Source organism: Streptococcus sp. IsoGale022, from assembly GCF_031142805.1.
Taxonomy (GTDB): domain Bacteria; phylum Bacillota; class Bacilli; order Lactobacillales; family Streptococcaceae; genus Streptococcus; species Streptococcus sanguinis_A.
Genome location: NZ_JAKZJI010000001.1, coordinates 57,672 through 115,342 on the forward strand (window position 1 = coordinate 57,672; position 57,671 = coordinate 115,342).

The following is a 57,671-nucleotide window of genomic DNA, read 5'->3' on the forward strand; positions in this document are numbered from 1 at the left end:
ATATCCTCGATGTTCTTAATCAAAATAGAATAGGTCCCGTTATCGTTCTGGATAAACTCTACCGACTCTGCGTCCTGATATATATTATTGGGAACGATGAGCTCAATTCCATTTGAAAGGGAGAGTTTCTGATTTTCGAACTTTTTCTTCTGGCGGCTGCTGTCAATCTCATCAAACTTGACTGGCTCAGGAATAGCTTCCTTGACTTGGTCAATAAAGGTAAGTCGAGCAGTCAGATTGCTGTCAAAAAGATCATCAGCCAACTTCTCAGGCGACAGTTCGTCATTTTCTTCCAGATTTTTGAAAATACTGGATTTGACCTTGGACTGGAACTGAAAATCGTCTTTGTTAAAACTTTCGGCAACTTTTTGAGCAGTCTTCTCAAGTGCTTTGATTGATTTCTTAGCTGAGATTGTCGGATTGACCTGCAAGAGATTGTCTGACATATAATTGAGAAAGGCACCGTTATACTTGATGCGCTTTTCAATCAGATGGTACTTGCGAGACTTGAGATTGATGACCAAAGCCTCGTCCGCACCTGTACCAAAGCCAGGCAGATTGTTCTGCGTCAGCTTGATAGGATTGTCCACCTCGCCACCTAAGTGGGTCAGAGTTTCCCGCAGAGCAATCCGCAGAAAAGCAAAGTGCTCCACACCCTCTTTGTCAAACTGGACAAAAATCAGATCGTTGGTTTTCTGGTTTTCACTGACAGAAAACTCCTCCTGCCAGAGCTTGGCCACTGTCACTGATGTTTCCAGTAGGTCGTCTGAAAGCTGGGCTAAAAAGACGTTTTCGGGATTGAAAACACCTGTTTTAGCATCATCAGAGTAGACCCGCTCAATCTTCTTGCGCAGGTACTCTTCAATCTTGGGAGTAATGTTGAGAAACTTATCTGCCAGCAGCAGTTCGGTATCAGCTGGGCTGAATTGATGAATAATCGCTTTTTTTACGTAAATATCCATCTTAGTTCAAGCCCTCATAGAGTGGAAAAGCGTCCGTCAATTCACGAACTTCTGCCCGCACCTGATTTAGCACCGCTTCGTTTTCAGCGTTTTCCAGAGCCTTGATAATAAGCTCGGCTACCTTGATACTTTCTGTTACACCAAAGCCTCGAGCTGCAATAGCTGTTGTACCGATACGAATTCCACTAGTCTTAAATGGTGACAAGGTCTCGTAAGGGATGGAGTTTTTATTAAGGGTAATATTAACCTCATCCAAGAGATTTTGCGCTACTTTCCCATTTTCTACAACCTTGGTAACATCCACCAAGAAAAGGTGATTTTCAGTACCGTCAGAAATCACACGGAACTTGTCATGCTGACGGAAGACTTGGGCCATGGCTTGGGCATTATCCAAAATTTGTTGAGCATAAACCTTGAAAGCTGGATCAAGCACTTCTTTAAAGGCAACAGCTTTAGCTGCAATGACATGCTCTAATGGTCCACCTTGAATGCCTGGGAAGATAGCTGAGTTGATTTTCTTAGCCAATTCTTCATCATTTGTCAAAATCAAACCACCGCGAGGACCACGTAAGGTCTTGTGGGTTGTAGTTGTTGTGATATCCGCATAAGGTACAGGGCTTGGGTGGAGGCCTGCAGCGACTAATCCAGCGATGTGAGCCATATCAACCATGAGCTTAGCGCCTACCGCATCAGCGATTTCACGGAATTTTGAAAAGTCAATAATATGAGAGTAAGCTGAAGCCCCCGCCACAATCAGCTTAGGCTGTACTTCCTTGGCTTGTTTGAGAATAGCATCAAAGTCCAGTAATTCTGTTTCGGGATCAACACTATAGGATACAAAATTATAGGTTTGACCAGAGAAGCTGACTGACGCACCGTGAGTCAAGTGGCCGCCAGCAGACAAATCCATACCCATAACAGTATCACCTGGCTCAATCAAAGCCATATAAGCCGCACAATTTGCCTGGCTGCCTGAGTGAGGCTGCACATTAGCAAACTTGGCACCAAAGATTTCCTTGGCACGCTCAATCGCTAGACTCTCAATCATATCCACTACATCTGTCCCACCATAGTAACGGCGACCTGGGTAGCCTTCAGCATACTTATTGGTCAAAATAGAACCTTGAGCAGCCATGACAGCTTTAGAAACGACATTTTCTGAAGCAATCAGCTCAATATTATGCTGCTGACGTTCTTCTTCTTTAGCAACTGCTTCCCAAATCTCTGGGTCAAATGCTTTGTAGTCTTCTTGGTCAAAAATCATAAGGTGTCTCCCTTCTTTTGCGAAAATAGGACCTTAGGTCCTAAAGTTAAAATTTTATATCATTTACTTGGGCGAGAATATCCGCGCGAGTAATCGCTCCCTGGCGTAGAATAAGTGCCTTTTCTCCAGACAAGTCTAGAATAGTTGAATCCTGACCTGTCAAGGATGCATCATCTTCTACCCCTGAGACCTCCTCTTGAAAATCCATCATAATCTGCTGGAAAGAAGTTCCACTAGCTTTTCCAGAAAGATTAGCGGATGGACCAATCAAGGGACCATACTTACGAATCAAGTTCAACGTAACTGGATGCTTAGGAATCCGAAAACCCACGGTTTCCATACCTGAGTTTATCCAAACAGGCACTCGGTCATTGGCTTGGAGGATAATAGTCAGCGGGCCAGGTAGAAAGGCTTGATAGAGCTGCTCTAGGTAGCTGGGCTGGTTCTTAGAAAAAACATAAATCTCTTCCAAGCTAGCCACATTGAGATTGAGAGCCTTGTCACGGGGTCTTCGTTTTAATTCATAGACTCGTTCAACCGCCTCTTGATTCAAAGCCTGGGCAAAGAGGCCATAAACTGTTTCTGTCGGCAGGACAACTGCTCCGCCTGCTGCCAGAGTCTTCTCTATCTTATCCATTGTCCATCGCCACCATTCTATCTTTGCCAAATTGATCTTTCAAGACTCGGATTCGTTTTTTGGGAAAAGATTTTTTCAATAACTCCCTGACACCGTCTCCTTGCTTGTAACCAATTTCCAGATAGATTTTTCCTTTTTTTGTCAGATAGTCTCCTGCCTGCTCGGCTATTTTCCGATAGACAGCATAGCCATCCTCCTCAGCAAAGAGGGCCATGTGAGGCTCTGAGGTCAGAACATTGAGTCCAACTTCGTCCTTATCTGCTTCTGAAATATAGGGCGGGTTGGAGACGATGATGTCAAATTTTCCTTGGATTGCATCCAAGCAATCAGATTGGACAAAAGTGAGGCTGAATCCGCAGGACTGAGTGTTTTCTGCTGCCAGGGAAAGAGCGTCTTCCGAAAGGTCAGAAGCAATAATCTGCCAGTCTGGACGGCTGTTTGCAAATGCCAAAGCAATGGCTCCGCTACCCGTTCCGATATCTAAGACAGACAGAGAACTTTCGGGATTTTCTGACAAAATCAGCTCCACTAGCTCCTCCGTCTCAGGCCTAGGAATTAGAACCCGCTCATCAACCTTGAGAGTCAGACCGTGAAAGTCACTGCTGCCAATGATATACTGAGCTGGCATGTGGGCAAGCAGCTGCTCTTGAATTGCTTTTAGCTGGTCACGATCTTCTTGGCTGACTTTTGTCCGAAGCTTAAGAACAAAGTCGGTAAAGGAGAGATCCTTGAGAGCCCGATAAACGAAAGTCAGGCTTTCTGCTTCTTCTCCAGCTGCTACCAGCTCTTGCTCTAGCTGCGCCAAATATTGAGCTAATGTCATTATTTATTCAGCTCTTCTAGTTTTTGCGTTTGGTCATAGAGAACCAAGGCGTCAACGACTTCATCCAGTTTGCCAGCTAAAATCGTGTCCAGCTTTTGCAAGGTCAAACCGATACGGTGATCTGTCACCCGGTTTTGCGGGAAATTATAGGTACGAATCCGCTCTGAGCGATCACCTGTGCCAATCGTAGACTTGCGCTCTGCATCCTGCTCATCTTGAGCAATTTGAGCAAAGTGGTCTGCTACGCGGGCTCGGATGATTTTCATAGCCTTATCTCTATTCTTCTGCTGGGTCCGCTCTTCTTGCATCTCAACCTTAATATTGGTTGGCAGATGGACAATACGAACCGCAGTTGCAACCTTATTGACGTTCTGACCGCCGGCACCTGAAGCGTGGTAGATGTCCACCCGCAGATCTTTAGGATCAATGTCGTATTCTACTTCTTCGATTTCTGGCATCACCAAGACAGTTGCTGTTGAGGTGTGAACGCGACCTTGGCTTTCGGTTACAGGAACCCGCTGTACGCGGTGAGCGCCAGATTCATACTTAAGCTTTGAGTAGACCGACTGGCCTGAGACCATAGCGACCACTTCCTTTATCCCACCTACACCATTATAAGAAGCTTCCATAACTTCAAAGCGCCAGCCTTGGCTTTCAGCATATTTTTGATACATCTGCAAGAGGTCTCCTGCGAACAACTGAGCCTCATCTCCTCCTGCAGCACCCCGGATTTCCAAAATGATATTCTTATCATCGTTTGGATCTTTAGGTAAAAGGAGGATTTTTAGTTTTTCCTCGTATTCTTCTTTTTCAGCCTTAGCATCTTTTAGTTCTTGCTTGGCCATTTCCTCCAAGTCCGCATCACCAGAGGCGTCTTTTATCATTTCTTCAGCGTCTGTGATGTTTTGCAGGACTTTTTTATACTCACGGTATGCCGTCACTGTATCTCGGGTGCTGGCTTCTTCCTTAGAAAGCTCCATAAAACGCTTGGTATCACTAACTACATCAGGGTCGCTTAGGAGTTCACCAAGTTCTTCGTAGCGATCTTCCACCGCTTGTAACTGTTCATAGATGTTCATAGATGTTCATCATCTCCTTTATTTCTATCGCTGGATTACTTAATATCGGGGTTAAAATAGTGCTTGCGGCAGACTGAGATATAGGTCTCGTGACCGCCAATTTTAATCTGCTCTCCATCATAAACTGGTTTCCCATTATCAGTCCGCAAAACCATGGTAGCCTTCCGAGAGCAATATTGGCAAATGGTTTTGATTTCCTCAATCTTGTCAGCCAAGAGTAAGAGATGTTTGGAGCCTTCAAAGAGTTCATTGCGAAAATCATTTTTCAGACCAAAAGCCATAACCGGAACATCCAGCTCATCCACCACTCTAGCTAAATCATAGACATGGTGGCGTTTCAAGAACTGAGCCTCATCAATCAAAACACAATAAGGTTTTTCAGGCAGCTGCTGGATATAGCCAAAAATATCCGTCTGGTCTTCAATAGCCATAGCATTCCGCTTCATACCGATACGACTGGAAACTACTCCAAAACCGTCGCGGGTATCAACAGCCGAAGTCATGATAACTACGCTCTTGCCTTGTTCTTCATAATTGTGGGCCACTTTTAAAATTTCAATGGTCTTGCCCGAATTCATTGTGCCATATTTGTAATATAACTGAGCCATAATTTAAATCTTTGCTAATTCACTATCTCCATTTTTACTTCACATTATTTTACCATAATTCACTACTCTTTAAAACCTCATTTGTGATAAAATAATGATAAAGAAATAAAGGAGGCAGAAAATATGCCATTTGTTAGAATTGATTTATTTGAAGGTCGTACTTTGGAGCAGAAAAAAGCTCTTGCCAAGGAAGTAACTGAAGCCGTTGTCAGAAATACAGGCGCACCTCAGTCTGCTGTCCATGTGATCATCAATGACATGCCAGAAGGAACCTACTTCCCACAAGGTCAAATGCGAGAAAAATAAAAAAAGAAAAGCCGGTAGTTTATGGAGATATAAACTACTGGCTTTTTTCTATGAATAGGTTCTACTGTTTTCTCTTTTGCTCTCAAATTCTTTAATTAATTTTTGATACCAGTAAAAACTATCTTTTCGAATCCGCTCTAGACTACCCCCTTCTTCCTCATCACGGTCTACATAAACAAATCCATAGCGCTTACCATAGCCGTTTAGCCATGAAAGTAGATCTGTGAAAGACCACGTACAATAGCCGATGACTTGGCAACCATCTTCGATGGCATTTTGTACAGCTGTAATATGATTATCAAGGTATTCAATCCGATATGGGTCGTGGATCTTTCTATCTTCTGTCAAGGTGTCATACTCTCCTAGCCCATTTTCAGTTATCATAATTGGGATGTCATATCTGCTGGTAATCCGTCGCAAAGCTATCCGCAAACCAATTGGATCTATTTCCCATCCCCAGCTGGTACGCTCTAAGTGTTCATTTGGCACATGCTTAAACTGGTCCGGCTCTCCAGCTTCAGCATTCGGAACATTAGCAGCAAAAGTATGAGATTGGTAATAGTTGACACCAACGAAATCTGGACGACCAGCTTTTAAAATCTCTAAATCTCCTTCTCGGATATCTAATTCTATTCCGAATTGATTTTTCAGATAAGCTAAGGCTGTCTTTGGATAACGGCCCAATAGATAAGCATCCATCCAGTACCAAACATTAACATCCAAGGATTTCTCCATAGCTAGAACATTCTCTGGATGATTATCCACAGCATAAAGGACAGGAAAAGCAAAGCTTGGACCGATTTGACCTTTTATTTTTAAATCATGGAATCGTTTGATAATCGTCGCATTAGCCAAGTTGACAATGTGATTGACTTGATGCATTCGCTTGATGTCTTTAATTCCTGGTGGGAAATAGCCATCTCTGTAGCCGAGTCCAACAAAGACATTTTGCTCATTGAGTCCAATCCAATATTTCACTCGATCTCCAAAGTTTTTGAAGAGAATCTCTGCATAATACAGGAAATCGTCGATTATCTTTCTAGATTCCCAACCGCCGTACTCATCTTGCAGTACTTGAGGCAAATCCCAGTGATAGATCGTAATAATGGGTTCAATATTATATTTGAGAAGCTCATCAATCAGATTTGAATAAAATTCAATCCCTTTCTGGTTGACCTTTCCTCGGCCCTCAGGCAAAATACGGGTCCAAGCAATAGAAAATCGATAAGCTTTCAGACCCATTTCGGCCATCAGTTTAACATCTTCTTTGTAGTGATGATAATGGTCCACTGCCACATCGCCTGTCGTGTTTTTAAAGGTCCTATTAGGCTGGCGGACAAAGGTGTCCCAGATAGACAGACTCTTACCATCTTCATCCCAAGCTCCTTCAACTTGATAGGCTGCTGAAGCCGATCCCCAGAGGAAGTCTCTGGAAAATTTTGTCACATCAATCAAGCTGCTGCACCTCCTTTGGCTTCTAGAGCTTCCATTTCAGCTTCTTGCTTAACCAGTTGCTCTTCATATTTCTTGAAGAATGGGTAGTAAATCAGCATAGCAGGTAGAATCAAAATATAATCCCAAACAAAGTTTTGCCAACGAAGGGTGGTTAGATAGTTACTAAAGCCCATTGGCAACTGAGCGCTGACAACAATCCAAGCCGGAATGATAAAGCCTGTTTTGTAAGCAAAATAAGTCAAAATCATCATAATAGGCACATTGAGTACATAAGGGATACAAAGAATTGGGTTGAACATAATTGGCATACCAAATGTTACTGGCTCGTTGATACCAAACCATCCAGGAATGAGAGAAATCTTAGACACGGCACTAATTTGTTTGGATTTTGAACGTAAGCCCATCAAGACCAGGGCCCATGTATTTCCTGTACCACCAACCAAGGCCATGGAAGTGTAGAGTAAGACTGGGAAGAATTGCATTGGCTGACCGTTCGCATGAAGAGCAGCATTGGTTGTTGCCGCTTGAATCCCAAGCGGAGAAATGATTGGAATAATGATGAGGGTACCATGAATACCGAAGCACCAAAGAATCAGCGCTAACATACAAAGCATCACAATACCTGGAACAGATGATACAGCGCCAAGCGGTGCACGCAAGAGAGCCATAAAACCAGACGGAACATTATAAGCTCCTGCTGTCAAGGCTCCAATTCCAACATTCAGCAAGAGGAAGAGAGTGATGGAGAAGAATACCGGCAGAATAGAGCCGAAACTATCTTGCAGGAACTGCGGCACAACATCTGGCATCTTTATTTTAATATCTTTTTCATAACAGAATTTTTCAATCTGTACGACGACAAAGACAATAAAGAAGCTGATAAACATACCTTGTGAGCCGAGATAGTCTAATTGCAGGCCGGAGAATTCTTCAGTATCAACAAAAGCTCCTGCCACAAGCATGAAAGTAACTGCTGTATCAACAGCTGCCATAATAGGGGATTTTAATTTCAAATTCTTAGCATAATGATAAGCAAAGAAGATAGCAACCCAGATAGAAATAAAATCCATTGAATAACGGAAAGGCAAGGTCAATGTATTATACACTGCATCCCCTGTTTTGAACCAACCTAGAGCAGTTTCATTTCCAATTGCAGCTAAGACTTGAAATAAGGAACCTACGGTAATCAATCCCAAGAGAGAGCCCAATCCAGCTTGTAAAGACTGTATAAACACATTGTTGGCCAGTTTATAACCAATTTCCTGAAGTTTGGTCATGAATTTACTGTTAAAGAATTTTTCCATCAGAAAAACCTCCTTAAGATATTGCTTTAATTAATTGAAAGATATTCTTACAATCTCCCATTGCATAATCCATAGCTGGGATGGTGGCAACAGGTTTTGAAACTGTCTCTTTGACAGAATCAAGTTTATAAGAAACCTGAGGACCTAATAAAATTACGTCATAGTCCTGAGCATAATCTTGATAGTCCATCAATCCGACCGCTTTGATATCGAGGTCAATACCTTGGTCATTTGCATATTGCTCCATTTTTTTCATCAGGATGCTCGTGGACATACCAGCTGCACATATTAATAAGATTTTCATTGTCTTTCTCCTTCTCTATTGGAATACAGCTCAATCATCTCAGTGATAAGGTCAATGGCCAAGAGACTCGTCATAAAATGATCTTGTGCATGAACAAGCAGTATACTCAACTGATGACCGTTTCCTTGTGCTTCTTCCTGCAATAAATCTGTTTGGGAATGATGGGCCTTTAAAATTACACTATTTGCCTCATCCATTAATTCCTTAGCTGCATCAAATTCTGCTAGTTTTGCTTTTTTTAGTGCTTCAAAAGCTAAGGATCGGGCTGCACCAGAATTGGCAATTAAGGACATGGCAATAATCTCCGCTGAACTATTCCATTCTTCCATACAAACTCCTCCTTTCAATTTGACTTCTTACCCAAAGTTTACTATAGCTCTATTCTACTGTCAAAAGCGTTTATATTGTCTTAATATACAGTTTTCTAGCTTAGTGTATCCATTTTCAAATGCCATTCATACTCAATTTGTTATAAAAAATTTAAAGCAACAGTTTCTTGCGTGCTTTACCTCTGGCACTCTGCTATTCTTAAATAGTTCCTTTAATATATTTTAGAACCTATCGTAAACTTAGTGTATAAAAATTAATCGTTTTTTATGATAATGTATAACACAAAGCTAAAGAGTATAAAAATTCATTAAAATCCGTCTCTTTTTCCTCAGGGGGTTACTTTCCACAAGGGCTTATTATATACTTAATTTATGAAGATTATTAGAGAACTCCAAGTCACTTCAGATGAATTTTATGACTTCTTGGAAAGCGAGTTTCTGAATCAAATCAATCAAACTGACAATCAAACAAAAAAGATAGATAGGTTAAAGAAAGGACTTCGTTACTCAAAATTGTCAGACAATGTCTATACCAAGACTGATTATGAGATTCTGGACTATCGTCGCCATGAAACCTACGTCATTCAAATCTCGTCCCACAGTGAAAAAACGATTACTTCCTATAAAACCAAGCCTTGCTCAAAAGGTCTAGAGGTTACGCTAGAACAAGAACAAAATAAATTGACAAAAAATTCAAAAAGCAAGCTTATCAAGTGGATGGGAGAGCTTCTCTACTTTGGTCGCCTTTCGGAAAATCTTTATAAGATTCAAGGGGAAATTGAGAAGGATAGAAAAGCGAAAACTCAGTAAAAAGCAAATCACATCCATACCTTCTTTTTGCACCCAGATTTTTTATGACTCGCAGATATTCAGATAGTTAAAGGAGTAGATTATGAAACAAGGCATCACACCTCAATATTGGAAACAAGAAAACAGCGGTCGCTATTTCACTAAAGTAACTAAAATATTCAGCCCTCTACCTATTTTGACTGACACCTTACGGGCTCATCCAATAGCAAGAAATGATGGACAGCTGGCTTTCCCGGCCATTCATTTCATAGAAGGGATTTCCCGAGAAGTTGGTCAAGAGGTCATGCAGTCCTTTTCACTTGCCTATCCATCCAATCCTGAAGCGCACATCGTAAAGGCTACTGAAGATGGTATTTTCGTTTATGCTTTGTCCCAACGTGGCTTATTTTATGGAGCAATTTCGATTATCCAAATGTTGCAGGATGGCTACTTACCTTATGGTTTGGCCTACGACGAACCCGTCTGTTCTGAGCGTGGACTCAAGGTCTTTTTACCGTCTCGTAAGAATATGGATTTCTTCAAGCAATTTGTGGATATGCTTGCTTTCTTCAAGTACAATACCCTCATGATTGAAATCGGCGGTGCTATGGAATATAAAAAACACCCTGAAATTAATCAGGAGTGGATTAAATATTGTGCTGATATGGCTGAATACTCTGGCAAGACCAAAGAAATCCAAGACTATACCTTCCCTTGGTACAAGAATGCCATTCACATGGAAAATGGTGATGGGGAATTTCTAAGTCAAAATGATGTGAAAGATCTGGTCCTCTACTGTAAGGAACGATTTTTTGAAGTGATTCCTGAGGTTCCCTCTCTTGGCCACTGTGACTACCTGATGCTTGGCCACCCCGAAATCGCAGAAATCCCTGAAGATCCTTATCCGGACACTTACTGTCCATCAAATCCTGCCTCTTATGAACTCCTCTTTGATGTTCTGGATGAAATCATTGAGGTCTTTGAACCTGAAGTCATTAATATCGGACATGATGAATACTATTCAATTGCCATGTGTGAGCGCTGCAAAGGAAAGGCTGGAGCAGACATCTTTGCAGAGGACGTTATCAAAATTTATGACTATCTCAAACAGAAAAATGTCCGAACCATGATTTGGGGAGACAAGTTACTGAAAAACGCTATCGTTCCTGATGCAGGGCCTTTTGGTGGAGCAGAAATCGTCATGTACACTCCCCAGTTCAAAAAAGATACAGGCAAAAAAGTTGGCATCATGCCAGCAACTTGGCAGGCTATTCACCAGATTCCCAAAGATGTCGAAATTCTCCATTGGCTCTGGAGTTTGGATGAAAAACTGGAAGATGAAGTTTTAGAAGAAGGATTTAGCATCCGTTATGGTAATTTTGAAGGCTATCTCTTTCCGCATTGGGCTGAGCATTTGAAGAAGGGGAGCAAAGGGGCTATCATCTCCAACTGGAGCACCTTAAATGAGGTAATCCTGCAGAGAAATGTCATTTTCTTCGGCTTGGCCTATGCTTACGAGATGTTTTGGAATCATGACTATCGTGATGAAGACTATGCGACTATCCGTGATAAAACCTTATCTTATCTCTTCCATTACCACTATCCCGACCTGCAAAACCACACGCGCAGTCTTGAAGCACTGGCGCATCCCAGCTGGATTGAAATCGGCTATGCTACTGACTATTTTGTGGAATACCAATGGTTTGTGGACGGTGTCTTCCCTGAAATGGAAACCTATCAAATCGGAAATATCCTACTAACCTATACTGATCAAACCGAGTTCACTGTTCCTATTATCTTTGGAGAAAACATTGGCAAAACAAGTGTTGACTGGGATCGGTCTACCAATACCAACCCTTTACCTGGTGAACCTATCTATAAAGTAGACGAGCAATTATTTGAAGTCTCGCTTAGAACCAAACCTTATCAAAAAGAGCAACAAACTTTCTTCGCATTTCCTATTCAAAACCCTTATCCTGAAAAGGAATTGAAGAATGTAGAAGTTCAAACAGAAGCTGACAAAGATTGTCAAATTTTTGTTGATCAAATTGCCTATTATCACTAAACTTGAGGCTTAGTTCAAGCTATCAGGTAGAAAGAGCGAAGTTTATGAGGAATCAGAATCATCCACTTCAAAAGGAACATCAAATTTCTAGACATCAGGTTACCGGACATACTGATTGCTTTTCCTATTTGAAACGAAGGGAGGTGAGACAGTGAGTGAAAAGAAAACATTTCTGAAACAATTCTTACGTCTCAGCCTACCGTTTTCTCTTCAATTTCTACTGGCCAGCGCTGTCAATCTAGCTGATGTTGTTATGATCGGCCAGCTAGGGGAAAAACAAATCGCAGCTGCTGGCGCTGCCAACCAGATTTTCTTTCTCTTGACTATTGTACAGTTTGGTATTGGTAGCGGAGCTTCTGTCTTCATGGCCCAATACTGGGGAGCGCAGCGAATTGCTGATATGAGAAAAACCTTGGGATTAGTCTATATGCTGAGCGGACTTATCTCCGTTTCCTTTACTTTAGTCGCTTTACTCTTTCCCAAGCAACTGATTGGCTTTTATATCCATGATACCGAAGCTATTCAGTTGGGCGCCCAGTACCTATCTATCGTCTCCTGGACCTACCTGATGACAGCTATCACAACCTCATTAGCCACTATGTGTCGGTGTAGTAACGAGGTTTTCTTACCAACTCTTGCTAGTCTCCTATCCATGGCGACCAATATCATTGGCAATGCCGTCCTTATTTTTGGACTGATTGGATTTCCTAAACTTGGACTGGTTGGTGCCGCTATTGCCACCTTTATTGCTAGATTGCTAGAGCTTTGCTTGTTAGTATTTGGTGTCTATCGAACAAGGATGGCTGGAGCCGCTAGCATAGCTGAACTCTTTACCTTCCACAAAGACTTCGTTTGTCAATTTTTGAAAAAAACCTTGCCAGTCGTCTTCAATGAAGGCGCTTGGTCGCTCGGAACATCGATTGGCTTGGCCATTATCGGACTATTAGGTACTGAAGTTGTGGCCTCTACCCAGATTGCTAGCGCCATTGCCCAAATTTGTTTTGTCTTTGTACGCGGTGCGGGAAATGCCGTAGCTGTTATGCTAGGCAATACCATCGGGGAGAACCAAATAGAAAAAGCCTTACAAGATGCCAAGCGCTTCTTACTTCTATTACCTCTCATCGGACTCATCGTCAGCGTCCTACTCATCTGGGCCATGCCTTTAGCGCTGAAACTCTACAACTTAAGCAATCAGACAGAGCAGCTAACCATCTTGATGATTCAGTTAAATGCCCTGTTGTTTATCCCAAAAGCTTTTAGTGTTGTTTTAATCGTTGGGATTTTACGTAGCGGAGGCGATACAAACTATGCCTGCCTGCTAGATATTTTACCTGTTTGGCTCTTCAGCATTCCACTTGGCTATGTCCTAGTTAGCCTGCAGGCTCCCATTTGGCTAATCTTTCTTGTGATAAATGGCGAAGATATTCTCAAACCAATCTGGGGCATCCCTCGTGTCTTCTCAGGGAAATGGCTGCATAATCTTGTGCAAGAGCACATGTAAAAAGGCATCTAAATCACAACATTACCACAGAAATCGGAAATGTATATCCCGACTAAAAAGGTAATGAGAGCTAGGTGCTTTTTTATTGGTTTGCGACTCCAACTTACGATTTTATAATTTGCGCAGCATCTGAATTAAAACACTGACCTCTGCGTCATCTATAAGAATCTTAAAGTTTCGCTCCACTGTTCGGATGATTTTCCTAACATGCTTATAGTCGTCAGGGAATTTTTCGATAACACCAGCAATTTCTTTACTACTCTTCTTCAAGCATTCTCCTGAAAGGGTTCGCTCCACTAGACACGCAATATGAACAAACAAACCTATTGTTTGCTCCTCTGTCAGCTGATAATAAAAATCAAATTCATCTAAAATAGCAGGAAGAATCTTTTTAATCTTAGCTAAGGAAGTATAGACAAATTGCTCTTCTAAAAATTGGTAAACTTTCTCATAATCGTAGCTATTGACAGAGGTCGGTGCAAACATCAATAATTTATCTAGGTGCTCCTTGGGCTGCTCAAAAACATCTTTAATGGAAATGAAAGGGATACCCATAATTTGAGGGTCGAAAGTTCCAACAAAAGCATGAACTTGATAGGTCTTTCTTAAGGCCATCACTTCCTCAATCAACATCTCCTTATTAGCAACTGACAAAGCAATGACACGGTAACCCAGCTTTGAATACTGATCAAGATAGTGCTTGAGCTGAAGAGAACCGCCTTCGCTGGTATAACAGAGTGTAATGATGATTTTTTCTTGGTCCCGATTTTTATAAAGCTGATTCATTTCCATATGAAAAGCGTGAAAGACACTGTCAATATCATTTTCTATCAAACAGCGCCGTGCAATCCCCATGCCAATCATAGTAATGGGAATTTCAAATTCTCTGATTTTAATCAGAGTTTCTTCTCGAATTTTATCCAGCATTTCCTTAATCGATCCCATATCATAGAGGACAATGACCCCTAAACCTTGGTCTAGTTCCTCAATTTGCTCTTTTAATTTACGATAGCTTTCCTCTAGAGATTCTTCTAATAGAATATCAAAGCCATACACTTGGCTATTTTTAGTCAGCATCTTGGTTGATTCAGCCAAGGACTTGGCAACCCCTTTACCATGCAGAACGTAGAGCAAGATAGGTCGTAGACTATCTTGTTTCTTTTCGGATTCAATAATAAACATAGTTAGGATGACGGTTTCATCTATCGGAACAGCTAGTTGAAATCTTGTTTCTAGTTGCCTGGCAAATTTAGAACATTGTGCATACTCTATTGGATAATCCCGAATCACTTTCACAATAGCATCATTATCCAACTGCCGATTTAACGAGCCTTTCTGCTTAATCATTGAATTGACATGAAGGCTGATGCCGTAATATGCCGTCGAATTAAGCTCTATATTGAGTTCTTTTTGAACAGATAGAACAAAGGCTTGTACCAACTGGATTACTTCAGCAGAAACAATCGTCTCAAGCTGATTAAGATTTTCCAACTCATCTTCTTTCTTAACAAAAGGTTTGTATTCAATATAGCTTTGAATATAGTTTCTCACTGCCTCAAAAACATCATCCTGCTCAATGCCTCTTTCTGATAACTGAGAATATTCTGATTTAATTTTGTTATATAAATCATCAGACTCTTGCTCTGGAAAATCCAGCAATCCCAACTCCTTATCATAAATCAGTACCTTACGATTGCCGATCAATTCATCGATTTTAACTACATTATGACTACCTAAATGCCGAATTCCTTGATAAGGAATGGGCAAATCGTCATTACTAAGTGTTAAATCTTTTAGCTCCGACCTCAGACTTCTTACAAAAGCATTGGCACAAGCAGTTCGAACTGCATATTCTAATTCTTTTATATTACTAATATTCGCTGATAGGATGAAGGAATGAATGACATCACGCGGCACTTGAATATCATGGGCAGAATTCTTTGATTCGATAGCTAAAAAGTAATTTAGTAACTCTAGCTTTTCACTAATCGGTCGATTCGGATAAGAAGGCAGCTGGATTACAACAGGAAGTTTATTGGATAAATGTTCAGATAGCTTAGCGCTACTTCCGATAATTACCAAACCTTTCTTCTGACGTCTCTTTTGTTCTCCTTCTCTGTGATTCAGCCAGGAAATCAATCTATTTTGATCCGCCGAAGATAGAACTTGTATGTTATCTATAAATAAAATTCCTTCTGCCACTTTCTCAAATACAGACTTCGTTGCCTCTGATCCAAATAACAACTTCAGCAAATCATCGAGAACATCAATATAGTCTAAGCAGTTAATTTTTTCAAACAACTGAGGTTTACTAATCGCTTGATTTTGAATGGCAAACTCCATCATTTTATTAACGAAGTGAGTTCTACCAGCACCGACCTCGGATAAAATGAGTACAGGAAGAGCATAATTTGGGTATAAAATAGCTGCCTGTGCTAACTGGATGGCTGTTCGCAAACTGCCATTTTCACCTATAATGCTTGGAAAATCCAAAGGATTTTCTACAAATACCTCTTTTAACTGGTATTGAACTGGCCGTGTATTTCCTTTAACGAGTATCCCTTCTTTTACCAATTGATTCAAAATAGTGCTCACATTTGAGCGTTGCATTCCTAAAGCAGCAGCAATTACTTTCGTTTCAAGACCTTGCTTATTATTCTTTAGTAATTCTTGCTCTAGATATTCTAAGACTAGTGTTTTGGCAACCTTCATATTCTACCTCACTGATATTTTTCTCCCATTATCGTCATTCAATTTATCTTATACTGCAGCTTTATTCACCTACTTAGAGCCTTAGAACTTACTCCCTATCATCCTGTCATTTCCTTATCTAAACATTATAAATTTGAAGCAAGAGGATGATAGAATACATAAAGGCCAACTGTTAATGAGTGATATAAACAGCTGGCCTTTTCATTTTCACTTAGGAATGATTGTCCCTATTCATTTATCAGAAAACCAAGTCATAAGGAGACTCCAACTTGTCCGCTAGACTGGCTAAGAATTCCGCTGCAGGCTGACCATCTACGACTTGATGGTCGAAAGTTAAGCTGAGCGGCAGGAATTTCTGCTCACAGACCTGTCCTTGGCTGTCAAGAGCCAGCGATGTTTGAAGGGCACCAACTCCTAAAATGGCCACTTCTGGTGTATTTAGGATAGGAGTGAAATACTCAATTCCTGCTGCCCCGAGATTGGTAATACTGAAGGTTGAACCTGAGTAAAGAGCTGGATCTAAAGTGCCTTTACGAGCTTGATTGGTCTCTGTTTTGATAGCTAAGCCCAAGTCAGCCAGCGTTAGCTTATCCACATGACGAATGACCGGCACCACCAGACCATCACTAAGCGCAGTCGCAATACCGATATGAATATCTTCTACTTCCTGATACTGACCATTGAAATACCAAGCGTTGAGCTGAGGATGTTCTTTCAACGCCTTGGCGACAGCCTTTGTCAGCAGGGTCGTGATGCTGATTTCACCATTTTCTAGCGGAGAAGCTACCTTATCCTTCATATCCTGTCTAAAGGCTATCAGCTTGCTGATATCAACCTTACGGTGCAAGGTCACCTGAGCCGATGTCTGGAGACTGGTCATCATCCGCTCCGCAATAGACTTACGCATGCCTGTCAATCCTGCGCCATAGTCAGCCTGACTAGCCGGCTGAAGGATCGCAGAGCTATTTTCAGGTGTTTGGTTTGGAAGCGCCTCTGGTTTATAGTTTTCCACATCCCGTCGGGTAATGCGGCCATTGCCTCCCGTTCCTGAAATCAAGGAAATATCATATCCTTTTTCCTTAGCAATCTTGCGGGCCAGTGGAGTGATAAAAATACGTCCCTGTTCACTGTTTCCAACAGCGTTGGAACTTGCTGCCACAGTTTTTTCAGCTAGCTCTGGCTCTGAATCAACTGCTCCCTTATCACTTTCTGATTTATTCGCAGAGACTTCTTCCGTCTCCATACCTGGAATAGATTCTCCTGCTTCACCAATCCATGCAATTACTTTCTTGCACGGGACAGTATCGCCCGCCTGACTGATAATTTTTAAAATCACTCCTGCGCTTGGCGCCTCTACATCGCTGGTCAATTTTTCAGAACTGATTTCCAAGACAGGCTGACCAGCAGCTACGGTGTCGCCTTCCTTGACCAGCCAGTTATTTATCAGACCTTCGGTCATTGTTAAGCCTAGCTTAGGCATTACAATTTCTGTAGCCATACTTGCCTCCCTTCTATCTCTTCAGATCGTCAATCAATTCTGCAGCAACAGTCAGAACCTTATCAGCATTAGGGATATAGAGCTGTTCCAAATTCACAGCAAATGGTACTGGCACATTTGGCGCACAGACGCATTTCACTGGGCCGTCCAGATAGTCAAAGCATTTGTCTGTCACTGCTGCTGCAATATCCGTCGCTGTGTTATTATGAGGGTTGGATTCATCAACGATAATCAGCCGTCCAGTTTTCTTGACTGATTCAAAGACAGTCTCCTCATCCCAAGGGGCTACCGTTCTCAAGTCAATCACTTCAACCGAAACACCATCTTTTTCCAAGCGATCCGCTACTTCATAAGCTACATAGAGCATCTTACCGATAGTAACGATAGTAAGATCAGTTCCCTCACGGCGGACAGCAGCCTTCCCAATTGGAACTGTATAATATTCTTCCGGAACTTCTCCCTTGATACCATAGAGGGTCTTATCTTCTGAATAAATCACGATATTGTCGTCTTCAATGGAAGCCAACAGTAACCCTTTAGCATCATACGGAGTTGCTGGAACAACTACCTTTATACCAGGAATAGATCCAAAGAGACCGTAATATGAACCCGAGTGTTGAACTGCAGCCGAAGCTCCTGCCCCATGCATGGTCCGCATTGTCATCGGAACCTTGGCCTTACCGCCAAACATATAGCGCATTTTTGAGCCTTGCCCCAGAATGGCGTCAAAGCAGAAACCGATAAAGTCATTGAACATCAGCTCCGGTACTGGCCGCAAGCCAGTCAGAGCCATTCCAACAGAAGCTGACACGTATCCGTGCTCAGAAATTGGAGTGTCAATTACCCGTTCTCGGCCATATTTTGGCATAAGCCCTTTGGTTACACCCATTACACCGCCCCAAGCATCTTCGTTTTCTTCTTCCAAGTGCTTGACTGTTACACCGCCAGCAATATCTTCTCCCAGAAGGATTACGGTGTCATCTTTTGCCATTGCCTGATCCAGCGCTTCATTGATTGCTTTCATAAATAACAGTTGTCTAGCCATTTGATCAACCTCCTTCTATCAATCAGCAAATACATCTTCCAGCAGAGACTCGGAACGAGGAATCGGACTGTCTTGAGCAAATTTGATAGCTTCTTCTACATCCTTTCGAGACTCTTCTAAGATGGTATCAAGTTCCTCTTCGGTCAAGAGGCCATGCTCGATAGCATAGTCACGAAAGACATCCAGAGCATCCACATCAGCCCAGTCTTTTTCTTCACCTTCCAGAGCCTTGTACCTTTGCTCGTCCCCTTCAAAGTGACCATGATCGCGATATGTGACAGCCTCAATTAAGGTAGGTCCTTCCCCTCTACGAGCCCGCTCTACAGCTTCCTTGGCTACTTGGTAGACAGCGAATAAATCCTTACCATTAACCCGAATACCGGGCATATTATAAGCAGCAGCTCTTTCAGCAATAGTGCCGGATGCTGAAGAATACCATTGCGGTGTCGATTCTGCAAAGAGGTTGTTTTCATTGACAAAGATAACCGGCAGTTTCCAAATTGATGCCATATTGAGACATTCGTGGAAATTCCCTTCATTGGCTGCGCCGTCACCGAAGAAGCAGACCGCTACACTATCAGTTTTCAAGTACTTGTTACGCATAGCCGCACCGGTCGCCAAGCCAAATCCTCCACCAACCATACCGTTAGCACCAAGAATCCCCTTGTCCAAATCAGCAATGTGCATGGAACCGCCTTTCCCTTTTCCAAGTCCAGTCTCCTTGCCAAAAATTTCTGCCATCATGCCCTTTAAATCACCGCCCTTAGCAACACAGTGACCGTGTCCCCGGTGAGTACTGGTAATATAGTCCTGGTCTGTCAGATTAGCACAGACGCCAGTAGCGATGGCTTCCTCTCCGGCATAAAGGTGAACAAAGCCAGGAATCTGTCCTGCAGCAAAGAAACGCCGGGTATTTTCCTCAAAATTACGGATATCCCACATGGTTTTATACATGGTCTTGGCTTTTTCTTTTGAAATCTGCTCAACCTCAACTTCGGTAGCATCATGGACTTTTAAATCGACTAGCTCTGATACAGCACTTTGGTTTCTTGTTTTGCTCAACTGTTGTGGTAAATCTTTATAATTTGACATATTTTTACCTCCTCATTAATCGTCCTGAACGATTCTTTTAGCGACCTCTTGTATTAGTTCTGATGTGGTAGGATGAGCAAAAACTGTTTCAAGAACTTGATCCAGCGTTGCTTCAGCCTGCCTCAACAAAATCAAATTCTGCAGAAGATCTGTACCGTTCGGACCGACGATGACTGCACCTAGCAGAAGATGGTATTGCTTTTCTGAGATTAGCTTGACATAGCCCTCCGTCTCACCTATTGCGATAGCCCGCCCATTATAAGAGAAAGGCAGCTTCTCGACCAGAACATCATAGCCGGCCTGCTCAGCCTCTTCCTTGCTGAGACCAAAAGAAGCTACTTCAGGATTGGTGTAGAGTGAACGGGGAACACCCAGCGGATCAACTGCTTCTTCAGCTCTCCGGCAGATAGCTCTTATAGCCTTTATCCCTTCTGCACTAGCTACGTGAGCCAGCATATAAGATTCCAAGAGATCACCGATAGCATAAACATGCTCTTTGGATGTTTCGTAGTATTGATCTATCTTGACAAAATTCCGATCTGTCAAGGCTAATCCCATATCCTTTGCTAGCTCTAGATTTGGTTTGCGGCCAGTAGCGACTAAAAGATGGTCGAAAGCAACCTGCTCGTTCTCAAGTAAGACAGAATTAGCAGTTACTTCCTTTATCTGCGCTCCCTGATAAATCATCACCCCCATTTTCTTTAGTTTCTTTTGAATCACATGTCGCGCCTCTGCTTCTTCAGTCAAAAGGATTTCCGGCGCAACCTCGATAACAGTGACCTCAACACCCAGAGGAGCCATAGCGAAAGCTAGCTCAATTGCGATAACGCCACCTCCGATAATGACCAACTTCTCAGGAAGTTCTCTTAGGTCAAAAAACGTATCCGTAGTTAGATAGTCAACCTGTTCCAATCCCTTGATAGGAGGCACAAAAGGATAACTTCCAGTAGCCAAAATCACATCTTTGCCACTGATTTCTTTACCATTGACGGAGAAAGTTCGGTCTTTGACAAACTTGGCCTGACCTTCTATATACTCAATACCTAAAGACTTAAAGCTAGCATGAATTCCAGATTGCAAACTGGCAATAACCCGATTCTTTCGGTCTACCAATTTCTCAAAATCAATCCTTTTAAGCTTGCTCTCAATGCCATAACGCCTAGCTTCCTCCATTGTCAGCAACCAATGACCGTGCTGGAGATAGGCCTTAGACGGTACACATCCTACATTCAGGCAGGTTCCGCCGATAGACTTCTTTTCTACCACGGCCACATTTTTTCCCAAACGAGCTGCTTCTTCAGCAGCCACATAACCGCCCGGTCCAGCACCGATAATCAAAACATCATAAACAGACAAAACACTCCTCCTTTCATAAAATGCAAAGGGTGCTCCAACAATCAAAATGATTGCTGTCGGCTATAGATACAAAAAGTATCTTATTATTTTTCGTATACCTAAGACTCATTTTAAAATCTCAGGATAGCGTCTGCTCAGAAGCTATGAACCTCCTTTCTTCATTTTCTTCGTCTACACATAGTAAGCGCTTACTTTTTAGAAGAAACTTATACCAAATAATTAAAATCCAGTTGCCTATCCTTAAAACTGACTTGAACTGTCAGTTCAGTTGTTTCCTTATTTTCAACCAAATAACGAGCCAAAGGCGTTTCTAGATAGCGCATAATGCTTCTTTGAATAGGACGAGCACCAAACTCCGGCTGGTAGCCATTCTGGGCTAAAAAAGCGTAAACTTCTTCGCTCAGATGAAGCTGAATCTTCTGATGTTTCAACCTTTCCTGAAGTTGATGAACCATAATTTTTACGATATTGATCATATCTTCTGCCCTTAGAGGGTTGAAAATAACCGTATCGTCAATCCGATTTAAAAACTCTGGCCTAAAGCTATGTTGCAGCAAGGACAGAACTTCTTCCTGTGTTTCAGCAGTCAGTCCCTGTTTACTTTTTAGACTTTTCAAAATCTGCTGGGAGCCAATATTGCTTGTCATAATCAAAATAGTATTTTTAAAGTCGATAGTACGCCCTTTAGAGTCTGTCAATCGTCCTTCGTCCAAGACTTGCAGCAGAGTGTTGAATACATCCGGATGGGCTTTCTCAATCTCATCCAGCAAGACAATCGAATAAAGCCTCCTACGAACAGCTTCTGTCAGCTGTCCTCCCTCTTCAAATCCTACATAGCCTGGTGGCGGACCAACTAAACGAGCCACGGCATGTTTTTCCATGTATTCAGACATATCCAGTCGAACCATTTCCAACTCATTGCCAAACAGCCGCTCAGCGAGGGCTTTTGCCAGAGCAGTCTTACCGACTCCAGTTGGCCCCAGAAAGAGGAATGAGCCAATAGGACGCTTTGGATTTTGAATTCCTGCTCTCGAGCGCAAAATCGCCTCCGAAACCTTTTGAACAGCTTGGTCTTGTCCTACAATTCTCTGGCGCAGGAGCTTGTCTAGATTTAGCAAGTGTTCGCGCTCATTGTCCATGATTCCCTGCACTTTGATTCCCGTTATACGCTCTACGATACTGGCTATATCTTCTCGACTGACGTCTGGTCGTCCAGTTTCCGCTTGAGCTAGCTGGATTTTCTTGACAGCACACGCCTCATCAATCAAGTCCAGTGCTTTATCAGGCAAATAACGATCTGATAGATAACGAATTGAAAGACTGATTGCTGCCTGCAAGGCTTCGTCCGTCAGCCTAACTCCGTGAAAGTCCTGATAATTCTCCCGCAGTCCTTGCAGAATTGTCAATGCCTTATCTTGATCAGGCTCCTCAATGCGAATCCGCTGGAAACGCCCCTCCAAAGCTTGATCTAGCTCGAAGCTCTCTCGATAGGCAGCAAAAGTCGTTGTGCCGATGATATTAATCTGTCCTTGAGCCAAGAGCGGCTTTAAAAGATTGCCTGCATCAAGAGAGCCCTCTGTCCGACCTGCTGTCACGATTTGGTGGATATCCTCAATATAAAGAATAATCTTCCCCTTAGCAGCCAGCACTTCATCCAAAACAGCCTTGAAGCGCTCTTCAAACTCTCCTCTATATTTAGTCCCGGCAATCAGTCCGCCTAGATTTAACTTAAAAACTTCCTTGCCCAGTAAATGTTCTGGAACATCATCAGCAATCAGTCTGCCAACAAACCCCTCCATTACTTTAGATTTCCCAACACCTGGAAAGCCTATGAGGATGGCATTACTTTTGTCTTTTCTGGAAAGGACATGGATAATATCATTGATTTCCTCTTTGCAGCCTATCACCTTCCTACCGGTCTGGTCTGCCAACCACTGATTAAAGTTAGTTGCATATTTGCTCAGGGCCTGGTAGCGACTCTCCTGACTGGAAGAGACTGCTCGTTTGCCTTGGCGAACCTTATTCAACTTTTTAGCAACTAGTTCCTTATCAATCCCAGCCTGCTTTAAAAAGACAGTTATCGGATTTCGCTGTTGGTGAAATAGACTGAGAATCAGGTGTTCTACTGTTACCACCTCATCCCTCAGTTCCGTCCTCTCAGCCTCTGCATCATCCAAAAGATTCTTGAGACGCTGGCTATACTGACGTCCAAATCGGTTCGTGTCCGTATGTGAAAATACAGGAATCTTGGCTAGTTCCTGATTGATGACACTAATAAATTCATTAATATCAAGGTCCAAACCGGTATAGAATTCCAAGGCAAAAGCCTGAGGCTGGGTCAAAACTGTCCAGACATGCGGAATGTCCACTTGATAATTGTGTTTTTGAATAGCTAATTCCTTTGCAGCATTTAGTACTTCTTGCAAAAGATTGGTATAGTGTTCGGTCATATAGTTTCCTCGCTTTTCTACTGAAAACCAAAGTCAACTGCAAACAATATTTTAAAAATTAACCTATTTTAACAAAAACTTAACTTGATAATCTTATGTTTATTATATCATTTTCACAATCAATATACTAGAAAAAATGTAAGCGTTTTTCATGTTTTAATCTAATTTTAACAAAAGATTGTGAAAAAAAGAGCACTGACTTATCCTAAAGGGACAAACCAACACTCTTTAATTTGTAATATTTTTAGCCAAACGATTAAGCCGCCACTGAAAGAGAATGCCGCTCGTCACCAAGCTAGCAATGAGACCGATCCAATATCCATAAGGGCCTAAACTAGTATAGTAATCTAAGAAGAGTCCCAGGGGAAGCGAAACTCCCCAATAAGCAATCAGACCCAAGTAAAACGGCACCTTAGTATCCTTATAGCCCCGAAGAATGCCCTGCAAAGGAGCCGCAAAAGTATCTGCCAACTGGAAAAAGAGGCTGTAGGTCAGAAAAACAGATGTCATACGGATAAACTCGGTATCCGAACCATAGAGTGCAGACACTCGGTCTCGTAAGATATAGAGAAAGAGAAAGGTAAATCCAGCAATTCCCAAAGCCGTCAGCCGCCCGAGTTTACAGAATTTCTTAACATTGTCAGGACGATTGGCTCCAATTTCATAAGAAACGATGATGGACATTGAGGTTGAAATACTCATTGGGAAGGCATACATTAAGTTTGAAAAATTTATGGCCGCCTGATGGCTGGCAATGATTAGTGACGAAAACTTAGCCATGACCAGGCCAACAACCGAGAAAATCACGACTTCAGCAAAAAACGTTCCTCCGATAGGCAGACCAAGTCGAATGCCTTCGATTAAGCCCTTTTTATCTAGCGGTCGAATCTTCCACAGCTCATAGGCTCTGATTTTGGGATGTTTGACTGCTACTAACAAAGATATGAGAAGCAAAACCCAATAAGCCAAAGAAGTCCCAAGTCCAGCTCCAGCTCCGCCCATTTCCGGAAATCCAAATGCTCCGTAGATTAGGGCATAATTGAAAGAGCCATTCAAGGGCAAAAGTAAGAGCATGAGATACATGGAAAGCTTGGTCAACCCTAGAGCATCAAACAGAGAACGGATGGTGCTAAAGAGCAAAAGAGGAATAATGCCGAGCGCCAGATACCAAAGATAGTTCTTAGCCACTTCTTCTACCAGAGGCTCTAAGCCAAGATAAGCCAAAACCAGAGGAGCGCCCACAAATACCAAGGCAAATAAAATTAGCGATAGCCCCAAAGAAAGATAAATAAACTGATAAAAATCAGAAGCAATCTTTTCTTTTTTCCCCTGTCCTAAATGGTGCCCGATTATGGGTACCAAGGTAGACACAATCCCTATCAGCAGGTCGAAAAATGGAATCCAAAGACTAGTTGCCATGGAAACACCAGCCAGATGCAGAGTGTCATAATGGCCAGTCATGGTCGTATCGACAAATGAAGCTGAAAAATTGGCCAGTTGGTAGATCAAAATTGGCAAAAAAATAGAAATAAAGAGCCGCATCCGCTGCTGTAAATTATGAGTTTGGTGCATAGAAATCCCTCAAAAACTTTTTCTACCCAAGTAAAATCAATGAGCTTAAATTTTAGAATATCAACTATCTTTACTATACTATAAGCCAGACAGATAGTCAAAAGGAAAAGGAAGTCATATATCTGCCTCAGTAAAGACAACCTGCCCCTTCTCAAATCCAGCAATTCGCGCCAAAGAAAGGACTCGATAACCAGCAGTTTCCAAAAGTTGACGGCCATCCTGAAAGGATTTTTCAATGACAATGCCAACCGCTTCAACCTGCGCTCCTGCTTGCTCAATAATGGTAATTAAGCCCTTAGCTGCTTGACCGTTAGCTAAAAAATCATCAATAATCAGCACTTTATCGTCAGAGTTGAGAAATTTCCTCGCAATCGAAACGGTCGAAGTCACTTGCTTGGTGAAAGAGTATACTTCAGCCGTCAAAATCCCTTCTGTCATCGTGATATTTTTGGCCTTCTTAGCGAAAATCATTGGTAGTCCTAGCGCTTCTGCTACGTAGACAGCCGGAGCAATACCAGAAGCTTCAATAGTCACTACCTTTGTAATTCCTGCATCCTTTACCGCCTCCGCAAAGACCTGGCCAATCTCTTTCATCAGAGAAAAATCAACCTGATGGGTCAGAAAAGAGTCAACTTTTAGGATATTCTCACCCAAGACTTGTCCATCTTGGAAAATGCGTTCTTCCAATTTTTTCATTTTTACTCCTTATCACAAGCTATACTTGATGCTAGAAGAAAAACACGGCTATCCGTGCTTTTCCTTTACTCTTTTTCATTTTTATTCTCGGTCTTGTCTTCTTCTCCAGCATGATTGACTGCTTTTTTGAATTCTGAAAACATTTTACCGATAGACTGTCCCAGTTCGGGCAGGCGTTTTGGTCCGAAAATAAGCAGAGCTCCCAGAACAATAATGATTACTCCAGGTACTCCGATGTCTTTTAAAAGTCCCATTAATTTCTCCTTGTTGATTTTCTTTGATAAATGATGCGACTGAGCAAGGTGCTGACTTCATAGAGCAAAATCAAAGGTACTGTCATAGACAGATCGCTGATAAAGTCAGCCGGTGTCAGGACAACAGCTAAAACCAGCAAAATGAAGTAAGCGTATCGTCTATATTTTACCAAAAATTTCGGATTGAGCAAACCGATAGAAGTCAGAAAGGACACAAGAACTGGCAGCTCAAAAAGGCATGCAATCGGAATAGTGGTATAAAAGACGAAACTAAGATAATTCTGTGCTGTCAGCCGAGTCTCAAAGAGCCCCTCCCCTAGCGACAGTAAGACCTGCAAAATAGCTGGAGTCACAAAGTAAAAGCCGAAAGCCAGCCCCAGAACAAAGCAGATAAAGGTAGCCGGGATATAAGCGAAAACGGCTCGCGCTTCATTGGCTCGCAAAGCTGGTCGGACAAACTCCCAGACCTGATAAACAAGAAATGGCAAGGTTAGGGAAAAAGCGACCAGACTAGCCAGACTGATATAAATCCAAAGGATATCATCCGGCCCCAGCACCAGCAGCTTCTGCTCAAAATTACTAGTCAGCCATCGGTAAATATCGGCTGAAAAGAGCAAGCTAACCAGAAAAACCAGGAAGAAGCAAGCCAATACCGCTAGAAAACGCCGTCTGAACTCAATCAAATGCTCAATAATAGTCTGCTCTTTTTTATCCATGCTACTGCTCACTTCTCTGATTTTTCCAGCTAACATAGACCACCAGCAGGATAAAGAGCGCCTGACTAACTACCACTTCTAGGCTTGGATAAATCCCCATCCAGTCTACTGTCACAAAGCCATTGATTAGGTGAGTCGGTAGGATATTGGTCAGCTGAAGGGCATGGATGCTGACGCCCAGCATTTTAAAGGCCAGAGCATAGATTAGCCAGGTCAGCCAGAAGAAAATACTGTGTGGCTTGAGAAGACCTGACGCCTTGCTCATGATAAAGGCTAGTAAGACCAAGACCAGAAGAGCCAAGCCGATTCCCAAAAGGAAATCAGTCATAGTGATGCGCGGCAGAATTCCCGCATAAAAGAGGATGGTCTCAGCTCCTTCACGGAAAACCGCCAGAAAACTAAGAGCAAACATGGAAAGAAAACTGCCCGTGGCTGTTACAGCCTTCATTTGACTTTCCATAAAGTCATTCCATTTCTCAATAGATGCCTTGCTATGCAGCCAGATACCAACCAATATCATCATGGCGACAGCGAAAATACCCACTGCACCCTCGATAATCTCACGATTGGATCCAGAAGAAACTGCTGGGAAAAGAAACTGCAGCAAAACTGCAATCACAGCACTGGCTAGAACCCCACTCGCTGCTCCTGCATAAACCCATTTGAGTCCTTTTTTCATCTTGGAGGCTTTCAGAGTCGTTATCAAAGCCATGACAATTAAGAGCGCTTCTACACCCTCACGCAGCAAAATCAGCATAGCATCAAAAAAATGATAGGAAGCTGTTGTGTCAATCTGGGACAGCTCACTAATCAAGGATTCTAGCTGCTTTTGATACTTCTCTTCGCTCCCCTTGACCATAATAACAGGTGTCTGACTCTCAACCTTGGTATAAAGCGAAGGATTATTGACACTGACATCCCCTTCTATCGTTGGCCAAATGGTGATGAACTCTTTCATCTTGGCAGCAGCCTTTTTATCATCGCCGCTTTGAAAGAGACTCAAGGCTTCCTCTAGGAGCTTAATTCCATCTTTCAGCGTCAGATTGCCAGCAGCTTCTTGGACTTTCTCTCCTTTGACAAAATGATCAATGGCGGTTTTCAAATCATCAAAAGAAGACTGAATCGTGTCAAAGTCAGTAGGCTCCGTCTCAATGGCGCTGCGCAGGAATGAAATAGCTGTTTCTACCTTGCCGTAATGAGCTGTGCTGTTGTCTCGGACCACGCTTTCATTGGTAGTCCAGGTGCTATTCATCTTCTTGTATGCTTCTCTTGTCGCTTCTAAATCCTTAGCACTAATAGCCTTTTGCAGATTTTCAAATTTTGGCTCTAGCTTACTGAGAAGCTTCTTTTTCTCGGCCTCTAAGTCGACTGGATTCTGCTCTTTTTCAAACTTTAAGAGAGCTGCAGAAATCTGTGTCAGCTTCTCCTCCGTCACCTGACCCGATAAGCCTAGTGCCTTGCTTACCTCTTGTCCCGCTGCAGAGTCGTGATTAGCCACCTTTTCAAAGTCAGTCTTGATTTCTCCGACTAGCCGCTTGGCTTTTTCCTGATCCTTCTGCTTGATTGCCGTGGTGGCATCAGTGATTTTGACGAATAAACTGCTGTAGCTCTCGTCCGCTAAAACTGGCTTAGCTAAAACAACTAGCAAGAGACCCAATATCAAGAGACTTTTATTCAAATAATTTTTGACCAAGGTACTCTCCTTTTTTCACTCCGCCAAAGCAAGCAAACAAGCCACTGCCGACATGTGTGACGTATTCATTCATCTTATCTTGAGCGCCTAGATTGGTCTGAACTTTGACAAAGCTATCTGGATCTTTCTGAAAAGAGAGAAAGAGCAAGCCTGTGTCGAACTGACCAGTACTCTCATCAATCCCATCCGAGTACGAGTAAGACCGGCGGTATATTGGCTTATCGACTTCCTTGGCCAGACGGACATGTGAATCCTCTGGCAGCAAGTCTAAGTCAACCTCGTCAAACTCGTCTTTCTTGCCAAAAGGCGCTCCGCTTTCCTTATAGCGGCCAAAAGTATTTTCCTGCTCCTGCAGATTGGTCCGGTCCCAGGTCTCAAGGAACATCTGGATTCGGCGGACAGCCATGTAAGAGCCGCCCTGCATCCAGTCCTTGCTATCACACCAAATGACCTTGTCAAAATCTTTTTCCTTGGTCACATTGGCCGTTCCATCCTTAAATCCAAAGAGATTACGAGGCGTTGACATCCGGTCTCCGATAGCAGCAAAGCCTGACTGACTCCACTTCATAGTGATGGCATTTCTGCCCTTGCGAACCAGATTGCGGACCGCATGAAAGGCTACCTGCTCATCATCCGCGCAGGCCTGAATGACAATATCGCCACCCGTATATTTTTCTTTAAGCTGCTCCTTTGGAAAAGGCGGCAAATCCCGAAATGCTTTAGGTCGTTTGTCCGACAAGCCCATTTTTTTCAGAAAAGAGGCTGAGATCCCAAAGGTCAAAGTCAGTCGATAAGGGTTGAGACCAACAGTTTCTCCAGTATCCGTTGGCGGCAAAAGGGCATTTGAATTATCTTTTTTGACCAATTCTCCATCTACCAGCTTCTCGCTATAGGCTGTCCAGTCCTTGAAGAGCTGGATAATGATCTCCCTATCTGTCGTATGCAAATCCAAGACAACAAAGTAGATATTCTTCTGCATCGGGGTTGTAATACCCGCCTGATGCTCCCCGTAAAAGCTGATTTCTTCCTCACCGTCAGCGAATTTCTTATCTTCCTTCGCCTGATTAGCGAAAAAAGCAGATGCACCAGAGACACCCAGTGCAAGACCAGCGCCTCCAATCCCTGCTTTTTTAAGAAATTCACGACGATCCATCTTTTTATTAAACCATTTTTCGTCGTTTGTCATATGATTACTTCCCGTCTAGAATGACTCCCATTTGTGAAAGAGGCTCACCCAGTTTGGTAACTGCTTCTGCCAGCTCCTTGGTGTCTTCTTTTGTCAATTCTGTATAGAGCTTGTAGTTTTCCGAGTCGGTCATGTGCTTATCTAAAAGACCGTTGACGTTTTTAAACTCAAGTTCCAAGGTCTTGACAAGCTTCTCGTCCTTGTCCTGAATCAATGGCTTGAAGAGCTCAAAAATCTTTTCTGCCCCTTCAATATTCGCTCGGAAATCATAGAGATCTGTATGAGAGAATACTTCTTCCTCACCTGTAATCTTGCTGGTTGCTACTTCATTGAGCAAGTCAACAGCGCCTGTCAGCATCATATCTGGCGTCACTTCAACTGTTGCGATTTTAGCTTTTAGCTCCTTAATATCGTTGACCAGCTGATCGGCATAACTTTCCGTTCCCTTGGTTGTATCTTGCTCCCACATGATTTTTTCGATGCGGTGGAAACCAGACCAGCCTTCTTCGGTCTTGTTTTCGTCTACATAGTCGACCAGGCGGAAGTCAATTTTAACATCTGATTCACCAAAGCTCTCAGCAATCGGCTCCGAGCGCTCGTAGGCCATACGGATAAGCGGATATTGCTTTTTAGCCTCATCAAGCTTGCCTTCTTTAAGGGTATCACGAAACTTTTCCGTATCTGTCAGGAGCTGATCGATTTGTCCTTGGACAAAAGATTTGTAATCCGCTGTCGCCTTGTCCAATTCTTTCTGATTGACAGCCGTTTGGCTGCTGGATGTTTGACTGCTTGAGCCAGTCTTGTTTGTAGAATTGTTGGCTGCACAGCCAGTCAGTAAAATTGCCGTTGAAAATAGGACGATGCCAAGTTTTTTCATGGTGACTCCTTTGTTTTCTCTCTGATATGAGATTATTTCCTGTAAATTATACCAGTTTTTTTCTCATATTTCAAGAAATTGTCTGACAATTTAATCAAAAACTCTATATTTAAATCGCTAAAGCAGCTCTTCTTTGACTTTCCCAATCTCAGTCTTTTTCAGCACCAAGTAAATCGTATCTCCCAGGTAGAGGCGCGTGCTGCCATTGACCGTTTGAGTCTTGCCCTTGTGGATATTCATGGTAATCAAGACTCCATCTGGTAAGTTTAGCTCATGCACTTGACGACCAGCAATCTTTTCAGAAACAGGGATTTCAATTAAAGTCGTATCTCCCTGGTCCTCGATACTGTCTGGCAACATTTTTTCCAGCATGGCTTCATAGACGGGCGCTCCTTTTAGCAAATCCATGATAATGTAAGCAGTCAGAGTGACCAGTCCCAGAGGCATAAGATTACTGATATCACCGACCATTTCAGTCACTAGAATCATGGCTGTCAGTGGAGCCTTGGAAATGGCGCCAAAATAGCCACTCATGCCCAGAATAATGAAAATCGGAAATTGCTCCTGAGAAATCAAACCCAGCTGCAGACAGACTGCACCCATTGCTCCACCAAGGAGTGAACCCAGAGCTAGGATAGGCAGGAAAATACCGCCCGGCATACCGCTGCCGTAACTTAACATACTCCAGACAAAACGCAGAGCAAAAAACAAGAGCAAGGTTCCCACAGTGTAATGACCAGCAGTCAAAGATAAAATCAATTGATTGCCCCCGCCCAACAAGTGAGGTAAGAAATAACCAATCGGAAGAATCAATACAAAAGCCAGAATAGGGTAATAGGCTTCTGAAATCCTAAACAACCGACCCAAAAACTGATAAACCAGCTGGATATTCAAAATGACTTTCTCATAAATATAGCCTGACAAGCCCAGTAGCAAGCCCATGACTAAGTAGATCCAATACTGCTCCAGTCTCATGACCGGGATATTATCCGGCATGTCCAGCACTGGCGTAAGTCCAAACATGGAGAGTGAGACAAAGTTAGCCACTAGACTGGCCGCCAGCGTAGAAACCCAGAAAAAGCGTGAAAAATGACGGTAAACTTCTTCTACTACGAACAGCAGACCTGCGATTGGTGCATTAAAAGCTGCTGCTAAGCCTGCTGCCGCACCGCTAGCAATGAGCGCCCTCTCCTCAGCAGCACTTAGATTCAGAAATTTAGAAACACCTTTGCCGCTCATAGCGCCTAGCTGAATACTTGGTCCTTCTCGCCCCAGCATCAGACCGCTGGAAATGGCTAAAATCCCCAATACAAACTTCTTCCAGAGAACACTCCACCAAGAAAGCGACATCAGACCCTTCAGCTCTGCTTCAACCTGTGGAATCCCTGACCCCTTGATATTCTTCTCCGACTTTACCAAGCGGGCATTGAGCAAGACGATGAAACAATAAAGCAATACCAAGGCCAGCAACCAAAGCATAGACTGCTGACTCCTATGGTAGACATCCTGCACTAAATGAAAGATTTTTTCAATCAGAAATCGAAAAATCCCCACTACCAGACCAGCAAACATCCCGACTAAGACACCTCGCAAAACCTGGGAAATAATCGAATGAGTTGCGAAATTAAATTCTCTCTTCACGTCGTTCTCTTGCGAGATAGACTTTTTTGCCATTCCCAATCTCCTCTAAATAGTTACTTTACCAATATTCTAGCACAAAGCAGGCCTGATAAACAGATGAAATATAAATTTCTTATTTCAGTTTTCTTTTTAAAGGCTTTACACAAAAAAGTCCGGGAACTGTCCCAGACTTAATTATTTTCTTATTTAGCGCGCAAAGCTGCTTGAGTAATGTAGTTGTATGGTTTATTGAAGTGTGGCAGGAAGAAGAGATCCAGCAAGGCTAATTTATCAATTGTAGCCTTTTCCTGAATGGCCAATGAGAACATATGAATACCCATAGACATATCTTCTCTAGAAACCATCTGAGCTCCAAGAACTACACGCGTGTCCTTATCATAGACTATCTTAATTGTAACATCATGATGCTCGACTTTTTCAAGGAAGGTTGGTTTTTGAGTATCTTTAAACTCAACCACAGCTGGGCTGTAACCAAAGCGTTTAGCTTTTTCTTCTGTCAGACCAGTTGAAACCATCTTCAGACCAAAGATTTCGATACCGTTAGAACCTTGAACACCGTTTGATTCCAATTCATGACCGCAAGCATTATGAGCTGCTACGATACCAGAGCGCAGGGCATTAGAAGCCAAGGCGATGTAGTTTGTATCGTTGATAGAATTATCGTAGACAGTCGCACAGTCACCGATTGCATAAACATCTTTGATGCTCGTTTCTTGCTTCTTATCTACCAAGAAAGCACCATTGCGGAATGTTTCCAACTTGCCAGCACCAAGACCAGTGTTTGGACGGAAACCAACCGCCAAGACAACCATATCTACATCATAGCTAGCCTTATCTGTTACAATGCGTTCTACCTTGCTTTCACCTTCAATAGCTTGAACAGTTTGACCAAAGGCTAATTGAACACCGTTGTCTTCAAGGTTTTGGCGCATCATATCAGACAAGTCGTGGTCATAGTAACCTGCCAAGCAAGTATCCACAACATCAATCAGAATCACTTCTTTACCAAGACGTTTGAAGGCTTCTGCCAACTCAACCCCAATGTAGCCAGCACCTACTACTGCCACACGTTCAATATGTTTGCTCTTGTCTTGCAATTTCTCGATAACATCTGCAGCATTTTGATACAATTTTACAAACTGCAGATTTTCCAAGGTTGACTTAAATTCGCGGCTGTTAGGATCTAGCTCAGCACCTTTGATTGGCGGAAGAATTGGCTGAGAACCTGTTGCTAAAATCAATTTGTCATAAGACTCTACATGCTCTTTACCGTCTACAATAGCTGTAACTTTTTTCGCATCATAATCAATTGACTCAACTGGTGAATTCATATAAACTTTTGCGCCTTTTGCTTCAAAAGTTTCTTTGTCTGCATAAAAAAGTCCATCTGGCTTGCTGATTTGCTGTCCAATCCAAAGGGCCATTCCGCATGCCAAGAATGAAATGTTTGAGTTTTGGTCAAAAATAACTACTTCATTTTCTGCACCATAATTATCTAACATTGTATTAATACACGCTGTACCTGCGTGGTTTGCACCAACTACAACGATTTTACTCATAAGAATAGTCCTACCTTAATTTATAATTTACTAGACAAGTATATCATCTCCTGTGAGCGTTTACAAGAAATTTGCTCGAAATTTTCAAAAATTCTTAGACTACCTAAAAAGCTGTACCACTGCAGTCTAAACGCCTCAGAAAAACTACCTTTTCCAAAGTTTCATTTTCTGAGAATATAACAAATTTAAGATTGTGAAACCGGTATCTTTTTGATATAATAAGGCTAGAGAGGTTAATTTTAGAAAGGTTGTGATAATGTGGACTTCGCTTCTCGCTCGCTTCATTTGATGGGGAGTACAATTTGCATCTCTCTCTATCATGAGCGAGCGGAAATACTCTTAGATGAGGCGGTCCAACTGCTTCATGTCTATAAAAATCGCTTCAGTGCCAATGATGAAGACTCTGAACTTATGACTATCAACCATCTAGCAGGAATTAAAAGTGTCTCAGTTCATCCAGAGCTTTTTGAGCTGATTGAGCTGGGAAAATATCACAGCTTAGCAGAAGGCAGCCACTTAAATATCACGATCGGCCCTCTAGTCCAGACCTGGCGGATAGGATTTTCAGACGCCCGTCTCCCAAGTACAGAGGAGATTCAGCAAGCTCTAAGTCTGACCGACACCAACTTGCTTGAGTTGAATCCAGAAGATTGTAGTGTCTTTTTGACTAAGAAAGGCATGAAGCTGGATTTAGGCGCCTTGGCTAAAGGCTATATCGCTGATAAGATTAAGGACTATTTGCTTAGTCAGGGAGTAACTTCTGCTCTTATCAATCTCGGTGGCAATGTTTTGACAATTGGGCAAAATGCAGTCAGCCAGCGCGCCTGGCGGATTGGCATCCAAAATCCCAAACAGCCTCGCGGCAATCACTCAGCTATCTTAGCTGTCACCAATCAGTCAGTGGTCACATCAGGAATCTACGAGCGAACCCTTACAGTGGATGGGCAAAACTACCATCACATTCTGAATCGCAAAACAGGCTATCCTATCGAGAATCAATTGGCTAGTCTGACCATTGTTTCAGACAAGTCGGTAGATGGCGAAATCTGGACAACCCGTCTATTTGGTGAAAGTCCGACATCAATTCTGTCCCAGATTGAAGAGCAAGCAGGGATTGAAGCCTTGATTATCACCCAGGACAGTCAGCTCTTCTGTAGCTCAGGGCTTTTAGAGCAGCTAATTCCTGCTTCTTAATTCTCAAAAGTGATAACTTTGCTGCCACACCAAGCGGCACATCTATCACCCTATCTTTTTAAACATGCTCATTAAAAAAAGACCCTCTCTTTCTTATAGGTTTTACTTGCCTAAAGAAAAATAAATGCATACATGAGGGCTCTGTATCTTCATTTCAGAAAGGAAATTTTATGTTAAAACTTATTGCAATTGTTGGAACAAATTCTAACCGTTCTACAAACCGGCAACTTCTTCAATATATGTCTAAGCACTTCGCTGACAAGGCTGAAATCGAGCTGGTTGAGATTAAAGATATCCCAATGTTTAATAAACCTGCTGACAGAAACGTCCCTGAGTTGGTATCAGAAATTGCCGAAAAAATCGATGCTGCGGATGGCGTACTTATCGGCACACCTGAATACGACCATTCTATCCCAGCTGTGCTCATGAATGCGCTGGCTTGGCTTTCTTACGGAATCTATCCATTGCTGAACAAGCCAGTCATGATCACTGGTGCTTCTTATGGTACACTTGGCTCCTCTCGTGCCCAATTGCAGCTCCGTCAAATTTTGAACGCTCCAGAAATCAAGGCGAATGTACTTCCAGATGAGTTCTTGCTTTCACATTCTCTTCAAGCTTTTGACCCAAGCGGAGATTTGGTGGATCTTGATGTTGTCAAAAAATTGGATGCTATCTTTGATGACTTCCGTATCTTTGTCAAAATCACAGACAAATTGCGCAACGCTCAAGAATTACTTCGCAAAGATGCTGAAGAATTTAACTGGGAAAAATTGTAAGATAGGAGACCGAAAGAATGAAATTTGTTGGAATTGTAGGATCAAACTACGAACAATCATATAACCGAAAATTATTGGAATTCATCCGCCGTCAATTCAAAATTAAATTTGAATTGGAAGTCTTAGAAATTGATGAAGTCCCAATGTTTAACCAGGATGAAAAATGGGATGAAAGCTTTCAGTTGCGGTATTTGTATAACAAAATCACACGTGCTGACGGTGTCATCATCGCAACCCCTGAGCACAATCATACTATCAGCGCTCCTTTGAAGAGTGTCTTAGAATGGCTCTCTTACGAGGTTCATCCTTTTGAAAACAAGCCGGTCATGATTGTTGGTGCATCATACTACGACCAAGGAACTTCTCGTGCTCAAGTTCACCTGCGTAAAATCCTAGACGCACCTGGTGTCAATGCTTACACCCTTCCAGGCAATGAGTTCTTGCTGGGCAAAGCCAAGGAAGCTTTTGACAATGATGGCAATATTACCAACGAAGGAACTGTGAATTTCCTTGAAACATGCTTAGATAACTTTATCAAATATGTAGAGGTCGTTTCAAAATTGAAAAAACCAAAACCAATTGAACCTGAAGACTTAGACTGCGGAAAGCCAATTGCTACGACAATTACAGAAGTTGATCCAGATGATCCAGAATGGGTGGAAAAAGTCGCTGAAATCACTGGCGCTGTTTCAGGCGATACTTATGTCAAACTTGACCATGGTATCTTGACCGTTAATCAAATTGATATGTTCTTGAAAGCTATGCCATTTGAATTGACATACGCTGACGATAACAACCAATTCCTCTACTACAACAACGCCCACCAAGACCCAGACACCATGTTTGCCAAACGTGTGCCACCTCAATCAGGTAGCCGCATGTCAACCGTTCATGGTTCTCTTCCACCAGCTCGGATGAAAAATGTAGAGTGGGTTATCGGAACACTTCGCAACGGAAACCAAGAATACGTACGTACAATCGTCCCAGGTTCACCTGCAGGCGTTATCAATACTCACAACTACCAAGCTATGTACTATCCTGACGGATCATACGCAGGTATTAATGAAATTGTCTTTAATTTCCAACCATGGCTTGACTGGTACTTAAAAGAAACTGGTCAACGTTTGGTTGGAGGCAGCGGACCATTTGCTCCTGCCGGAGGTCATGGAGACGCAGACGCTACTTCTGGTGCTTCTGATGCCGGAGGCGATGGAGGTCATGGAGACGGAGGAGCTGATGCGACATCAGGTGCTAGCGCTTAATTACCTTACAAACTAAAAAGAATGGATCATAAGTCCATTCTTTTTTTGCTTTATTTCATTTCTTTAAAAGCTGCTTCTGCATCAGCATTACTGATAGCGCCAAACTGGATTTTCCCGATTTTCCCTTGACTGTCAATGAGGATTTCAGTCGGGATACTGCGGATCTGATAGGCTTGGAAAGTTTCTCCTGAAGTGTCAAATAGAACTGGTACATCTTTATAACCTTGTTCTTGAAACCATTTTGGAAATTCCTCGACAGACTTCTCTCCTTGGAGGCCTGGTGCTACAACTGTCAAGATTTCAAAATCACGATCTGTTTTACCAGCCAATTCGACCAATTCTGGCATACTCTTCTTACAAGGTCCACACCAAGAAGCCCAGAATTTTAGATAAACTTTCTTGCCTTTATAGTCAGAAAGTTTGACAGTTTTTCCATCCATAGACTGCAGAGTAAAGTCAGGTGCCTCTTGACCAACAGCTGCTTGGGTGACTGTTCTTGTCTGAGGGGCCTCGCTAGATGAACTGCTGGTTGTGGGCATAGTCATAGGCTTCTCTTCCTGTTCCGAGCAGGCTGCCAAAAAGGCTACAGCTGATACAGTTGCCAATAATGTGACAATTTTTTTCATATTTCTTTCTCCTTTTACCCAAAAAGTCCAGACAGAGCATTAAGCTGTCCTAACATCAGCAGAATTCCCATCAGAATAATCAGAGCTCCGCCAATTTTCTTCATCAGGCCCATATAAGGCTTGATTTTATTAAAATACTGCATAACAAAGCTAGATGCCAAAGCCAAAATTAGGAAAGGCAGGGCCATACCTAAGGTGTAAATCAAGGTCAAAATTGCTCCCTGGAATGCACCATTCCCACCCGAAGCTGCTAAGGCCAAAACTGAGCTGAGGATTGGTCCAATGCAAGGAGTCCAACCAAAGCTAAAGGTAATACCTAATAAGAATGCAGACCAAAAATGATGTTTCTGTCCGTTCTTTTTGAAAGTCAAACTCTTTTGAATCTGTAACTGGCGAATATTAATAAGCTCCATCTGATGCAGACCTAGCAGAATGATGAGGCCGCCCATCACATAACGAAAGGTAGGACTGTAAATAATAGTTCCTAGAAAACCTGCTCCAAAACCTAGTAAAAAGAAGACAGTCGAGATGCCTGCAATGAAAAAGAGCGTTCTAACCATGCCTTGCCAAGCAAGCTCCCGGCCAAATACTTTCAGGGTCTTGACCTCCTTGTCATCCAATAAAATGCCAATATAAACCGGCAATAAGGGAAAAATACAAGGGGAAAAGAAGGACAAAATACCCGCTAAAAAAACTGAAACAAAAAATAAAGGTGATTCCATTTTCTCTCCTCTAACTCCTTACCTAGGATATTCATTCATTTATCATTATAAATGAATCTTATGGATTTTTCACAAATCCGCTACGGTAATTTTCTGGTAAACATAATGTGACTAGGAAAATAGAAAAATTCGCTTGATGAACAGCAAAACCTGTACATTTTTTCAAACAGTAAAAAGCCGGAGAAAATTCTGCCGGCTTGAATATTTTAAAACTTAATAGATTTAATCATCTGTAACTAGCGGTAAATAAAGACTAATCCGAGTGAATTTATCTGGTTCGGACTGGATTTCCATATGGTAGTCGTCTCCGAACTGCAATCTCAAGCGTTGATCGACATTTTTCAGACCGACACCGCCTAAGCGAGGGAGAGTCATGTCCGTAGAGTCGCGGAGTTCAAAACCACGGCCGTTATCATAGATAGACAGTATCAGCTGCCCCTCTTCTGCTGCTGACGTCACTCGAATCATGCCTTGTCGGTCAATTTCCTTGATACCATGGTAGATGGCATTTTCAACCAAGGGCTGGAGTACCAGCTTGGGCAATTTATAATCAACTATAGATTCATCCTCTTCAATCTCATATTGGAGCTTGTCACCATAGCGCTGCTTCTGGATAAAGAGATACTGACGAACGTGATCAATCTCATCTTTGAGAGCAATCTGTTCGTGTCCTTGATTGAGCGCCAAGCGGAAATACTGAGCAAGTGATTTTGTTACCTCAACAACTCTCTTGCTGTCATTAAACTCAGCCATCCAGACAATCGTATCTAAGGTATTATAAAGGAAATGGGGATTGATTTGAGCTGAGAGAGCTCGGAGCTCATAGCGGCGGACATTTTGTTCTTCAGCCTTGACAGCTTCCATCAGTTGTTCAATTTGATCCAACATTTTATTGAATTGCTGAGCTAAGTCAACCAACTCTGGAGAACCCTTTTCTTCTGCCCGTAAATTTGAATCACCTGCCCCAATCTTCAAAATGACAGCCTGCAGATTCTGCAGAGGCTTAATCCACAAACGTAGGACAAACCAAATACCAGTCAAGCACATCAGGAGTGCTAAAACGCTCATTCCCACAAAAGAATAAAGCATCTGTGACTGAAGCATCTGTAATTGCTCTAAAGAAGCAACGCCAATTAAAGTCCAATCACTATCTGGAATATCAATCTGATAGACAAATGCCTGCTTCTGGTCTGCGTAACCATCCTTGATCGAGATATAGGGCTGCATAGCTTTCATTTCCTGACTGGATGAATAAACACTCTTCTTAGGATGATAGACAAATTCATGCTGGCTATTGACAATAAAGCTAAAGCCCTTCTTCCCTAGCTGAAGCTGATCCAAATAGGCTTTGAGACTCTTATAGCCGATATCCAGACGCAAAACACCGAGATTCTGCCCTGCTTCATCCACCACTTCCTGAGTGACAGAAACAACCCACTTCTCCTTTTCTGATGACAGAGATTCCTTCCGAGCAGGGGTCAAGACAGGCATGGCTTTGGTATGAACAGCTTCCTGATACCATTTTTCATTCATCATGTCAGAGGAAGTCTGCATACTGATTTGAGAATCTGTCGAGACCACGCGCCCGTCCTTGGTAACCAATACTGCCGACACCAAATCCAGATCTGTTTCAATAATGGTTTTCATCAAAGCCTGAACTGACGTTTCACTACTTTCTTGATTCTGAGCAAATTTACGAATCGTTTCTTCCTTACTCAGTGTAGAGGTGGTTTGTTTTAATTTTTGCAAATAGGAAGCTACAAACTGCCCGCTTTGCTCCATACTATTACGCGTCGTCCGCTCTGTCAGCTGCCGAATAGTCTGAGAGCTAGTCTGATAGTAAAGACTCCCAACAAACCCCAAAAGTAAAAGAACCAACAGAAAAATATAGACAATCAATTGGATAAGAAGCGGATATCGTTTCATTTCTCCTCTCCTTTTTTAAACTGCCTAGGTGTCAGCCCAACCACCTGCTTGAAGCGCTGAGAAAAATAGTTCATATCTTCAAAACCTACCTGCTCTGCTATTTCATAAATCTTCAAATCTGTAGTCAGGAGTAAGAGTTTTGCTTTTTTCATCCGCGCTTGAATCAGATAATCTTGAAAGGGCAAGCCTAATTCTTTTTTGATAAGAACACTTAGGTAGGACGGACTAAAACCCAATTGGAAAGCCAAACTTTTCAGACTTAATTCTGAATCAGCTAGACGCGCATGAATCGCCTCTTCCAACTCAGAGCGCTGCCCCTGATCAACCAAGTTTTGAATTTGGGCTTTTTTACGTTCCTTATCAAGTTTAGTCTGAACCTTGGCCAACATCTCCTCAACATCATCCTTGGAAAACGGCTTAAGAAGATAGTCATCTGCACCTAGCTTAATGGCGGTTCGAGCATAGTCAAAATCATCATATCCCGTCAGAAAAACGATATGGCACTTAGGAGCCTGGTCTCTGACTAGCTTGGCCAGTTCGAGACCGTTCATCTGTGGCATATTGATATCGGTCAGCAGGATGTCAGCAGGATTTTTCTGAAACTTCTGCCAAGCTTCTCTTCCATTTTCAGCCTGAGCAATAACTCGCATACCAAACTGTTCATAGTCTACCAAGGACGCAATCCCCTGTCTTACCAGATACTCATCCTCTACAATCATAATTGAATACACCAGATTCAACTCCTTATTTATACTGGATTTATTATAGCAAATTTTCAATCAAAATGCTCTTAAACATAATCCAAAAGATAACCGTAGCCCTTCTCCTCCATCTCAGCTTTTGGAATGAACTTGATTGACAGACTATTGATACAATAGCGCAAGCCGCCCTTGTCCTTAGGACCATCAGTGAAAACATGACCCAGATGTGAATTTCCAACCCGACTACGAACTTCCGTTCGAGTCATATTGAAACTCTTGTCTTCCTTGTAAGTCGCAACATCAGGACTGATTGGACGGGTGAAGCTGGGCCAACCGCAGCCTGAGTCAAACTTATCCTTTGATGAAAAGAGAGGCTCTCCCGTCACCACATCCACATAGATACCAGCATCGAACTTATCCCAATAGCGGTTAGAAAAAGCCCGCTCTGTGTCATTCTTTTGTGTGACTGCGTATTCTTCTGGAGAAAGCTTAGCCTTAATCTCTTCATCGCTAGGCTTAGGATAGCGACTAGCTTCGATAACTGGGTAAGCAGCTTGATTGACATCAATATGGCAATATCCATTAGGATTCTTTTTTAGGTAATCCTGATGATAATCTTCTGCCTTGATAAAGTTTTTCAAAGGTTCTTTTTCAACAGCTAAAGGCTTGTCGTACTTCTCAGCAATCTCATCAAAGACCTGATTAATAGTCTCAAGATCAGCTTCGTCCTTATAATAAACACCTGTCCGATATTGAGTACCCTGATCATTACCTTGTTTATTTTTAGAAGTTGGATCAATGATGCGGAAATAGTGAAGCAGAATTTCTTTTAGCGAAATTTTCTTGGCGTTGTAAGTAATGTGAACAGTCTCAGCATGACCAGTTTGAGAGACCAATTCATACTTGGTCGTGTCGCCTTTACCATTTGCATAGCCTGATACTGCATCAAGTACACCTGGCACGCGAGAAAAGTACTCTTCTACTCCCCAGAAACAGCCGCCAGCCAGATAAATTTCCCGCTTATCCTCTTCCTTGACATCTTCTTGCTTTTGTTTGGCTACTGCTTCTGTCTTGCTCATAGAGGCTTTCTTGATTTGCTCAGGAGAAGATTGCTTACCATTTCCCGCAATCACATAGACCAGTCCAAAGCAGACAAGCAAACCAAGCATAACCAGAAGAATTTTCCATTTGCCTTCCATGTTCATTGCTCCTTTCTACTTGATTTCTTTCAATGTTTTCTCAATATCTTCCTTGCTCATGTAGCCAATATGCGTCTTGGCAAGAGAACCGTCGCTTCCTACGAATAGAGCAGATGGATAAGAGCGAATACCGTATTCTTTAAGCAATTCTCCCTTAGTGTCCATGAGAACTGGGAAGTCTTTATAATCCAAAGATTTGTACCATTCCTTGAAATCATCAGCAGACTTTTCTCCATTAAAAGTCGGAGACACCACTGACAGGACAACATAATCTTTTCCTGACTGCTCCTTAGCCAAATCATTGGTATCTCCAAGTGTAGATAGACAGATAGAGCACCAAGAAGCCCAAAACTTTAAATACACTTTCTTGCCTTTGAAATCAGACAGCTTGTAGGTCTTGCCGTCTACTCCTTGCAGACTAAAGTCCTTGGCCATTTTTGTAGCTTGGTTAGAATTTAACTTGCTAGTCATGGAACTTTTATCATTTTTAGAAACTTCCGAGTTCATTTTCTGATTTGAACAGGCTGTCAAAAAGCCGACACAAAGCAGACTGACAGTCAATATCGATATCTTCTTCATCGTTTTCTTTCCTTTCAAAATAAGGAGAAGGCCGACAAAACTGACGACTTTCTTTCCTATGGTGGAATTCTTATTTGTCAGATGACATTTCGGATGAATCTTTCATTTCATCCTTCATGCTTGAATCGCTTGATTTCATATCATCTTTCATGTCAGACTTACTGTCGGACATCATAGAAGAGTCCTTCATATCATCCTTTTTCATTTTATCATCAGACATGCTAGAGTCTTTCATATCCTCTTTCTTCATGTCGTCTTTTTTCATATCATCCTTCTTCATCATGCTGCTGTCATCCATTTTCTTCATATCAGAATCGGATTTTTGATTAGAGCAGGCAGCTAGGACAAAGATACTAAGTGCAGCGATTGTAAGTGTAGTGATTTTTTTCATGATGTTTCTCCTTTAATTATACAATATTTATCCAAATAACGATGCTAGGATATTGAGATTTCCAAGCATTAGCAAAATTCCCATGAGAATGATGAGTGCACCGCCGATTTTCTTAAGCGTTCCCATATAAGGTTTGAGTTTCGCAAAGCGCTGTAATACCCAGCCGGAAGCCAAAGCCATGGCTAGGAAAGGCAAGGCTAAGCCCAGTGTATATACTAGCATGAGAAGCCCACCCTGCAGAGCACCATTGCCACCTGAAGCCGCAATAGCTAAGACAGAACTCAGAACAGGTCCCACACAGGGCGTCCAACCAAAGCTAAAGGTAATCCCCAAAAGAAAAGCGTTAAGAAAATCACTTCTTTTACTATTCTTTTTAAGTTGGATGCTCTTTTGCTTTTGCAGCTGCTGGATATTGATGATTCCCATTTGGTGAATTCCCAGTAGAATGACAATCCCGCCCAGAACGTAGCGAAACCAAGGGGCATAGAGGACTTGCCCTAGAGCGCCAGCTCCGTAGCCTAAAACCAAGAATACAGTTGATAAGCCAGCGATAAAGCAGAGCGTCTTAGCTAGACCATACCAGGAAATGTCCCTTCCCATAAATCGAACCGTTTTCGGCTGATTAGAATCCAGCAAAATCCCTACATAGACTGGCATAAGCGGTAAAATACAGGGCGAGAAAAAAGATAGAATCCCCGCCAGAAAAACAGAAATAAAGAACAAAAAACTTGTTGCCATTTCAAAAACCTCTCTATCAATTTCTGACTCTAGTATAAAATAAAAATCCCCCTAAAAATAGAGAGAAAGATTTGAAAAAACTTGAATTTGATGTTATATTGCTTGAGATTTCTGGATTGGGCAAAAACATCCACCACATTGTGGCGGATGTTATCTATTAGCTCTCCATCTCAAAACGCTCACTCTTCTGCTTGTTTGGCAAAAATAGAGAAAGCAGGATTCCTACTAGAGCTGGCACCAACCAAGGCAAAGAAGCCTGAGCAAACGGAAGGGCATTTACCATATCACTTACCTTTGTAATATGGAACTGCTGACCAAGAATACCCGCAAAGGAAATCAGAGTCACTGCTGCTACCGTCAATTGCATACCGATTTTGGACAGTGGCAAGAATTTATTGACAATGACAATCAGCACGATAACAATGGTAATTGGATAAAGAATTTGCAGTACCGGAACTGAATATTGAATAATAGCATTAAGGCCAAGATTAGCAATCGCAAACCCAATCAAAGTAAAGACAGTAGCGTAAATTTTATAAGATACCTTAGGGAAAGTTTTATGGAAGAATTCCCCAGTTGATACAATAAGTCCAGCTGTTGTCGTAAAGCAAGTCACAGTTACCATAGCTGCAAGGAAAATCTGTGCTGTAGGTCCAAAGATAGCCTGTGTCGCCTGCGATAGGACATAAACACCTGGATTGCCTTTGGCAATAATCTCAGCTGGAACTGGGAAATGATTGCCCAGAAAAGCCAAACCGATATACATAGCGCTAAAACCCAACGCTACCATCAAACCAACGACCCAGATAGTTGAAACATATTCCTTTTTATTCTTGAAACCTAGCTGGTTAAGAGTTGTTACAGCAATTACACTGAAAGCCACGGAAGCCAAGGCATCCAAAGTATTATAACCTTCCAAGAACCCTTGCCCAAAAGCTGACGCAGAATAAGCTTGCGAAGCCTGCTGAGGAGCAGTTGAGCCGTATTTCAAAGCTCCTAGAATGACTAAGATAATAATCAAAACTGCAAAAACTGGCGTCAGAACACGCCCAATTCGATCCAAAATCTTAGATGGATTCAAAGAAATCAGATAAGCTGCCACAAAGTAAAGGGTCGTGAAAACAATCAATCCCATACCTGTCATATTTTTAGACAGCATCGGAGCGATACCCACTTCATAGGCCACCGTCGCAGTCCGCGGGATAGCAAAGAAGGGCCCGATTGACAGATACAAGGCTACAAGATAGACAATAGCAAACCAAGGCGCAAGCTTCTGAGAAATCTCATGGATATAGCCCTTAGGATTGAGCGTTCCGATAATCAAAGTCAGCACAGCAAGCCCAACACCGGACAGGACAAATCCTGCAATAGCTGGCCAAAAATGATGGCCAGATAATGTTCCAAGTGAAGGCGGGAAAATCAAATTCCCAGCACCGAAAAATATTCCAAATAAGAGCAAGCCTGTCAAGGCACCTTTTTTAATCACAGGAATCTCCTTTAAATTTTTTCATGCTTTATCATTATATACGGAAGAAGCCCGCTCCGCAAGACTTTTGAATTTTTCAGAATATTGATTCAAATCAAAAGATCATATATGATTTAAATCGAATTATTTATCCAGGATTTTGGGTAAAATCCTCACTTATCCACAGATTTTTTGGAGATTTTGAATGTTTTAAAACAAAATAAAGCTTTTTGTTTTAAATCGTATTCTCTTTCCTTATCAATCTCTTCTTTACCTATCTTTCTTGAGCGGCTTCTTTGTGTTATACTAGGAGAAGAAAAGTTAGAAAGAGCTTACATGTCTCTTTATCTATTTTATGTTGACTTCGCTTGCCTTCCCTAATTATTTATAGGAGGATCTATGTCCAAGATTGTTTCGAAACGCGTATCCAACTACGAACTATTTTTTGACTTATCCTTTGTCTTAGCGATTAGTCAGATGACTTCTGCCATCCATATTGAGCCTTTGAACTGGCAGCAAATTCTTGCTTTTATCACTATCAACATTGTCATGATTAGCATTTGGAATAACGAAGCTTATTACTACAACAAATTCGGAGACTCGCGCATGATTGATATCTACTCAGTGATTTTTCTCATGCTCTGGGTAGGAAATCTGGCTCTCAACATCAATTTTGATTTAGAAGTCCTTGCCAATAACCAGCTTACCGTTATCGCCTTCAATTGTTTTCTGATACTAGCTTACCTGACCATTGCCCTCCAATATTATCTCAAGGGACGAAAGCTAGGATTTAATCGGGTCATGAAGTTTCATATCAGCTTCTTGCTTATCTATTCTATCGCTCTTCTGCCGCTAGCAACCACTCTGATTCCTTTTTCCCTTTCTGTGTTTCCAGTCTACTATCTTCCACTGATTTTGCCCCTCTTTTTCAGAAAAGAACTCTTCACAGATCGCTTCAATTTCGCTCACTTTTTAGAGCGCAAGCAGCTTTTGACAATTCTGACTTTTGGCGAATCTGTAGTTACCATTATCCGCACTTATCCCCTCACTCACTATCCTTTGGAAGGCGTTGTCTTCTTTCTCGGTTTAGGTTTTCTCTTTGTCTTTTATATTATCCAGACCTTTATCAATGTTAATCACCATCAAAATGCTTCACCACTTCTGCTCCACTATGCGCATTTGATTATCATACTGAGTCTCATGTTTCTTACTCTTGGTCTCCAGTTTATTGCCAATAAAGCCCATCATGAATTAGGCAGCTATTTCTTTATCTTTTCCATCCTGGCCTTTTTCATCGGGACTTTAGCAACTTCTTGGTACAATCACGACTTCTACCAGATTGATAAGTAGCTGATTGGTCAGTACTCTCTTATCTTGTTTATTTCTTGCTTCTTTTTCTATATCTTGCGCCATAACCTTTTTCTACTCGGCCTGTCCTTAGTCATTTCGACTTTTTTGATGCAGCAAACAGGTATGCGCTGCCGACGCTTAATGCGTGAGAAATACAATATTGTACATCCTGATCCAAAACAAAATAAAAGAGATTTTTCATAGTAAAAAGGTTGAGACATGATATCTCAACCTTTTTGAAATAGCTGGCTTTTTTAAACATCGCTAAATCTTCGGTACTTAATTTCGAATTCAAAAAAGTTCTTCTCTTGCAGCATATGGAAAATATCTCGATAAGCCTCCTCATCAAAATGATGTCCCAAATACAGGATTTCAAAGCTTAATCCTTCATATTCCAGAAAGGCATTGGTCGTTCGAAAGCCGTTACGCTTATAGAAGTCCATACGTGCTTGACGTTGCTCTAGATTGTCACATTCTTCGTCGACACGTTCTACCTCTAGAACCATGGTTTTTTGATAAAACTCTGTCAGTTTATGAATAATTTCTCCCCCATAGCCATGGCTGCGAAGGTGCGGCATAATCGCAAAGAAGCTGATATAGAACATTTTTTCGTTATAAACTGCAAAAGCAAAACCAACAAATTCTTCCTCATTGTAGAAGGCAAAGAAATGAGACTGCTTATCATTTGTATAACGAAGAAATTCGCTGATAGCTACCCTTTCCTCTACAGGAAAAGCCTCGCGGTTTAAGGCCTCAACCTTATCCAAATCGGGAAATTCTGCTGTAATAATTTGACTCGTTAAAGACATTGCTACCTCACTTTGCTTAATATTCTAGCAGTTGTCAAAAAAATTAGCAAGCATTATCAAGCTTCTTCCACCTTTTTAGAAAATTGGCTCTGATAGAGGTCATAATAAAATCTTTTATCAGCCAAGAGACTCTCATGATTGCCTTGCTCAATAATCTGACCATCCTTGAGCACCAAAATCTTATCCGCTTCCTGAATGGTCGACAGTCGGTGAGCAATGACAAAACTGGTCCGCCCCTGCATGAGTGTTTTCATAGCCTTCTGAATCAAGAGCTCCAGCCGTGTATCGACAGATGAGGTCGCTTCATCCAAAATCAGAATCTTAGGATTGGCCAAAAGAGCCCTCGCAATCGTCAACAACTGCTTCTGCCCCAGCGAAATATTGCTGGATTCTTGGTTCATTTCCATGTTGTAGCCGCCTGGCAAGGTTCGGATAAAGTGGTCCACATTAACTGCCTTGGCCGCTTCTACAATTTCTTCATCAGTGGCTTGCAGATTGCCAAAGCGAAGATTTTCCTTGATAGTCCCTTCGTAAAGCCAGGCATCCTGTAGAACCATACCGAACTGTTTACGGTAGTCCTGACGGGACAAATGGCGTATGTCATGCCCATCAACTGTAATCGCGCCTCTAGTCACATCGTAGAAACGCATGAGCAAATTAATCAACGTGGTCTTACCAGCACCAGTCGGACCAACAATTGCGACCATTTCACCTGGTTTGACTTCCAGATTGAAATTCCGAATGAGCGGCTTGTCTGCCACATACTGGAAGTCCACATTCTTGAAGCTAACCTGACCTGTCAGATCTTGCTCCAGCTTTTCTGTCCTATCATTGACTTCATCTGCTTCGTCCAGCACTTGGAAAATCCGGTCTAAAGAAGACTTGGCACTCTGCAGCTGACCAGCCAGCTGAGTCAAGTTTTGAATGGGCTGGTTAATCTGCCAGACATACTGAACAAAAGCTTGCATATTTCCAACTGTCAAGCGCCCAGCGATAACCTGAAGACCGCCCAGCAGAGCCAGCAAGAGGTAGGTCAGATCTGAAATAACATTCAAAACAGGCATCATCAAACCAGAGATAAAGCTGGCTTTAAAACCTACTTTCTGCAGATTTTGCGTAATTTGACGAAAATCCTCCTGGGAGCTTTCTTCTCTGACATAGAGCTTCAAAATATTAAAGCCTGTCAGATTTTCTTGAACAAAGCCATTCATAGCTCCTAGTGCATCTGCCTGCTGTTTAAAGTAAGGCTGGGATTTCTTCACGATAAAGCGAGCACTGAGGTAGGTAATCGGAATCGAAATTACCACAATGATACCCAACTGCAGATTGAGTACCAATACCATCACGATAACCAAAATCAGAGTAAAGACTGCGTTGATAACCTGCAGAAAGGACTGCTGCAAGGCATTTGAAACAGCTTCGACATCGCTGGTAAAACGCCCCAGCAAGTCACCAAACCGGTGCTTATCAAAGTAAGAAACGGGGATGCGATTAATCTTATGACTAAGCTCATCGCGCAAATCACGAATGGTAGCCTGCACTGAATTGGTCATAAAGTAATTAGAATAGTAAGAACCGATTTCATAAAAAATCGCCCGTACAAAATACAAGACCATGACCCAGCCAACATAAGACACATTAATCTGGGCACCAGCTACTCCCTTTGCCATATCCAGCAAATTATTTGTCAGTTCAGTAATGGCTAGACCTAAGACAAAGGGCTCGACGACACTCATAACAACGCTGAGGATTTTGAGGAAGATCGCAAAGGCGACTGCAAACTTATAAACTTTTAGGTAGCTCCACAGGCGAGCAAAACTAGATGTGTTTTTCATATCAGTCTCCTTTCTATTCCTCTGTCAAAGATTGATTTTTCAGCTGCGAATCCGCAATTTCACGATAGATATCATTGGTTTCCATCAGCTCTTCATGCTTCCCACGTCCGACGATTTCGCCCTGATCCAGAACGATAATTTGGTCAGCATCCATGATGGTTCCCACCCGCTGGGCTACAATCAGAACGGTTGCTTGACCCGTCACTTCCTTGAGTCGACGTCGCAATACTGCATCCGTCTTATAATCCAGAGCAGAAAAAGAGTCGTCGAAGATATAAATATCCGGCTTTTTGACCACCGCACGGGCGATAGAGAGCCGCTGCTTCTGCCCACCAGATAGATTGCTACCTCCTTCGGCCAGATGAGTCTCAAAACGCTCTTCCCGACTCTCGATAAAGTCCTTGGCTTGAGCAACCTCAGCTGCCTGACTAAGTTCTTCCTGACTAGCCTCTTCCTTTCCGTAGCGCAGGTTTTCTGCGATAGTTCCGGTAAATAGCAGAGCCTTCTGCGGAATAAAGCCAATCTTCTGACGCAGGGCTTTCAGATTGTACTCGCGGACATCCACACCATCCACTAAAATCTTACCTAGTGTTACATCGTAAAAGCGCGGAATCAACTGTACCAGTGTAGACTTACCCGAACCAGTAGAACCGATAAAGGCAATAGTCTCACCCGGCTTGGCTTTGAAGGAAATATTATGCAGTACAGGACTCTCCGTCTCACCCGGATAAGCGAAGGTTACATTGTCGAACTCCAGATAACCCTTCGTCTCTGTTTCGGTTATACCATCTTCATTAGGATTGATTGAAATGGGCATGTCCATGACTTCCTTGAGCCTCTGGCTTGATACCGCCGTCCGTGGATACATGGTAAAGAGATTGGCCAAGAAGAGGAAGGACAGCAGCGCGTGAAAGCTATATTCTATAAAGGCAACGAGATTTCCGATTTCAAGACTGCCGTCCCGCAAGGGGTCTAGGGCAAACCAGACAATGGCCACAATCATGGCAATAATAATCTGCACAAAGAGTGGCTCTGTCAGACCAGTCAGCTTAAAGAGCTTATTGGAGTTTTGCGCATAGATCTCATTTTCATCAGCAAAACGGTTCTCTTGAAATTCCTCTCTTGCAAAAGCTCGAATAACGCGTAGACCAGTCAGATTTTCCCTTACGTACTGATTAATCTTATCAAGAGTCTTCTGCTGCTTTTCAGACAAGGGCTTGGTTTTAACCGCCACATAAATGACCACGACAGCCAAGAAAGGCACTGAGACAGCTACAATCCAGGCCAGAGACGGACTAGTCAGAAAAATCATGAGAATGCTGGACAGCATCATCATGGGCGTAATGACACCCATTTTCAGGGTTTGCTCCGCAAACTGCATGAGTACAAAAGCATCCGAAGTCAAGCGCGTGACTAAAGAGGATACACCGATTTGCTCATACTCATGATGAGAATACTCTTGCAGCTTAGCATAGAGATCATTTCGCATGTCCTGCACCATGGTCGTCGTTAGCTTCCCAGCCGCATAAGCCAGAACAATCCGCCCCAGCACTCCTAAGACAATCACGCCAAACATGACCCAAGCCCAGAAAAAGAGCCGGTCTGTCTGCTTAGGATTGATTCCCTCATCAATCATCCGAGCCAGCACCGTTGGCAGACCTAGATTGACGATTACAAAAAAAGATTGCCGCAACAAAGTCCAAGACCAGCCACTTAGGATATCTCTTCAAATAAGACCAAATGTATAACATAAGTCCTCCTTCACCATCTATTCAAAAATAACTCACTCTAAAGCACCCAAGTGCTTTGAAAACACAGAAAAGAGCGCGCAAATGCACGCTTTAATACAAATATTATAACAAAAATATGAAGTAGGGTAAAGGTCATTTCAGACTTTTTTCTGCTTATCATCAGCCTCATAACTGACTGTCAGCAGCAAACTGCCTGAAAGCAGACCAACTACAGTTTTAATTGCTTGACTTATGTAGAAAAACAAACCTAGCTTTCACTAGGTTCGTCATTTCTTATCTGCAAGAAGGTCTCAGTCTGAGAGCAATCAATCTCGTAACTCTGCCCTAAATTTCAGACTTACAACTTTGAAGACTATTTGACAACTCAAACCAATCATTTCTGGTTTTCAAAGATTGATTTTCTGAAATCATTGGTTTGATCGAGGTAAGCTTTGAAGACTGCTTTTTTCAGCTTATGCACAGCGCTGTCATGTTCTGGTTTATAGCCGCTCCAAGAATACCAATTATCATTTGCATCTTTGAGAACTGCTTCATCCATCAAGGTTTGCAACTCTTCTACAGTACTTATAGTCTTAGTAGCATAACTTGTCCATGGTTGTCTCGTATCATCAAATGTGACCTTGTTCAAGCTGTCGAACTTGTTTTTCCGTTCCTCATACATAGCCTTCTTAAACTCGGCCCAATTATTAAACTGACCATTGAAGACCTTGCGTAAAACCAAATCATCTGTCACCAGACCTCTGGTCTTACCATAGATACTGATTGTTTTCCCGTTTTGCTTGGCGTCATCTTCATACTGGTTAGAGATATAAGGAACCATACCATCTTTAAAGCCTTTGGCTGCCAGAAGTTCATAAGCCATACGACGTCCCATAAGATCTCCAGGAGTTCCTTTTTCACTGCTTAATGCCGAATAAATCGGAGAGAAGAGTTTAATCGTATGGTAGCCATTTCTTTCAACGTCACCATTTTTGTATTCACGCGCTGAAACAATATCATTTTCAATAAGACTGTCGAATGAGTTTAATTTTTGCGCATCCGCCATTGTAATATTTTTTATCACATTCGTTGCGTAAACATCATTTCCATCAGCATCTCGGACATATTTATTCTCAACTTTTCTCAGCGCGTTCACTTTCTGCACATCAGATAGATGGTTCACGATTGACATCCCTTCTAGGTACTCCAACATATAAATGACATCAAACATGTTGTGAACATAGTTTTTCAAATCATCCGCATCTCTGAATCGTTCAGTTGGATCAAGGACTTGCAAACGAGTTTTTTTCGTCGCATCATTCTTGTCGTATTTAAGAATGGAGTTGACCGTGATTGTCGCATCATCTGGATGATCCGGTGCTTGCAACAATCCCTTGGCGAAGAATTCTGGACCAAGACCGCTTCTTCTTCCATATCCACCCAAATAGATCTCGTTATCAGAATCATGCGTCATCTCATGGGTATAGGTAATGGCTCCGTCCTTGTCCAGCATCCGATAGCCCATGTAGTAAACCCCGTCTCCAGTAGCGTAAGCTCCGTGCTTATTGTGTACGACCTTGTTTCCAACCGGTCCAAAGAAATACTTCATAGCTGGATTAGCACTGTCAAATTGCGCCTCAGCTGTAGCCTTGCCAACAGTAGTGTCATCACCGAACTTATAGGCGTCGTAGACCAAGATATTTCGATAGAGCTTTTCACGCCCCTGCTCGTCTAATATTCTATACCAATAGTCATAATGGTCGCGTTGGCGTTTTGCAGTCTCCAGAGCATTTTCCTCAACAAACTTATTGAGTTCTGCCCCTGCTCTGTGCTCATTATTTCTATATCTGTCATAGGCACCAAAACCAAGACTGGATATGGTCGATATGACAAAGACTGATCTTTCAGGCATTGTCAGCAAAGGTAGAACCATATTTCGGTATTTCCAAGTGTCGCTGGTAATTCGATCATAGACTCCGATAGAAAACTTGCTGCCAACCTGCTCTTGTTTGACCCTCACCTCATCAATAGCTGATTTTTCTTCAACGATATAAGCCTTGGTTTGCTCTTTAAACCATTGATTATTTGTTTTGTTTGGTAAAAATACTTCTCGGTAATTGGCCAGCGTGCTGAACAAATCTTTTGTTGTATTATTATTTGCAAGGCTGATGCTATAGGCATCTACGTTGTTCTTAGCTAGAAGATTGTTAAAGCCAGATTTACCTAATTCAATGATTGTGTCTAGCGGTGATACGTTGCCCTTACCAAAGAAATCCATGTGGTACATGACTAAGTCTTTGATATTCACATCACCATAGTTAAAGTTGTACCAGCGCTCTAAATAGGTCAAACCTAGAAGCAAGGCTTCCTTATTGCGTTTGATTTTATCTACGACGTAACCATTAATCGTTTGATTTTCGCTGGCAATGACTACATCAGCAGACAACAGTTTTTCCAGTGTATTTGCTAGATTTTCCTTCGTTTTGGCAAACTGCTCTTCTAAGTATAATTCCGTTAATGAAACTCCTGAAGAAATACCTAAGGTGTTTCTGATAGCCTCTGACTGATAATTGACCGCTCTCAAATCAGGCAAAACTTCATTGATGATCGAACTATGACTATGCAAGAATTGATTTGGTGTATAGATGAGATCAGTATCGCCGACACGGTATTCAGCTAACTTACTAAAGTCAGATTGGTAGGTAATATCTAGTGTTTCAGATGAACGATCCTTATAGTGCAGCAAGAGCTTATTAGCTGCTTCTTTATGTGAAGCAATATCTGTAATCACTTCATTATCTTTCATCATGACTGCAGATAGGACTTCTTTTTCGTGCAAAGCGCTATCTTCTTTTACCAGATTACCGTATTTGACAATGGTTGCCTTATCATAAAACGGCAGTAATTTTTCTATATTCTTATATGCTAATGCTCGACTGGCTTGATAGTCTTTAACCTTAGAAAAATCACTTTCTATATTTCTGCTAGTCAGTAAGCTTTCGACTTTCGGTACAGTAAGAGAGTTGATTTCAGATTTCTTACTTGCGATTTGAGCAGCATCAATCAATGTTCCCCTCTCTTCGAGCGATTCCTTGGTGACAACCTCATCCTTTTCAAGAGTCACTTTGTAGACCCTGTTGTCCTTGTTGCTATATGAGTCAGTTATCCTCATTCCTCGATAGTGATAACCACTAATGGCATTTCCGTTCATAACATTGACATCACTAAGAACATTATGCAATCTTCCAGCGTGTCTCTCTTCGTTAGACTCTCTATCCCACAAGTAGCCAGCCACACCAGCAACACTTCCAAAGCGCTTCACATTGTTAATATGGCCCTCAGCATAACTATTGCTGATAAGCGCATCTTTCTCAACAAGACCTGCAAGGCCGCCGACAGTTTGGTTTGTGCTATCCGCATTTGACGAGATAGTAATTGTAGCTTTTGACTTATCAACTACTGCATTGATGCCAGTCAGTTGACCTACTAATCCACCGATATTGTATGGTGACCTCGTTTCATAGGAATTGACAATTCTTCCTTTGAAACTGCTGTTGGTAATCTTAGAATTATCAGCCTTCCACACTAAGCCACCAATGCCACGTTCGCCAGCCAGAACACCGTCTACATGGACATTGTTAATCCTTGTTGCATTATTGGCTTCATTTGCAAGGGCTCCAATATCAGTTTTCCCTGAGATATTTACATCTTTAAGAGCCAGATTTTCTACAGTAACAGCGCTCAATGTGTCAAATAAAGGCTTCTTCAAATTATAAATAGCATAATTTTTCCCATCTTTGCTACCAAACAGCTTACCAGTAAATCTGCCCTTTATATAACTGCTAGCGCCATTTTCTAGTTCGACCTCATTGGCATTCAGACTAGCACCTAAATAATAGGTTCCATTGAGATCGTTATTTATAGCTTGAACCAGGTTACTAAAGGAAGTGAAGTTTGTGACTTCTCTCTCTGCCTTTTTGGCAAGGTAAAAAGTATAGTTGTCCTCGTACTTATTGTTGACGTCCTGTTTTAATTTTTCAGCACTTGCTGTAATTTTATAAACCGGCTGACCATCTTTTGTGCTATCAACTATTGAAGAAATCGGCAAGAAGACATCTTTAAACTTAGAAGATTTGACCTTCACGAAATAATTGTCTTGATTGCTCGGAATTGTATCCAGAGAAACGTGTTGTTTGTATTTTTCATCAGATAGACTATACAATTCCAGTTCAGATACATTTCTCAATTCAATATGCTTTTCAGGTTCTTGCTTCTGCTCTTTAGGCTCTTGAGCTTTTTCAGTAGGATTTTCCGTTTCAGGTACTGCTGGTTCGATGTTTCCAGTATATTCTTGCGGAGGCTCTACCTGCTCGGGTTCAACAATGGCTCCAGCTTGGACTTCTGTATACTCAGGTAATGGAGCGACCTGCTCAGGTTCCACTACCGCTCCTGCTTGAACTTCTGTATATTCTGGTAAGGGAGTCGCTTGTTCGGGTGACACTACTGCACCTGATTGAGTTCCTGTGTATTCCGGTAATGGTGTAGCTTGCTCGGGAGCGACCACCGCACCTGATTGAGTTCCTGTGTATTCAGGCAACGGGGTGACTTGTTCGTGCTCAACTATGGCTCCAGCTTGTGTTCCTGTGTATTCTGGTAAGGGAGTCGCTTGTTCGGGTGACACTACTGCACCTGATTGAGTTCCTGTGTATTCCGGTAATGGTGTAACTTGCTCGGGTGACACTACTGAACCTGCTTGAATACCAGTGTATTCAGGCAATGGAGCGAATTGCTCGGGTTCCACCAAGTTAGAAGCTACTGGTTTTTCGCTAGTCGTTTCAAGCTTTTTAGTCCCTTTTCCACTATTTTAGGAGTCGCTTCCTCTATTTTAGTCGAAAGAACTTCTCTTGAAACTTCCGAATTATCTACAGTAAAAATTCGAACAACTTCGATTTTTCGGCCTGGTTTGCCTTCTTGTTTTACTCTTACAGCCCCCTCGGCTAAATCCGCATTTTCTTGTATTTGTTCTCCAAAGGCTATCTCAGTTTCAACAGTCTCTTCTTTGTATAATAATTCTGGCTTAGCTACTCGGCCAGACAAGACTTCATCTTGAGGCTCAATTGTATTGACGCCAAGAGTTTGATTTTTCAGCCCATTCTTATCAAAAGAAACAGAATAATCTAGCTTCTTATTTTGGTTTAAAACTTCTTTATCTTCATTAGCATTCTGCTGATTATCAAGAATCTTATTGTCTAATAATTTTTTAATTGATTCATCTTTTATATAGCCAACATAGGTATAGCCCGAAATTTCACCTGGTGACGGCAGACTTTCCCCAGCTGACACTTGATATTCCGCATTATACTGCAGTAAGATCCCATTTTCCAGCGCATCGACGGATAGTATCAAACCACCTCCGACACCAGCCCCCACCAAAACAGTTAATAGGAACTTGCTTTTAACTTTTCCTTTTGACACAACAAAAACAACCAATCCTATCGTCGTTAACAGACCGGCCGTCATCATAGTATTGGAGTTGTTGCTGTCGCCTGTATTCGGTAACGTTTTTGCTCCAGTATTTGAGTTTAACCTGTAGACAAGATAGTAAGTTTCCTCGTTGCCTTCTGACATTTTAGGAAATCCACTTACAATCAACTCCTTTTCTTGCGGATTTATTTCAGTATCTGTCACGTATTTATAGTGTACATTCAACTTTTCCTGTGCTTGAACAGAGTCAACCCCAACTATAGAAACAAAAAACAAACTAGAAATAGCAGCCGAAACAAGCCCGACAGCTAATTTCCTAAAAGCAAACCGAGTTTGCTTCTCCCCAAAAAACTTTTTCATTAAAATCCCTTTCACATTATTCTAAAAAGAATAACAAATCCTTTAACCAGAGAATGAGCAACAATATCAATTGCATTCATTCATCTGAATCCCCCTAATAATACAAACTAGAGCTTCTATATAACACATAAAGACAACGTATGTTTTTAATTTAAAATATAGCGCCTTTATCCCCCTAAATAATTAAAGTATCAAAAAAATCTACTCTTTTCTTGCAACACACTCCTTTAAGTATTCGGACATACTGGAATAAAGCTTTTTACATGAGCCATATTGCCATTCAAAGACAGAACCGTTAGTATCTAACAAAATTAGTATTCCATCAAATCCCAAATCTTCCAAAATAAACATATTTATTGGAAAGTCCGGATATGTTTCACGAGCCTCTAGCGTTGATTTTACAACATTAAGATATTCTGGTCCGTTCAAACCCTGCCATTCTGTCCCAAAGAAATTTACTACTCCGAACTCTCTTAAATAATCAATATAGTCTGTAGAAAATTTTATTGTAAGCTTATTTTGAGCCTTTAAAATTTGTTCATCGCTCGCACCTTTGGTAGCTTCTAGTCCTGAGACAAGTTTCAATTCATCGCTAATTTTTGACATTATATTTCCTCTCCTCTCATTTTCCAATAATTTGCTTTTTCTTTTGCAAAAGCTCTTCTATCGATCTCTGACGTCTGCGGAGGTACTTCGTGTAATAGTCTGTAATTCCCCTTATGCTCATCATGAGTTAATTCAGCTAAAGGTG

General features: G+C 42.0%; 46 protein-coding genes and 2 pseudogenes (2 of these 48 cut by a window edge). 8 read left to right on the forward strand and 40 right to left on the reverse strand.

Translation table 11 applies throughout. The annotated features are described in order from the left end of the window. The 6 genes in view from RG608_RS00300 to RG608_RS00325 are tightly spaced (at most 46 nt apart) and all read right to left on the reverse strand, a layout consistent with a single transcriptional unit that may run on beyond the window. Window positions 1-962, reverse strand: the 5' portion of a protein-coding gene (locus tag RG608_RS00300; protein WP_268686712.1) for a nucleoid-associated protein. 13 nt of this gene lie to the left of the window's left edge; 962 of the gene's 975 nt are visible here — the first part of the coding sequence; its start codon is at window positions 960-962; its stop codon lies beyond the left edge, outside the window. A 1-nt stretch (window position 963) separates the two neighbouring features. After that, window positions 964-2,226 (reverse strand): serine hydroxymethyltransferase, encoded by a 1,263-nt coding sequence (gene glyA, locus RG608_RS00305; RefSeq protein WP_268686711.1) that lies wholly within the window; start codon window positions 2,224-2,226, stop codon window positions 964-966. Window positions 2,227-2,272: 46 nt separating this feature from the next. Continuing rightward, window positions 2,273-2,863, reverse strand: a complete 591-nt coding sequence (locus tag RG608_RS00310; RefSeq protein WP_268686710.1) for an L-threonylcarbamoyladenylate synthase — start codon at window positions 2,861-2,863, stop codon at window positions 2,273-2,275. Then, window positions 2,856-3,686 carry a peptide chain release factor N(5)-glutamine methyltransferase gene (prmC, locus tag RG608_RS00315; RefSeq protein WP_268686709.1) on the reverse strand — a complete coding sequence of 277 codons (831 nt, stop codon included), beginning with the start codon at window positions 3,684-3,686 and terminating at the stop codon, window positions 2,856-2,858. Before prmC ends, RG608_RS00310 begins: the two co-directional genes overlap by 8 nt. Then, the gene (gene prfA, locus RG608_RS00320) at window positions 3,686-4,765 is read right to left on the reverse strand and encodes a peptide chain release factor 1 (protein WP_002895522.1); all 1,080 of its coding nucleotides are present in this window, start codon (window positions 4,763-4,765) and stop codon (window positions 3,686-3,688) included. Before prfA ends, prmC begins: the two co-directional genes overlap by 1 nt. Before the next feature lie 35 nt (window positions 4,766-4,800). Beyond that, complete coding sequence (locus RG608_RS00325) at window positions 4,801-5,373, reverse strand: thymidine kinase (protein ID WP_002895523.1); 573 nt, start codon at window positions 5,371-5,373, stop codon at window positions 4,801-4,803. A gap of 105 nt (window positions 5,374-5,478) precedes the next feature. On the opposite strand from RG608_RS00325, the gene RG608_RS00330 reads away from it, so the two are divergent. Then, on the forward strand, window positions 5,479-5,679 hold the full coding sequence (locus RG608_RS00330) for a 4-oxalocrotonate tautomerase (protein ID WP_223310287.1): 201 nt from the start codon (window positions 5,479-5,481) through the stop codon (window positions 5,677-5,679). Window positions 5,680-5,727: 48 nt separating this feature from the next. Here RG608_RS00330 and RG608_RS00335 read toward each other — a convergent pair whose 3' ends face one another. The 4 genes from RG608_RS00335 to RG608_RS00350 are packed head-to-tail and all read right to left on the reverse strand — an operon-like array spanning window position 5,728 to window position 9,071. Then, the gene (locus RG608_RS00335) at window positions 5,728-7,134 is read right to left on the reverse strand and encodes a glycoside hydrolase family 1 protein (RefSeq protein ID WP_268686708.1); all 1,407 of its coding nucleotides are present in this window, start codon (window positions 7,132-7,134) and stop codon (window positions 5,728-5,730) included. Next, window positions 7,131-8,438, reverse strand: a complete 1,308-nt coding sequence (locus tag RG608_RS00340) for a PTS sugar transporter subunit IIC (RefSeq protein WP_002909757.1) — start codon at window positions 8,436-8,438, stop codon at window positions 7,131-7,133. Before RG608_RS00340 ends, RG608_RS00335 begins: the two co-directional genes overlap by 4 nt. A gap of 13 nt (window positions 8,439-8,451) precedes the next feature. Then, a complete protein-coding gene (locus tag RG608_RS00345) occupies window positions 8,452-8,742 on the reverse strand; it encodes a PTS sugar transporter subunit IIB (RefSeq protein WP_002909758.1) in 291 nt (96 codons plus the stop codon). Then, window positions 8,739-9,071 (reverse strand): PTS lactose/cellobiose transporter subunit IIA, encoded by a 333-nt coding sequence (locus RG608_RS00350; RefSeq protein ID WP_002895529.1) that lies wholly within the window; start codon window positions 9,069-9,071, stop codon window positions 8,739-8,741. Before RG608_RS00350 ends, RG608_RS00345 begins: the two co-directional genes overlap by 4 nt. 372 nt (window positions 9,072-9,443) lie before the next feature. Between RG608_RS00350 and RG608_RS00355 the strand changes: the two genes are divergently transcribed. From RG608_RS00355 to RG608_RS00365, 3 genes are all read left to right on the forward strand, one after another. Next, window positions 9,444-9,881, forward strand: coding sequence for a DUF3284 domain-containing protein (locus RG608_RS00355; protein ID WP_268686707.1), 438 nt, complete (start codon window positions 9,444-9,446; stop codon window positions 9,879-9,881). A gap of 82 nt (window positions 9,882-9,963) precedes the next feature. Then, on the forward strand, window positions 9,964-11,925 hold the full coding sequence (locus tag RG608_RS00360) for a family 20 glycosylhydrolase (RefSeq protein WP_308946378.1): 1,962 nt from the start codon (window positions 9,964-9,966) through the stop codon (window positions 11,923-11,925). Window positions 11,926-12,040: 115 nt separating this feature from the next. Next, window positions 12,041-13,426, forward strand: coding sequence for an MATE family efflux transporter (locus RG608_RS00365; RefSeq protein ID WP_268686705.1), 1,386 nt, complete (start codon window positions 12,041-12,043; stop codon window positions 13,424-13,426). Between the two features lie 111 nt (window positions 13,427-13,537). Here RG608_RS00365 and RG608_RS00370 read toward each other — a convergent pair whose 3' ends face one another. From RG608_RS00370 to nox, 15 genes are all read right to left on the reverse strand, one after another. Next, the gene (locus RG608_RS00370) at window positions 13,538-16,138 is read right to left on the reverse strand and encodes a PRD domain-containing protein (RefSeq protein ID WP_308946380.1); all 2,601 of its coding nucleotides are present in this window, start codon (window positions 16,136-16,138) and stop codon (window positions 13,538-13,540) included. 238 nt (window positions 16,139-16,376) lie between these two features. Next, window positions 16,377-17,636, reverse strand: a complete 1,260-nt coding sequence (locus RG608_RS00375; RefSeq protein WP_268686703.1) for a dihydrolipoamide acetyltransferase family protein — start codon at window positions 17,634-17,636, stop codon at window positions 16,377-16,379. Window positions 17,637-17,649: 13 nt separating this feature from the next. Beyond that, window positions 17,650-18,681 carry an alpha-ketoacid dehydrogenase subunit beta gene (locus tag RG608_RS00380; RefSeq protein ID WP_308946381.1) on the reverse strand — a complete coding sequence of 344 codons (1,032 nt, stop codon included), beginning with the start codon at window positions 18,679-18,681 and terminating at the stop codon, window positions 17,650-17,652. 18 nt (window positions 18,682-18,699) lie between these two features. Then, on the reverse strand, window positions 18,700-19,773 hold the full coding sequence (locus tag RG608_RS00385; protein ID WP_268686702.1) for a thiamine pyrophosphate-dependent dehydrogenase E1 component subunit alpha: 1,074 nt from the start codon (window positions 19,771-19,773) through the stop codon (window positions 18,700-18,702). Window positions 19,774-19,788: 15 nt separating this feature from the next. Beyond that, complete coding sequence (gene lpdA / locus RG608_RS00390; RefSeq protein WP_268686701.1) at window positions 19,789-21,129, reverse strand: dihydrolipoyl dehydrogenase; 1,341 nt, start codon at window positions 21,127-21,129, stop codon at window positions 19,789-19,791. Between the two features lie 206 nt (window positions 21,130-21,335). Next, a complete protein-coding gene (locus RG608_RS00395; RefSeq protein ID WP_268686700.1) occupies window positions 21,336-23,579 on the reverse strand; it encodes an ATP-dependent Clp protease ATP-binding subunit in 2,244 nt (747 codons plus the stop codon). Between the two features lie 228 nt (window positions 23,580-23,807). Then, complete coding sequence (locus tag RG608_RS00400; protein WP_268686699.1) at window positions 23,808-25,151, reverse strand: MATE family efflux transporter; 1,344 nt, start codon at window positions 25,149-25,151, stop codon at window positions 23,808-23,810. Window positions 25,152-25,265: 114 nt separating this feature from the next. After that, the gene (locus RG608_RS00405; protein WP_268686698.1) at window positions 25,266-25,847 is read right to left on the reverse strand and encodes a xanthine phosphoribosyltransferase; all 582 of its coding nucleotides are present in this window, start codon (window positions 25,845-25,847) and stop codon (window positions 25,266-25,268) included. A gap of 65 nt (window positions 25,848-25,912) precedes the next feature. Continuing rightward, window positions 25,913-26,101 (reverse strand): twin-arginine translocase TatA/TatE family subunit, encoded by a 189-nt coding sequence (locus RG608_RS00410; protein ID WP_002897604.1) that lies wholly within the window; start codon window positions 26,099-26,101, stop codon window positions 25,913-25,915. Beyond that, window positions 26,101-26,817 carry a twin-arginine translocase subunit TatC gene (gene tatC, locus RG608_RS00415; protein ID WP_268686697.1) on the reverse strand — a complete coding sequence of 239 codons (717 nt, stop codon included), beginning with the start codon at window positions 26,815-26,817 and terminating at the stop codon, window positions 26,101-26,103. Before tatC ends, RG608_RS00410 begins: the two co-directional genes overlap by 1 nt. A 1-nt stretch (window position 26,818) precedes the next feature. Then, on the reverse strand, window positions 26,819-28,510 hold the full coding sequence (locus RG608_RS00420; RefSeq protein ID WP_268686696.1) for an FTR1 family protein: 1,692 nt from the start codon (window positions 28,508-28,510) through the stop codon (window positions 26,819-26,821). Beyond that, entirely contained in the window at window positions 28,488-29,696 is a 1,209-nt protein-coding gene (gene efeB, locus RG608_RS00425; protein WP_268686695.1) for an iron uptake transporter deferrochelatase/peroxidase subunit, read from the reverse strand. Before efeB ends, RG608_RS00420 begins: the two co-directional genes overlap by 23 nt. Before the next feature lie 4 nt (window positions 29,697-29,700). Then, window positions 29,701-30,573: an iron uptake system protein EfeO gene (gene efeO / locus RG608_RS00430; RefSeq protein WP_268686694.1), complete on the reverse strand. Its 873-nt coding sequence runs from the start codon at window positions 30,571-30,573 to the stop codon at window positions 29,701-29,703. A gap of 117 nt (window positions 30,574-30,690) precedes the next feature. Beyond that, a complete protein-coding gene (locus RG608_RS00435) occupies window positions 30,691-32,247 on the reverse strand; it encodes a ClC family H(+)/Cl(-) exchange transporter (RefSeq protein ID WP_268686693.1) in 1,557 nt (518 codons plus the stop codon). A gap of 149 nt (window positions 32,248-32,396) precedes the next feature. Beyond that, window positions 32,397-33,773: a H2O-forming NADH oxidase gene (gene nox, locus RG608_RS00440; protein WP_308946386.1), complete on the reverse strand. Its 1,377-nt coding sequence runs from the start codon at window positions 33,771-33,773 to the stop codon at window positions 32,397-32,399. 258 nt (window positions 33,774-34,031) lie between these two features. Between nox and RG608_RS00445 the strand changes: the two genes are divergently transcribed. From RG608_RS00445 to RG608_RS00455, 3 genes are all read left to right on the forward strand, one after another. Continuing rightward, window positions 34,032-34,967: an FAD:protein FMN transferase gene (locus tag RG608_RS00445; RefSeq protein ID WP_268686692.1), complete on the forward strand. Its 936-nt coding sequence runs from the start codon at window positions 34,032-34,034 to the stop codon at window positions 34,965-34,967. 170 nt (window positions 34,968-35,137) lie between these two features. Beyond that, a complete protein-coding gene (locus RG608_RS00450; RefSeq protein WP_268686691.1) occupies window positions 35,138-35,743 on the forward strand; it encodes an NADPH-dependent FMN reductase in 606 nt (201 codons plus the stop codon). Between the two features lie 17 nt (window positions 35,744-35,760). Beyond that, window positions 35,761-37,005: an NAD(P)H-dependent oxidoreductase gene (locus RG608_RS00455; protein ID WP_002895552.1), complete on the forward strand. Its 1,245-nt coding sequence runs from the start codon at window positions 35,761-35,763 to the stop codon at window positions 37,003-37,005. A 50-nt stretch (window positions 37,006-37,055) separates the two neighbouring features. Here the strand turns inward: RG608_RS00455 and sdbB are convergent, their stop codons facing one another. The 9 genes from sdbB to brnQ all read right to left on the reverse strand — a co-directional run bounded on the left by sdbB (window position 37,056) and on the right by brnQ (window position 45,373). After that, entirely contained in the window at window positions 37,056-37,631 is a 576-nt protein-coding gene (gene sdbB, locus RG608_RS00460; protein ID WP_268686690.1) for a thiol-disulfide oxidoreductase-associated lipoprotein SdbB, read from the reverse strand. A 14-nt stretch (window positions 37,632-37,645) separates the two neighbouring features. Next, window positions 37,646-38,353 carry a thiol-disulfide oxidoreductase-associated membrane protein CcdA2 gene (gene ccdA2, locus RG608_RS00465; protein ID WP_002895555.1) on the reverse strand — a complete coding sequence of 236 codons (708 nt, stop codon included), beginning with the start codon at window positions 38,351-38,353 and terminating at the stop codon, window positions 37,646-37,648. A 222-nt stretch (window positions 38,354-38,575) separates the two neighbouring features. Further along, window positions 38,576-40,279: a sensor histidine kinase gene (locus RG608_RS00470; RefSeq protein ID WP_308946388.1), complete on the reverse strand. Its 1,704-nt coding sequence runs from the start codon at window positions 40,277-40,279 to the stop codon at window positions 38,576-38,578. Further along, window positions 40,276-41,010 carry a response regulator gene (locus RG608_RS00475; protein ID WP_268686688.1) on the reverse strand — a complete coding sequence of 245 codons (735 nt, stop codon included), beginning with the start codon at window positions 41,008-41,010 and terminating at the stop codon, window positions 40,276-40,278. Before RG608_RS00475 ends, RG608_RS00470 begins: the two co-directional genes overlap by 4 nt. Before the next feature lie 59 nt (window positions 41,011-41,069). Continuing rightward, window positions 41,070-42,179, reverse strand: a complete 1,110-nt coding sequence (gene msrB, locus RG608_RS00480; protein WP_268686687.1) for a peptide-methionine (R)-S-oxide reductase MsrB — start codon at window positions 42,177-42,179, stop codon at window positions 41,070-41,072. Window positions 42,180-42,194: 15 nt separating this feature from the next. Continuing rightward, window positions 42,195-42,758, reverse strand: coding sequence for a redoxin family protein (locus RG608_RS00485; RefSeq protein WP_268686686.1), 564 nt, complete (start codon window positions 42,756-42,758; stop codon window positions 42,195-42,197). Window positions 42,759-42,828: 70 nt separating this feature from the next. Then, on the reverse strand, window positions 42,829-43,149 hold the full coding sequence (locus RG608_RS00490; protein WP_268686685.1) for a hypothetical protein: 321 nt from the start codon (window positions 43,147-43,149) through the stop codon (window positions 42,829-42,831). Between the two features lie 27 nt (window positions 43,150-43,176). Further along, window positions 43,177-43,887: a thiol-disulfide oxidoreductase-associated membrane protein CcdA2 gene (ccdA2, locus tag RG608_RS00495; RefSeq protein ID WP_268686684.1), complete on the reverse strand. Its 711-nt coding sequence runs from the start codon at window positions 43,885-43,887 to the stop codon at window positions 43,177-43,179. A gap of 157 nt (window positions 43,888-44,044) precedes the next feature. Next, a complete protein-coding gene (brnQ, locus tag RG608_RS00500; protein WP_268686683.1) occupies window positions 44,045-45,373 on the reverse strand; it encodes a branched-chain amino acid transport system II carrier protein in 1,329 nt (442 codons plus the stop codon). Window positions 45,374-45,751: 378 nt separating this feature from the next. Between brnQ and RG608_RS00505 the strand changes: the two genes are divergently transcribed. Next, window positions 45,752-46,702, forward strand: coding sequence for a low temperature requirement protein A (locus RG608_RS00505; RefSeq protein ID WP_268686682.1), 951 nt, complete (start codon window positions 45,752-45,754; stop codon window positions 46,700-46,702). 254 nt (window positions 46,703-46,956) lie between these two features. On the opposite strand, the gene RG608_RS00510 is transcribed toward RG608_RS00505, so the two are convergent. The 6 genes and pseudogenes from RG608_RS00510 to RG608_RS00535 form a co-directional block, all read right to left on the reverse strand. Beyond that, window positions 46,957-47,511, reverse strand: a complete 555-nt coding sequence (locus tag RG608_RS00510; RefSeq protein WP_268686681.1) for a GNAT family N-acetyltransferase — start codon at window positions 47,509-47,511, stop codon at window positions 46,957-46,959. 56 nt (window positions 47,512-47,567) lie between these two features. Continuing rightward, window positions 47,568-49,346: an ABC transporter ATP-binding protein gene (locus RG608_RS00515; RefSeq protein WP_268686680.1), complete on the reverse strand. Its 1,779-nt coding sequence runs from the start codon at window positions 49,344-49,346 to the stop codon at window positions 47,568-47,570. A gap of 13 nt (window positions 49,347-49,359) precedes the next feature. Continuing rightward, window positions 49,360-51,097, reverse strand: a pseudogene (locus RG608_RS00520) (ABC transporter ATP-binding protein). Between the two features lie 373 nt (window positions 51,098-51,470). Further along, window positions 51,471-56,920, reverse strand: a pseudogene (locus RG608_RS00525) (ZmpA/ZmpB/ZmpC family metallo-endopeptidase). Window positions 56,921-57,121: 201 nt separating this feature from the next. After that, window positions 57,122-57,526: an SMI1/KNR4 family protein gene (locus tag RG608_RS00530; RefSeq protein WP_268686677.1), complete on the reverse strand. Its 405-nt coding sequence runs from the start codon at window positions 57,524-57,526 to the stop codon at window positions 57,122-57,124. Next, window positions 57,526-57,671: the 3' end of an HNH/ENDO VII family nuclease gene (locus tag RG608_RS00535; protein WP_374989830.1), read on the reverse strand. Its footprint extends 430 nt past the window's final position; the window shows 146 of its 576 coding nt (coding positions 431-576); its start codon lies beyond the right edge, outside the window; it ends in the stop codon at window positions 57,526-57,528. The genes RG608_RS00530 and RG608_RS00535 overlap by 1 nt, the downstream gene beginning before the upstream one ends.

Excerpts from the sequence above, each read along its gene's own strand:
- RG608_RS00350 (WP_002895529.1), bottom strand. The coding sequence starts at position 9,071 with ATGGAAGAATGGAATAGTTCAGCGGAGATTATTGCCATGTCCTTAATT.
- RG608_RS00405 (WP_268686698.1), bottom strand. The coding sequence starts at position 25,847 with ATGAAAAAATTGGAAGAACGCATTTTCCAAGATGGACAAGTCTTGGGT.
- RG608_RS00410 (WP_002897604.1), bottom strand. The coding sequence starts at position 26,101 with ATGGGACTTTTAAAAGACATCGGAGTACCTGGAGTAATCATTATTGTT.
- efeB (WP_268686695.1), bottom strand. The coding sequence starts at position 29,696 with ATGACAAACGACGAAAAATGGTTTAATAAAAAGATGGATCGTCGTGAA.
- ccdA2 (WP_002895555.1), bottom strand. The coding sequence starts at position 38,353 with ATGGAATCACCTTTATTTTTTGTTTCAGTTTTTTTAGCGGGTATTTTG.
- RG608_RS00530 (WP_268686677.1), bottom strand. The coding sequence starts at position 57,526 with ATGTCAAAAATTAGCGATGAATTGAAACTTGTCTCAGGACTAGAAGCT.
- RG608_RS00395 (WP_268686700.1), bottom strand. The coding sequence starts at position 23,579 with ATGACCGAACACTATACCAATCTTTTGCAAGAAGTACTAAATGCTGCA.
- RG608_RS00400 (WP_268686699.1), bottom strand. The coding sequence starts at position 25,151 with ATGCACCAAACTCATAATTTACAGCAGCGGATGCGGCTCTTTATTTCT.
- glyA (WP_268686711.1), bottom strand. The coding sequence starts at position 2,226 with ATGATTTTTGACCAAGAAGACTACAAAGCATTTGACCCAGAGATTTGG.
- RG608_RS00450 (WP_268686691.1), top strand. The coding sequence starts at position 35,138 with ATGTTAAAACTTATTGCAATTGTTGGAACAAATTCTAACCGTTCTACA.
- RG608_RS00490 (WP_268686685.1), bottom strand. The coding sequence starts at position 43,149 with ATGAAAAAAATCACTACACTTACAATCGCTGCACTTAGTATCTTTGTC.
- ccdA2 (WP_268686684.1), bottom strand. The coding sequence starts at position 43,887 with ATGGCAACAAGTTTTTTGTTCTTTATTTCTGTTTTTCTGGCGGGGATT.
- RG608_RS00470 (WP_308946388.1), bottom strand. The coding sequence starts at position 40,279 with ATGAAACGATATCCGCTTCTTATCCAATTGATTGTCTATATTTTTCTG.
- RG608_RS00325 (WP_002895523.1), bottom strand. The coding sequence starts at position 5,373 with ATGGCTCAGTTATATTACAAATATGGCACAATGAATTCGGGCAAGACC.
- RG608_RS00375 (WP_268686703.1), bottom strand. The coding sequence starts at position 17,636 with ATGGCTACAGAAATTGTAATGCCTAAGCTAGGCTTAACAATGACCGAA.
- tatC (WP_268686697.1), bottom strand. The coding sequence starts at position 26,817 with ATGGATAAAAAAGAGCAGACTATTATTGAGCATTTGATTGAGTTCAGA.
- RG608_RS00355 (WP_268686707.1), top strand. The coding sequence starts at position 9,444 with ATGAAGATTATTAGAGAACTCCAAGTCACTTCAGATGAATTTTATGAC.
- RG608_RS00370 (WP_308946380.1), bottom strand. The coding sequence starts at position 16,138 with ATGAAGGTTGCCAAAACACTAGTCTTAGAATATCTAGAGCAAGAATTA.
- RG608_RS00455 (WP_002895552.1), top strand. The coding sequence starts at position 35,761 with ATGAAATTTGTTGGAATTGTAGGATCAAACTACGAACAATCATATAAC.
- RG608_RS00485 (WP_268686686.1), bottom strand. The coding sequence starts at position 42,758 with ATGAAGAAGATATCGATATTGACTGTCAGTCTGCTTTGTGTCGGCTTT.
- RG608_RS00380 (WP_308946381.1), bottom strand. The coding sequence starts at position 18,681 with ATGGCTAGACAACTGTTATTTATGAAAGCAATCAATGAAGCGCTGGAT.
- efeO (WP_268686694.1), bottom strand. The coding sequence starts at position 30,573 with ATGAAAAAACTTGGCATCGTCCTATTTTCAACGGCAATTTTACTGACT.
- RG608_RS00510 (WP_268686681.1), bottom strand. The coding sequence starts at position 47,511 with ATGTCTTTAACGAGTCAAATTATTACAGCAGAATTTCCCGATTTGGAT.
- RG608_RS00340 (WP_002909757.1), bottom strand. The coding sequence starts at position 8,438 with ATGGAAAAATTCTTTAACAGTAAATTCATGACCAAACTTCAGGAAATT.
- RG608_RS00310 (WP_268686710.1), bottom strand. The coding sequence starts at position 2,863 with ATGGATAAGATAGAGAAGACTCTGGCAGCAGGCGGAGCAGTTGTCCTG.
- RG608_RS00345 (WP_002909758.1), bottom strand. The coding sequence starts at position 8,742 with ATGAAAATCTTATTAATATGTGCAGCTGGTATGTCCACGAGCATCCTG.
- prfA (WP_002895522.1), bottom strand. The coding sequence starts at position 4,765 with ATGAACATCTATGAACAGTTACAAGCGGTGGAAGATCGCTACGAAGAA.
- RG608_RS00515 (WP_268686680.1), bottom strand. The coding sequence starts at position 49,346 with ATGAAAAACACATCTAGTTTTGCTCGCCTGTGGAGCTACCTAAAAGTT.
- RG608_RS00385 (WP_268686702.1), bottom strand. The coding sequence starts at position 19,773 with ATGTCAAATTATAAAGATTTACCACAACAGTTGAGCAAAACAAGAAAC.
- msrB (WP_268686687.1), bottom strand. The coding sequence starts at position 42,179 with ATGGAAGGCAAATGGAAAATTCTTCTGGTTATGCTTGGTTTGCTTGTC.
- RG608_RS00435 (WP_268686693.1), bottom strand. The coding sequence starts at position 32,247 with ATGGCAAAAAAGTCTATCTCGCAAGAGAACGACGTGAAGAGAGAATTT.
- RG608_RS00505 (WP_268686682.1), top strand. The coding sequence starts at position 45,752 with ATGTCCAAGATTGTTTCGAAACGCGTATCCAACTACGAACTATTTTTT.
- sdbB (WP_268686690.1), bottom strand. The coding sequence starts at position 37,631 with ATGAAAAAAATTGTCACATTATTGGCAACTGTATCAGCTGTAGCCTTT.
- prmC (WP_268686709.1), bottom strand. The coding sequence starts at position 3,686 with ATGACATTAGCTCAATATTTGGCGCAGCTAGAGCAAGAGCTGGTAGCA.
- nox (WP_308946386.1), bottom strand. The coding sequence starts at position 33,773 with ATGAGTAAAATCGTTGTAGTTGGTGCAAACCACGCAGGTACAGCGTGT.
- RG608_RS00360 (WP_308946378.1), top strand. The coding sequence starts at position 9,964 with ATGAAACAAGGCATCACACCTCAATATTGGAAACAAGAAAACAGCGGT.